Below are 57,671 nucleotides of genomic sequence, written 5' to 3' on the forward strand. Positions count from 1 at the left end.
GTTCGCCGCCCAGATCGTCTTGTGGGTGTAGCCACCCGAACCGGACACGTCGTCGCGCTTCTGGTGCGGCTGGCCCCACCGGACCTTGCGCTTGTTGCGCCGCGACTCGGGGGCGACGTACGCCTCGATGCCGATGATCGGCGTGACACCCGCCTTCTTGGCGGTGTGGAAGAAGTCGTACGCCCCGTGCAGGTTGCCGTGGTCGCTCATCGCGATGTGCGACATGCCCATCTCGTTACAGGCGTCGAACATGTCCTTGAGCCGCGCGGCACCGTCCAGCAGCGAGTACTGGGTGTGGACGTGCAGGTGCGTGAACGGCGGCTTTGACACGGCTTCGGCCTCCAAGAAGAACGGGCGTCGACGGGCTGCCCACAGGCTGCCGACAGTCTGGGGGACAGCGTCGAAGTCTATGCCTGAGCACTGACACTCGCAGGGGTCTCCCCCCGTATCTTCATGGGTGGGTCACGGGCACTCCCGCGCTCCTTCGTCCGTTGCAAGATGGACGGAGACGTCCGTCCCGGCGGATGCCACATTCGTCCCACTCGTCATGCACCACCTGCACCAGGAGGCACCCCGCGATGTCGGACCCGCAGCTCAGCGCCGAGCAACGCGGCGAACAGATCCTCGCCGTCTTCGGCACCGCGTTCGGCGAGCTCCTGGCCGCCGACCCGGCCGCGTTCCGCGTGAAGTTCCGCAAGATGGCGGCGTCGGCCTTCGCCTTCTACCGCGGCACGGCGGGCCTCTTCTACCACGACCTGACCGCCGACATCGGGTTCGGGCCGAAGCGGGGTGGGCCGTACCTGGACGAGCGCACCTCGCGGGTGTGGATCCACGGCGACCTGCACGCGGAGAACTTCGGCACGTACATGGACGCCCAGGGCCGGCTGATCTTCAACGTGAACGACTTCGACGAGGCGTACGTCGGCCCCTTCACCTGGGACCTCAAGCGCCTCGCGGCCTCCGTGGCCCTGATCGGCTACGCGAAGGCGCTGAGCGACGAGCAGATCACGGGTCTCGTACGGACCTACGCGGCGGCCTACCGCGAGCGGATCCACGCCCTGGCGACCGGCGCCAAGAGCGACGAGGTGCCGCCCTTCACGCTGGACACCGCCGAGGGCCCGCTCCTCGACGCGCTGCGTGACGCACGCTCGCTGACCCGTTTCGGGCTGCTGGACTCGATGACCGAGATCCGCGACTTCGAGCGCCGCTTCGCGTCGGGCGGCGGCTCCATCGAGCTGGACGCGGCCACCCGCTACAAGGTCCTCGCGGCCTTCGACGGCTACCTGGAGACGCTGCCGGAGTCGTCCCTGGACCGCCCCGACTCGTACCGGGTCAAGGACGTCGTGGGCCGCCGCGGCATCGGCATCGGCTCGGCAGGGCTGCCTTCGTACAACATCCTTCTGGAGGGCAACAGCGACGCCCTGGAGAACGATGTGGTGATCTACATCAAGCAGGCCCAGACCCCGGCCGTCTCCCGGCACATCACGGACGCCTCGATCCGCGAGTACTTCCAGCACGAGGGCCACCGCACGGTGATCTCCCAGCGCGCCCTCCAGGCGCACGCGGACCCGTGGCTCGGCTGGACCGAGCTGGACGGCGCGGGCCAGCTGGTCGCCGAGGTCTCGCCGTACGCGGTGGACCTGGACTGGGGCGACATCGACGACCCCGAGGAGATCGCGGCGGTCGTCGCCGACCTGGGCCGGGCCACCGCGACCATGCACTCGGCGGCGGACGACGAGAGCGGCCACTCGGAGCTGGTGCCGTTCTCCACCGAGCGCGCCATCGACGCGGCGATCGCGGGCGACGAGGACAGCTTCGGCGACCTGCTCGTGGACTTCGCGCACGCGTACGGCGCACGCGCGCGTGCCGACCACCAGATCTTCGTGGACCTGTTCCGCAACGGCCGGATTCCAGGTCTGTAGCCCAGCCCCCGGTCGGGCCGGCCCGTCGCCGGCTCACTTCACAGGAACCTTTTAGGGACCTCCTACAGGAGTACGTGACACACTTTCCAGCGCTATGGACATAACCGGGATCCAGCTCAGAGCCGTGCGCGCGGCGTTGTTCACGGCACTCGTCGTGACCCTCAGCACCGCGTCGCACGTGCTGCTGTCCGGGGTCCCGCTGCCGCTGGCCACCGTGGCCGCGCTCTGTGGTGCCGTCTTCGTCGTCGCGTACGCGCTGGCGGGCCGTGAGCGCGGCTTCGGGCGGATCGCCGCCCTGCTGATCCCGCTGGAGCTGGCCGCCGACACGCTGTTCACCACGGGCCAGCACGCCTGCTACGGCAGCGCGGGCGGACCCGTCACGGGCCCGCTGCGCTCCATCGGCCTCGACGTCCTGTGCGGCGGCGAGGTCGGCGCGCCGCTGGCCCGGGTGACCGGCGACGGCGACCGTGCCGCCGCCCTGCTCGCGCACGCCGACCCGGCCGCCGCCTGGCTGCTGCTCGGCGCGCACATCGGTGTGGGCCTGTTCGCGGCCGCCTGGCTGCGGCGCGGCGAGCGGGCCCTGGCCCAGCTCCTCGGCGCGGTGGCCGCGGCCACCTTCCGGCCGCTGATGCTCGCGGTCGCCGCGGTGGCCGTACGCCGCACTCCCGTACGCCCCCTGCCGCGACCCACGCTCCGGGTCGCCGTCCTGCGTACGCGGCTCTTCGTGCACTCCCTGGGACGGCGTGGACCGCCCTGCTCGGCCGTTTTCGCCTGAGCAGAGCAGAACAGTCCCCGGCCATCCGCCATCACCACGGAGAACACGATCATGAGCAAGAGGAACAGTCAGGCCGCGAAGTCGGCTGCCCGTGAACGGCTGCGCGTCGAGCGCGAGCGCGAGGCCAGGCGCAACAAGGTCAAGCGGCAGGCCATCGTCGCGGGGTCGATCGTCGCCGTCCTCGCGATAGCCGGCGGCATCGGCTACGCCGTCGTGCAGAACAACGAGCCCTCGAAGTGGGACGAGGCCGCCGACGCGAAGGTCGTCGCCCCCGCCAACACCAGCGGCACGAACGGCACGACCGTCGTGATCGGCGACTCCAAGACCGACAACACGGTCCACCTCTACGAGGACCCGCGCTGCCCGGCCTGCGCCTCCTTCGAGCAGACCGTCGGCGAGACGGTCAACAAGGGCATGGAGGACGGCGACTACAAGCTCTCCTTCACGGTCGGCACCTTCCTCGACAACAGCCTCAGCGGCGAGGGCTCGAAGAACGCGCTCAGTGCGCTCGGCGCCGCGCTGAACGTGAGCGGCGACGCGTTCCTGGAGTACAAGACCGCGCTGTACTCGACGAAGTACCACCCCGAGGAGACGAAGGACGAGTTCGCCAAGGACAGCTACCTGATCGAGGTGGCGAACACGGTGGACGCGCTCAAGAACAACAAGAAGTTCCAGGACGCCGTCGAGAAGGGCACGTACGACGCCTGGGCGATGAAGATGAGCAAGACCTTCGACACCGCCAAGGACGTCGACTCGACCCCGACCATCAAGATCAACGACAAGAAGATCGAGAACCCGAGCAGCGTGGCCGCCTGGGAGACCGCGCTCAAGGACGCGGGCGTCACCAAGTAGCGCTGATCGAGTAACGCACGGCGTAAGGGCGGGCGAACTCTTCCGAGTTCGCCCGCCCTTCGCGTCCTTCCCCTTACCGAACTACTTACTGATCAGTAATCTGATCGGCCGTGACCAGTCGCATCAGATCCCACTCCAGCCCCAACTCCCCCGGCCCGCGCCGCCGTACGGTGGTGAAGGCAGCCGCGGCCACCGCCGTCATCGGCGCCCCGCTCGCCGCCGCGCTGCCCGCCCGCGCCGCCGAGACCCCCGCGTTCCTGCACGGCGTCGCCTCCGGCGACCCGCTGCCGGACGGCATCCTGCTGTGGACCCGGGTGACGCCCACGGCCGAGGCGATGCCCGGCTCCGGACTCGGCCCGGCCATCGAGGTCGGCTGGACCGTGGCCACCGACAAGGCCTTCACCACCGTCGTGGCCAAGGGCTCCACCACCGCGTCCGCCGCCACCGACCACACCGTCAAGGCGGACATCCGCGGCCTGAAGCCCGCCACGGACTACTGGTTCCGCTTCTCCAGCGGCGGCACCGACTCGCCCACCGCCCGCACCCGCACCGCTCCCGCCCACGACGCGGCCGTCGCCTCGATGCGCTTCGGCGTCGTCTCCTGCGCCAACTGGGAGGCCGGCTACTTCTCGGCGTACCGGCATCTGGCCGCGCGCGGCGATCTGGACGCCTGGCTGCATCTGGGCGACTACATCTACGAGTACCCGACCGGCGAGTACGCGGCCCGCGGCACGGTCGTACGCCCGCACGCCCCCGCCCACGAGATCCTCACGCTCGCCGACTACCGCACCCGGCACGGGCGTTACAAGACCGACCCCGACCTCCAGGCGCTCCACCACAAGGCCCCGGTCATCGCGATCTGGGACGACCACGAACTCGCCAACGACGCCTGGTCGGGCGGCGCCGAGAACCACACCGAGGGCGCCGAGGGCACCTGGGCCGCCCGTCAGAAGGCCGCCAAGCAGGCCTACTTCGAGTGGATGCCGGTCCGGCCGGCGATCGAGGGCACCACCTACCGGCGGCTGCGCTTCGGCAGGCTGGCCGACCTCTCGCTCCTGGACCTGCGCTCGTTCCGCTCGCAGCAGGTGTCCGTCGGCAACGGCTCGGTGGACGACCCGAACCGTACGCTCACCGGCCGGGCCCAACTGGACTGGCTGAAGGCGGGCCTGAAGGCCTCGGACACCGCCTGGCGGCTGGTCGGCAACTCCGTCATGATCGCCCCGTTCGCCATCGGCTCGCTCTCCGCCGAACTGCTGAAGCCGCTCGCCGAGTTGCTCGGCCTGCCCAAGGAGGGCCTGGCCCTCAACCCCGACCAGTGGGACGGCTACACCGACGACCGCCGCGAACTGCTCGCCCATCTGCGGGACAACGCGATCCGCAACACCGTCTTCCTCACCGGCGACATCCACATGGCCTGGGCCAACGACGTGCCGTACAACGCCGGTACGTACCCGCTGTCCGCCTCCGCCGCCACCGAGTTCGTCGTCACGTCCGTGACCTCCGACAACCTCGACGACATCATCAAGGTCCCCGAGGGCACGGTCTCGGCCCTCGCCTCGCCCGTGATCCGCGCCGCCAACCGGCACGTCCACTGGGTCGACACCGACCGCCACGGCTACGGCGTCCTGGACCTCACCGCCGACCGCGCGCAGATGGACTACTACGTCGTCTCCGACCGCACGTCCGCGAACGCGACGACGTCCTGGGCCCGTTCGTACCGCACGCGCAGCGGTACGCAGAAGGTGGAACGGGTGTACGCCCCGGTGGGCTGACACCACAGAGGCACTACAGGCTCAGAGGCACTACAGGCTCAGAGGCACTACAGGCTGTCGAGGAAGCCGAGCGCCACCCGCCAGGTGGCCTCGGCGGCCTCCTCGTCGTAGTCCGGCAGGCCGGGGTCCGTGTAGATGTGCCCGGCCCCCGCGTATCTGTAGATCTCCACATCGGCACCCGCCTTGCTCATCTGGAGATACCAGGCGCTCAGCCAGTCGTCCGGCTCGAAGGCATCCGGCTCGGCGACATGCAGCTGGACCGGCAGCCCGTCCACCGAGGCACTCTCCGCGATGTCGGACGTGCCGTGCAGGAGCAGCAGCCCGCGGGCCTTGTCGTCGCCGAGCGCGAGCGTCTGCGCGGTCGCGGCACCGAACGAGAATCCGGCGTACACGAGCCCCCGCTCCGAGTACGGGGCGGCGGCCAGGATCGCGCGTCTGAGCAGCTCGTCCTTGCCGATCTCGTCCTTGAAGGTCATGCCCTCCTCGACGGTCTCGAACGTGCGCCCCTCGAAGAGGTCGGGCGTCCACACCTCGTGTCCCGCCGCGCGCAACCGGTCCGCCGCGTCCCGGACCGCGGGGCGCGGCCCGTAGGACGAATGAAAGAGCATGATGTTCATGGGCCCATGGTGCCAGCCGGGACCGACAACGCCCGTCCGAGGTGTGCACGGCTGTGGGCAGCGCGTATACGACGGGGCCTGGACCACATGTTCATGGCGGCCCCGATCCGGTTACGGTCGGAGGCATGGAGAACGTACTGCGTCCGCTGATCGTCGTCGGCGGCTCGGTCGTACTGACGCTGCTCGTCGGCTGGGCTGTCGACCGGCTGATGCGGCAGGCCGACGAACGGCACCCCGAGACGCCCCTGTGGGGCCTGCTGCGCCGCGGCCGCATCCCCTTCCAGCTCGTACTGTGCGCGGCCGTGCTGAGAGGCTCGTACGAAGAGGCGAAGCTGTTCCCGGCCCACGCGGTCGGGGTCGGCCGGACCCTGTCGCTGGTGCTCATCGGGTCGGCGGCGTGGCTGGTGATCCGGATCGCGGCGGCGATAGTGGAGACGTCGTACACCCGTTACGCCGCCGCCCACCGCGACCCGGCCCGGGTCCGCCGGGTCCGTACGCAGGTGACGCTGATCCAGCGCGTGGTCTCCGCGATCGTCGGTGTGGTCGCGGTCGCCGCGATGCTGCTGACGTTCCCCCCGATGCGGGCGGCCGGCGCCTCACTGCTCGCCTCGGCCGGCATCATCGGCATCGTCGCCGGTGTCGCCGCACAGTCCACGCTCAGCAACATGTTCGCGGGGCTGCAGATCGCCTTCGGCGACATGGTGCGACTCGGTGACGTGGTGGTGGTGAACGGCGAGTGGGGCACGGTCGACGAGATCACCCTCACCTTCCTGACCGTACGCACCTGGGACGAGCGCCGGTTCACCATGCCGGTCTCGTACTTCACGTCCCAGCCGTTCGAGAACTGGTCCCGCGGCGGCGTGCAGATGACCGGCACGGTCTTCTTCCAGCTGGACCACAGCGCGCCCGTGGAGGAGATGCGCGGCAAACTCCGCGACATCCTCCGCGAATGCCCCGCCTGGGACGGCCGCGACTACGGCCTCGCCGTCACCGACTCCACCGCCAGCACCATGGAGGTACGCGCCCTGGTCACCGCGAAGGACGCGGACGACGTCTGGACGGTACGCGTCACGGTCCGCGAACAGATGATCGCCTGGCTGACCACCCACCACCCCTACGCCCTCCCCCGGGTCAACACGGCCGACGCCCTCCTCCCACCGGGCCACCCACGCCCGAACGGCGTCGACGGCGCACCCCCGCGCAACAGCCGGGGCCGCGCGGTGGAACCACCAAGGACGGGGCGGGGGTGAGGGCCGCCCTCTGAGCGGCCTTGGCCGAGTTCGGTGCGGTACCGCGCCCCCGTAAGGGGCGCGGGGCTGTGACATATGCGGCTCCGCCGCGTGGGCGCGACCAGCCCCCACCGGCCCGCAGGTACATCATCACCTCACCGTTCTTCCAGCGGAGCGCTCAGCGCCCCCGCTCCGCCCCGCCGTTCACCTGGACCACCTGAGCCGTGATGTGTCCGGCCGCGGGTGAGGCAAGCCAGTGGAGGGTTTCGGCGACATCGCCGGGCGTGCCCGCGCGGCCCGTCGAGGTTTCGCCGATCAGACGCTCGCGGCGGGCCTCCGCCATGGCCCCGCCGAAGAACTCGGTGTCCTCGACATAGCCGGGCGCCACCAGGTTCACGGTGACGCCGCGCGGCCCCAACTGCCGGGCGAGATCGAAGGCGTACGGATGCAGCGCGGCCTTGGACGCCCCGTACGCCCCACTCCCGGAGCCCCGGTACGCGGCGATGGAGCTGAGGAACAGCACCCGCCCGCCCGGCGACGCGAGCCGCTCCCGCAGGGCCTCGGTGAGCAGCGCGGCCGTCAGCGTGTTGAGCCGGAAGTTGACGGTCCAGTTGTGCGCGACGATGTCGAGCGGGTCGTCGCCGACGGCCTCGGGTTCCAGGTTCCCGGCACCACCCGCACTGTGCACGAGCACGTCCACCGTGCCGAGTTCGGCCGCCACGAACTCCCTTACCGCCCGCACCCCTTCGACCTCGCTGAGATCGGCCGCGTACGTGAGCGCCCCGGGCACCTCCGCCTTCTCCAGCACCTCGGCTCTGCGCCCGAGCAGCAGCACCCGGTCCCCGTCCGCCGCGAACATCCGGGCCGCGGCAAGCCCGATACCCGTACCGCCTCCGCTGATCACCACGTTGCGTGCCATGGGGGAGACCCTACGAAGAGATAACTGCACAATGCAACGAGCTCTTGCGGACGGTCACCTCAGGCCCCGATCACCTCAGGCTACGCACATCCAGATGCCGCAACACCCGGTCCACGATCTCCGGATCGGCCCCGGGCTCACTCCGTGCCGCCAGCACCTCGTGCCGGGCCGCCGACAGCATCTCCCCCTGAATGCGCCGGACCCGTTTGATCCGCCGGACCCGCTGTTCATGAGCCTCGCGTCGCTCGTCCTCCGCCAGTTCGGGGCTGATCCGCAGCCCGATGTCGAGGGCCCGGCGCAGCAACTGCTCCAGGAGCTCGTCCGACAGCTCCTCGACCTCCTCGATCTCCCGGAGCCGCCGTTTCGCCGCCTTGGCCGCCCGCAGGGCCAGCCCCTTCTCGAACTCCTTCTCCCTCCCTGTGTCGGCCCGCACCCCCAGCCTGCGAACGAGCCACGGCAGAGTCAGCCCCTGCACGACGAGCGTCGCCATGATCACCCCGAACGCGATGAAGATGATCTCGTCCCGGTTCGGGAACGCCGAACCGTCGTCCATCTCCAGCGGAATGGCCAGCGCGAGGGCCGCGGAGGCCACCCCGCGCATCCCCGCCCACCACATGACGACGGTCTCCCGCGAACTCATGGGAATGTCCTCGTCGTAGTCCCGCTTCGCGTGCAGCCGCTTGGTGAGCCAGGTGGCGGGCAGCAGCCAGGCCAGCCGTACGAACACGACGACGCCCACGATCGCGGCGGCCCACCCGAGCAGTTCGGTCCACCGCCCGGCCGCCGTACTGATCGCGTTGTGCAGTTCGAGCCCGATGAGCCCGAACGCGACCCCGGTGACCAGTGTGTCGACCACGTCCCAGAAGGTGTGCCCGGCGAGCCGCACCATGACGTCGTCGCCGTCGGTCGCGTACTCCGCCAGGAACAGTGCCGTGGTGAGCACGGCCAGCACCCCGGACCCGTGCAGTTCCTCGGCCAGTACGTACGAGGCGAACGGCACCAGCAGCGTCAGCCCGACCTGCAGCGTCGCGTCCCCGAGGAAGTCCATCAGCCGGTTGGTGGCCCATCCGAGCGCCAGCCCGACGGCGACCGCGACCACGGCGGACAGCACGAGGTCCAGCGCGGCACTCGGCAGCGAGAAGGTGCCGCTGACGGCGGCCGCGATGGCCACGTGGTACAGCACGATGGCCGTCACGTCGTTGAACAGCCCCTCGCCCTCCAGGATCGACACCAGCCGGCGCGGCAGCCCGAGCTGCCCCGCGACGGCGGTCGCCGCGACCGGGTCGGGCGGTGCGACGAGCGCGCCGAGCGCCACGGCGGCGGCGATCGGCAGCCCCGGCACGATCGCGTGGGCGACCACGGCCACCACGACGGTGGTGACGAACACCAGCGCCACGGCGAGCAGGAAGATCGGCCGTTTGTTGGCCGTGAACTGCCGCCAGGAGGTGCGCCGCACGGCGGCGTAGAGCAGTGGCGGCAGCAGCGCGGGCAGAATCAGCTCGGGCGGGATGTCCACGTTCGGTACGAAGTCGAGGACGGCCAGCACGATCCCGAGCAGCGTCATGAGCACCGGGGAAGGGAGCCGCAAGCGGTCCCCGAGCGGGACACTCACCACGGCCCCGAGCAACAGCACGAACAACAGGGCCAGCTGATCCACGGTCAGTGCTCCGAAGGGTCTGGACGATCACACGAGCAGACATCCAGCGTGCCACTGAAGGACGGGCGCGGGTGAACCCCCGCCGGGGCCCGGGCGAACACCCGCCCGGGCGGGCCCGTCTCCGGGCTAGAGAGAGCGCCGCATCGCCCGGTGCGGTATCCCGGCGTCGGGGAACTCAGGCCCGTACGCCACGTATCCCAGCCGCTCGTAGAACCCCAGCGCATGCGTCTGCGCGTGCAGATCGACCACCGCCAGCCCAAGCGCGCGTGCCGCGTCCTCGATCCCCCGGACGAGCGCGATCCCGACGCCGAGCCCCCGTGCGGCCTTCACGACGGCGAGCCGTCCCAGGGCCCCGACGCCGGACTCACCGCCGGTCTTGGCCGCCGCCACCTCGCCGTACAGCAGCCGTCCCGCGCCCAGCGGCAATCCGTCGTCCCGCACGGCGACCACATGCACGGCATCGGCGTCGTACGTGTCGTACTCAAGGTCCGGAGAGACCCCCTGCTCGACCACGAAGACGTCCTTCCGCACCGCGAAACAGGCCTCACGGTCGGCGGGGTCCTCGGCGACCCGCACCACGTAGGACGGCACGTAGGGCGGCGAACTCATGCGTAGCTTTCCTCCCGGACGCGGTCCAGCGCCTGCTGAAGATCCTCGGGATAGCCGCACTCGAACTCGACCCACTGGCCGTCCCCGGGGTGCTCGAAACCGAGCTTCACGGCGTGCAGCCACTGCCGGGTGAGACCGAGCCGCTTACTGAGAGTCGGGTCGGCGCCGTACGTCAGGTCGCCGACGCAGGGGTGCCGGTGGGCCGCCATGTGGACGCGGATCTGATGCGTACGCCCGGTCTCCAGCTTGATGTCGAGCAGCGAGGCCGCGCGGAACGCCTCGATCAGGTCGTAGTGCGTGATCGAGGGCTTGCCCTCGGCCGTGACCGCCCACTTGTAGTCGTGGTTCGGGTGCCGTCCGATGGGTGCGTCGATGGTGCCGCTGGTCGGATCCGGGTGGCCCTGCACGAGCGCGTGGTAGCGCTTGTCGACCGTGCGCTCCTTGAACTGGCGCTTCAGCGACGTGTACGCGTACTCCGACTTGGCCACCACCATCAGGCCCGAGGTGCCCACGTCCAGGCGGTGCACGATGCCCTGGCGCTCGGCGGCGCCGGAGGTCGAGATCCGGTACCCGGCGGCGGCGAGGCCGCCGATGACCGTGGGACCCGACCAGCCGGGACTCGGGTGCGCGGCCACGCCGACGGGCTTAACGATCACGACCACGTCATCGTCGTCGTGCACGATCTCCATGCCCTCGACGGGCTCGGCGACGATCTGCACGGGCGCGGGTGCCTGCGGCATCTCCACTTCCAGCCAGGCACCGCCGTGCACCCGCTCGGACTTCCCGACCACCGAGCCGTCGACCGTGACCTTCCCCGCCGCGGCAAGCTCGGCGGCCTTCGTGCGGGAGAAGCCGAACATGCGTGAAATGGCGGCGTCTACGCGCTCGCCCTCCAGGCCGTCGGGCACGGGCAGGTTGCGGATCTCGGGAACGGTGCTCACCCGTCGAGTATGCCGGACGGCTCCGACAACACCTGACCAGAACCGAACGCCAGTGCCCAAGGACACCCGTGGACCGGCCGGTACGTCAGTCCTTGTGGACGGTCCCGTCCGGGTCCAGGCCGCGGAACGACAGCAGCACGATCAGGATGCCGCCGCAGACGATCGCGGAGTCGGCGAGGTTGAAGACCGCGAAGTGCTTGGGCGCGATGAAGTCGACGACGGCACCCTCGAAGACGCCCGGCGAGCGGAAGATCCGGTCGGTGAGGTTGCCGAGCGCACCGCCGAGGAGCAGGCCGAGCGCGATCGCCCAGGGCACGCTGTAGAGCTTGCGGGCGAGCCGGGCGATCACCACGATCACCGCGGCGGCGATCATCGTGAAGATGATCGTGAAGGCCTCACCGAAGCCGAAGGCCGCGCCCGCGTTGCGGATCGCCTCGAACCTCAGCCAGTCCCCGATGATCTCGATCGGCTCGTGGTGCTCCAGCTTCGCGACCACGATCATCTTGCTGATCAGGTCCAGCGCGTACGCCAGGACGGCCACCGTGAAGAGCACGGCGATCCGGCGCCTGCCCCTGGGCCGCTCGGCCTCGGCCCGCGCCTCGCCGGAACCGGAGTCGGCGCCGGACGGCTCGGCCGGGCTCCGCGTCTCCTCGGCGTCGGACCGGTCGCCCGGCGCCGCGCTCTTGTCGGTCTGCTCCGGCTCGGCTCCCGCCGCGTCCGGGGTATCCGGCGTACCGATGATGCGCTCCGCCTCTGCCACGTGAGTCCCTCAACCTAGGTGCCTGACTGAGGACGAGAGTACGGCACCGCCTCCCGCGCACAGGTGCTCAGGAGGCGCACCGGACCGATCAGTAGCGGCGCTCCTGCTTCTGCTTGCACTCGACGCACAGGGTGGCGCGCGGGAAGGCCTGCATACGGGCCTTCCCGATGGCGTTGCCGCAGTTCTCGCAGAGCCCGTACGTGCCCGTGTCCAGCCGGTCGAGGGCGCGCTCGGTCTGCTCCAGCATCTCCCGGGCGTTGGCCGCGAGCGCCATCTCGTGCTCGCGTGTGATGTTCTTCGTGCCGGTGTCCGCCTGGTCGTCGCCGGCTCCGTCCCCTGAGTCGCGCATCAGTCCCGCCAGGGACTCTTCTGAGTGGGTGATCTCGGCGCGCAGCCGCAGCGCCTCGGAGAGCAGCTCCGCGCGCGCCTCCGTGACCTCGACCGTTGTCCAGGGGGCCTCACCGGGACGTACCGCCAGCTCGCCGGGCTCCGCCGCGGCGATCCGCGCTTTGGGGACCTCGGTGGCCTTCTTCGCCGCCGTGGCCGTGCCAGGAGTCTTCTTCGCAACCACCGTCGTGGCTCCCGTCGTCTTCGCGGCCTCGGCCGCATCCTCGGCCGCGGAAGCGGCCGCCTTCTTGGCCGTACGTGTGCTCTTCCTGGCCGTCCGCTTGGAGACGGCCCTCGCGGGGGCCCGCGTCTCGGCGGCACCCTCCTCACCCACGCCCTGCACGGCGGCGGCCCCGGATTCAGCGCCCTTCCCGGCAGCCTTCCCGCCCCCGCCCCTCATGACCGCACCACCGGCCTTCGCCCCGGCCGCCGTCTCACCCACTGCCTTCTCGTCAACCACTTCACCAGCCACCCCGGCGGCAGCAGCCTTCTGAGCAGCCTTTCCCGCAGAACCGACTTTCGTACCGACTCGCTCGGCAGGGACGCTCGCCGCAGCCGCCTTCTTCCCGGAGACGGTCTTCGCACCGGCCTTCTTCACAGAGCCGCTCGTCCCACTCGCCTTCTTCTCGGCCGCCTTCTTCGTGGAGGCAGCCTTCGTGGAAGCGGCCTCGGCAGAGGCGCTGGCTGTGGCCGCCTTCTTTGTGGAGGCGGCCACCGAAGAGCCACTCACCCTGCCCGCCTTCTTCGTAGGGGCGGATTTCACGTCGGCCTTCTTGGCGGAGGCGCTCGTCGTGCTCGCCTTCTTCGGAGGGACGGAATCAGTGCCGGCCCGCTTCGCGGGGGCGCCCACCGCACCCACCTCCGCCGTGGGGACGGATTTCGTGCCACCCCTCTTCCCAGAGACGCCAGCCGTGCCGCCCCTCTCCGCAGCGGTGACCTTCGCCATCGCGCCTTCCGAAGAGCCCCCCTTCGCCGCCGCCACCTTCACAGGAGGCGCCTTCGCCACGCCCGCCTTCGCCGCCGCCACCTTCACAGGAGGCGCCTTCGCCACGCCCGCCTTCTCCGCAGCGGCCGCCTTCTTACCAGCCCTCTCCGCAGCGGTGGCCTTCGCCATCGCTCCCTCCGAAGAGCCCCCCTTCGCCGCCGCCACCTTCACAGGAGGCGCCTTCGCCACGCCCGCCTTCTCCGCAGCGGCCGCCTTCCTACCGGCCCTCTCCGTAGAGGTCGCCTTCGCAGCGGCCGTCTTCACAGGAGCCGCCTTCGTATCGGCGCTCTTCGTAACAGCCGTTTCCATGGCCGCCCCCTTCGAAGCGTCCTTCTTCGCGACAGCCGCTTCCGTAGTGGCCCTCTTCGGGGCGACCGCCCCCTTCGTGGCCCTCTTCGTAGCGCTCGCCTCCGCACCGGCCTTCTTCGAAACGACAGGCTTCGACGCGGTCGACTTCAGGCCGGCCGCCTTCGACCCGGCCGACTTCGACGCCGCCGCCTTCGACCCCGCCGATCTCGTGCCGACAGTCTTCGTGGCCGCCTTCTTCACACCGGCAGCCGTTTCCACTGCGTCAGCCGCCTTCACAGCGCCAGCCCCCTGCCCGGCGCCAACTCTCTTCACACCGGCAGCCGTCTCCGCTGCACCAGCCCCTTTCACAGCGCCGCCGGTCCCCTCGACGCCCACGTTCTTCTGAGCCCCCGCCGTCTTCGGGGCCCCAGCCTTCTGCCTCGCCGCCTTCCTGCCCCCACCGGCCTCAACGCCAACCCGAGCCCCGGCCCCGGCCCCAGTAGCGCCAGTGGACCCAGCACTCCCCCGGACCGTCTTCACCGCCTTCGCGGCACCCCTCGCAGCCCCCTTGACGGCACCTTTCGCAGCATCCCTCGCCCCTTTCCCCGCCCCACCCGACGTGCGCTTCTTGCCGCTCACATCCTTGGCCGCCGCCCCGGCGCCATCAGCCGCCCCCATGGATCTGCCGGACGCCGACTGCTGTACGGCGGTCTTTTTCGCCACCATGGCCGCGGCCCCTTCACATATTGTGATCTTGCTCGCGAATCGTGCTGGGACGATAAATCGACTTGAGTCCCGCGGCAACGGGGCACGCCGCCCGATTCGCCCGCCCCGCGGCTACCGCGCGGCGAGTCTGCAAGCGTTGTGCCCAGCTCCCCGCCGGGTAATCCGCCGAGCCGGCCGTCCCAGGACGCAGACCCGGCCCCGTCGGCATTCGGGTCAGTCCGCACGCCTGCCCCACCCCGCGCGGGCCCCCGCCCGCGGACCCCGGAAAACCGGTCGGCCGCTGTCGGTCCGGCGCCGTACACTGGGCGGAGCGAGAAGCGTGGATGGGGACGAGTAGCGGCGTACGCAGCCAGGAGCGACCCGGGGACGGTGTGAGCCCGGGGGCCAGCGCGACGTGAAGATCACCCCGGAGCCGCCGGAAGAAAGCCGCAGCCGAGAGGCACGAAAGGCAGCGGTCGGTAGACCCGGCATCGCGACCCCAATGAGGGGGCTCACCGGCGCGTACGAGGCGGCGGAGGGCCAAGGAGGGTGGTACCGCGGGAGCGCGCCGCACACGGCGTACGTGACAGCTACTACGTAGCAGCACAGGCTCTCGTCCCTCCGGACGGAAGGCAGAAAGTCCGCCGGAGGAAGCTCGTTGAACACGCAGCCGAGTACACAGCCGCAGTACCGCCAGGTGCCCGCCCAGGTCGACCTGTCCGCCCTCGAGCACGCCGTGCTTGACTTCTGGCGCGAGCAGAAGATCTTCGCCAAGAGCCTGGAGCAGTCCGAGGGCCGCCCCGAGTGGGTGTTCTACGAGGGCCCGCCCACCGCCAACGGCATGCCCGGCGCCCACCACATCGAGGCCCGCGTCTTCAAGGACGTCTTCCCGCGCTTCCGCACCATGCGCGGCTACCACGTGGCCCGCAAGGCCGGCTGGGACTGCCACGGCCTCCCGGTGGAGCTGGCGGTCGAGAAGGAGCTCGGCTTCACCGGCAAGAAGGACATCGAGGCGTACGGCATCGCCGAGTTCAACGCCAGGTGCCGCGAGTCCGTGACCCGCCACACCGACGCCTTCGAAGAGCTCACGACCCGCATGGGTTACTGGACGGACCTCAAAGACCCCTACCGCACCATGGACCCCGAGTACATCGAGTCCGTGTGGTGGTCGCTCAAGGAGATCTTCAACAAGGGCCTGCTGGTCCAGGACCACCGCGTCGCCCCCTGGTGCCCCCGCTGCGGCACGGGCCTGTCCGACCACGAACTGGCGCAGGGCTACGAGACGGTCGTCGACCCCTCGGTGTACGTCCGTTTCCCGCTCACCTCCGGTCCCCTCGCGGGCGAGGCCGCGCTCCTGGTGTGGACGACGACCCCGTGGACCCTGGTGTCGAACACCGCGGTCGCCGCACACGCCGGAGTCACCTACGTGGTCGCGACGAACGGTGAGGAGAAGCTGGTAGTCGCCGAGCCGCTCGTCGAGAAGGCGCTCGGCGAGGGCTGGGAGACCACCGGCCAGTCCTTCACCGGCGCCGAGATGGAGCGCTGGTCGTATCAACGTCCGTTCGAGCTCGTGAAGTTCCCGGCGGACGTGACCACCCACTACGTGGTGAACGCCGACTACGTGACGACCGAGGACGGTACGGGTCTGGTCCACCAGTCCCCCGCTTTCGGTGAGGACGACCTCAAGGTCTGCCGCGCGTACGGCCTGCCGGTCGTGAACCCCGTCCGCCCCGACGGCACCTTCGAGGAGGACGTCCCGCTCGTAGGCGGTGTCTTCTTCAAGAAGGCCGACGAAAAGCTCACCGAGGACCTCCAGAACCGCGGCCTGCTCTTCAAGCACACCCCGTACGAGCACAGCTACCCGCACTGCTGGCGCTGCCACACCGCGCTCCTCTACTACGCGCAGCCGTCCTGGTACATCCGCACCACGGCCGTCAAGGACCGCCTCCTCCAGGAGAACGAGAAGACCAACTGGTTCCCGGACTCGGTCAAGCGCGGCCGCTACGGCGACTGGCTGAACAACAACATCGACTGGGCGCTCTCCCGCAGCCGCTACTGGGGCACCCCGCTCCCCCTGTGGACCTGCGACGAGGGTCACCTCACCTGCGTCGGCTCGCTCACGGAGCTGTCCGAGCTGACCGGCACCGACCAGTCGGACCTGGACCCGCACCGCCCGTTCATCGACGAGGTCACGTTCGCCTGCCCCCAGGACGGCTGCGGCCGGACGGCCACCCGCGTCCCGGAGGTCATCGACGCCTGGTACGACTCGGGTTCGATGCCGTTCGCGCAGTGGGGCTACCCGTACAAGAACAAGGAGCTCTTCGAGAGCCGCTACCCGGCGCAGTTCATCTCGGAGGCCATCGACCAGACCCGCGGCTGGTTCTACACGATGATGGCGGTCGGCACGCTGGTCTTCGACAAGTCGTCGTACGAGAACGTCGTGTGCCTGGGCCACATCCTCGCCGAGGACGGCCGCAAGATGTCCAAGCACCTGGGCAACATCCTGCAGCCGATCCCGCTGATGGACCAGCACGGGGCGGACGCGGTCCGCTGGTTCATGGCGGCCGGCGGCTCCCCCTGGGCGGCCCGCCGCGTCGGCCACGGCACGATCCAGGAGGTGGTGCGCAAGACCCTCCTCACGTACTGGAACACGGTCGCCTTCCAGGCCCTGTACGCGCGCACGTCCGGCTGGGCGCCCAGCGAGGCCGACCCGGCCCCGGCGGACCGCCCGGTCCTCGACCGCTGGCTCCTCTCCGAACTCCACGCGCTCACCGACCAGGTGACGCAGGCTCTGGAGGCGTACGACACCCAGCGCGCGGGCAAGCTCCTGTCGGCGTTCGTCGACGACCTGTCCAACTGGTACGTACGCCGTTCGCGTCGCCGCTTCTGGCAGGGCGACAAGGCCGCGCTGCGCACGCTCCACGAGGTCGTCGACACCGTCACGCGGCTGATGGCCCCGCTGACCCCGTTCATCACCGAGCGGGTCTGGCAGGACCTGATCACGCCAGTCACTCCGGACGCCCCCGAGTCCGTACACCTGTCGTCCTGGCCGGAGGCGGACCTGTCCGTCATCGACCCGGAGCTGTCGAAGCAGATGGTGCTCGTACGCCGTCTCGTGGAGCTGGGCCGTGCCACGCGCGCGGAGTCGGGTGTGAAGACGCGCCAGCCGCTGTCCCGCGCGCTGGTCGCCGCGACCGGGTTCGAGGCGCTGGACCGCGAGCTGCACGCGCAGATCACGGAGGAGCTGAACGTCTCCTCGCTGGCGTCCCTGAGCGAGGTCGGCGGTTCGCTGGTCGACACCACGGCGAAGGCGAACTTCCGCGCGCTGGGCAAGCGGTTCGGCAAGGGCGTCCAGGCGGTGGCCAAGGCCGTCGCCGAGGCCGACGCGGCCGCGCTGTCCCTGGCCCTGCGCGCGGGCACGGCGTCGGTGGAGGTCGACGGCGAGACCGTCAGCCTTGCTCCGGACGAGGTGATCATCACAGAGACCCCGCGCGAGGGCTGGTCCGTAGCCTCGGACTCCGGTGCGACGGTCGCCCTCGACCTGGAGCTCACGGAGGAGCTGCGCCAGGCGGGCCTCGCCCGTGACGCGATCCGCCTCATCCAGGAGGCCCGCAAGAACAGCGGGCTCGACGTGGCCGACCGGATCGCCCTGCGCTGGACCTCCACGGACCTGAAGGTCACCGCGGCGCTCACCGAGCACTCCGCCCTGATCGCCGACGAGGTCCTCGCCACGGACTTCGGCCAGGGTGCGGCGGACGACGCGTACGGGGATCCGTTCACGGACGAGCCGCTGTCGCTGACGTTCCGCCTCCGCAAGGCGTAGCAGAGGCACGGCGGAGGCGTAGCGGCAACCTCGAAGGCCCGGGCCCACCAAGGATCTTGGTGGGCCCGGGCCTTCGGCGTTGCGTGCCCGCGTACAGGCGTGCGGCGGTACGGCAAAAGGGCGGGGCCCCCGGAGAACCGGGGGCCCCGCCCTGAACGCTGCCGACGCCTAAGGCGTACCGGAGGCCGTCAGTTGTCGTCCTCGTCGATCAGGAAGCCACGCATCGGCGAGGGCGCCTGCTGCATGGGCGACGGGCCCTGCGGCCGCACCGGCGCCATCGGCTGGGTCATGGCCGGCGTCATCTGCTGCTGACCGCCGTAGGACGGGGCGGCGGGAGCCGGTCCGCCCATCTGCTGGCCACCGTAGGACGGCGCACCGGCCCCGGCCGGAGCCATGGACGGCGACGACGACGGCAGCGAGGCGGTCGCCGGCGTACGCGGCGGGGCCAGCGAGTCGTCGGCCTGGGTCTCCAACTGACGCAGCTGCGACTCCAGGTAGGACTTCAGACGCGTGCGGTACTCGCGCTCGAAGCCGCGCAGGTCCTCGACCTTGCGCTCCAGCGTGGCGCGGGCGGACTCCAGGGAGCCCATCGCGACGCGGTGCTTCTCCTGCGCGTCCCGCTCCAGAGCGTCGGCCTTGGCACGGGCGTCGCGCTCCAGACCCTCGGCGCGGCTGCGGGCCTCGCCGACGATCTTGTTGGCCTCGGAACGGGCCTCGGCGATCGCCTGGTCGGCGGTCTGCTGGGCGAGCGAGAGCACACGAGCGGCGCTGTCGCCGCCGGGGCCCTGGCCGGGCTGACCCATCTGCGGTCCGTGACCGCCCATCGGGCCACCCATGGGACCGCCCATCGGGCCGCCCATCTGCTGGGGCATCTGCTGCTGCATCTGCCCTTGCATCTGACCCTGCATCGGGCCGGGCCCCTGGCCCATCTGACCCTGCATCGGGCCGGGCCCCTGGCCCATCTGACCCTGCATCGGGCCACCCTGGCCCTGCTGGCCCTGGGAACTGGGACCCGCGGGCAACTGCGGCGCACCGCTGGGCAGCTGGGGCGGACCGCCCATGGGGCCGCCCATCTGCTGCTGCGGCGGGCCCGATATGCCGGCGGGTACGGGAGCACCGGGACCGCGCATGCCCTGCGGCGGGCCCTGCTGCTGTTGCTGCTGCTGATCCTGCTGTTCGGGCGGCTTGCGCATGCCCTGCTGTTGGTTCTGCGCGGCGGCGCGTGTGGCGGCAGCCAGCTTGGCGCGCAGATCCTCGTTCTCGCGGAGCAGGCGGGTCAGTTCGGCTTCGACCTCATCGAGGAAGGCATCGACCTCGTCCTCGTCATAGCCTTCTCGGAGGCGAACGGTCGTGAACTGCTTGTTCCGCACGTCCTCGGGGGTCAACGGCATCTCTTCACCTCAACGTAGTCGTCGGCATCGTCGGCGTTCGGCAAGACCGTATCGTTCACAGCCGGCTCACAACGGAGATCAGGATGTAGACGATGATCATCAGTACGAAGAAGGACAGGTCGAGCGCCACGCCCCCGAGACGCAGCGGCGGGATGAACCGCCGCAGAAGCTTGAGCGGTGGATCAGTGACAGTGTAGGTGGCCTCAAGAACGACCACCATGGCCTTGCCGGGTTGCCATGAGCGGGCGAACTGGAAGACGTAGTCCATGACCAACCGGAAGATCAGCACGATGAGGAAACACATCAGCGCGACGTAGAGAACCTGCGCAACCACGCTCATGATCCGTGCGTCCCTCTCCCCTGTTTCAGTGTCTTGTCCGGTCCTGCGTCTCAGCTCTGGTTGAAGAACCCGCCCTCTGCGATGCGAGCCTTGTCCTCCGCCGTGACATCGACGTTAGCAGGCGACAACAGGAACACCTTCTGCGTCACCCGCTCGATGCTGCCGTGAAGACCAAACACCAGACCAGCCGCAAAGTCGACAAGTCGCTTGGCGTCTGTGTCATCCATCTCAGTCAGATTCATGATCACCGGGGTGCCCTCACGGAAGTGTTCCCCGATGGTACGGGCCTCGTTGTAGGTCCGGGGGTGCAGAGTGGTGATCCTGTACGGCTCTCGTTCCGACACGACCTTGGGCATGATCACCGGTGCGTTCTTCTCCATGCTTTGACGTTCTTGTGTGATGGATGCCACGGGCGCGATCCGCGCCGGACGTCCTGATTCCGCGGACAGCGAAGCGGAATGCGACACGGGATCGCGCTGCACCGGAGGCTGCACCACTCGTACCGATTCGTCCCTTTGGGACTGATGCGGCTGGTGCGACTGATGCGACGGCTCGTGCCGTCGGCGGTCCCGCTCGGGCTCCGGGTCAAGCTCGGGCTCGAAGTCGTCGTCGGGGTCGAAACCCCTGCCGTCGTACCCATCGTCCTCCACGAGGCCGAGGTAGACCGCCATCTTGCGCATCGCGCCGGCCATTGCTCTGAGTCCTCCGCTCTGTGGTGGATCGGCTGACTAGTTGCCAAGTGCCCGCGATCCACGAGGTCGTACGCCCGCCTATCGGCGGTAATGACCATATTTTCTGCTGTGGTCCGACTTCTTGGCGACGTTACCCGAGCCCGGGGCGGACGCCGAGTACCGCGGTGCCGACGCGTACATGTGTCGCTCCGGCCGCCACGGCCTGTTCGAGGTCCGCACTCATCCCTGCCGAGACCATGTTCGCAGCCGGATGGGCCCGGCGCAGGTCAGTCGACAAATCCATCAGCCGCTCGAACGCCGCCTGTTGGCGCCCCGCGTACGGTCCGGTGAGCGGCGCGACGGTCATCAGTCCGCCGAGCCGCAGTCCCGGTGCCGACGCGACGAGCTCGCCCAACTCCGCGATGCCGTCGGCCCCCACACCGCCCCGCTCGCCCCGCCCGCCCTCGTCCGCGTCGAGGGCGACCTGGATGAGGCAGCTCACCTCACGTTCCACCCGTACCGCCTCCTTGGACAGGGCCGAGACGAGCCGGGCCCGGTCGACGGACTGCACGACATCCGCGTAACCGACCACCGAGCGCACCTTGTTGGTCTGCAGCTGGCCGACGAAATGCCACGAGAGGGGCAGCTCGGAGCAGGCCGCGGCCTTGGGCGCCGCGTCCTGGTCCCGGTTCTCGGCGACATGGCGCACACCGAGTTCCGACAGGATCCACACATCGTCGGCGGGATAGGTCTTGGTGACCACGATCAGGGTCACCTCTTCACGTTTGCGCCCGGCGGCCGTGCACGCCGCCGCGATGCGTTCTTCCACTTGCGCCAGATTTCCGGCGAGTTGAGCCTTACGGTCCGTCATGCCCCATCAGTCCAGCCAGACATAGCCCGCCAGCCGACCCGTGGTGCGGTCGCGGCGGTACGAGAAGTGGTCCTTGGACTCGAGCGTGCACACCGGAGACTGCTCCCGGTCGCGCACCCCGAGCCTTTCCAGCTGCGCGAGCACCCCGGCGGTCACGTCGACCGCCGGCGTGCCCCAACTGGTCTCGGCGTACGCCGCGGGCTCGACGGCCGCGACCTCGGCGCGCATCGTGTCCGGCACTTCGTAGCAGCGGCCGCAGACGGCGGGGCCGGTACGGGCGACGATCCGGGCCGGCTCGGCGCCGAGTCCGACCATGGCCGCGACGGCGGCGGGCACGACCCCGGCGACCATACTGGGCCGTCCCGCGTGGGCGGCGGCCGCGATCCCGGCGACGGGGTCGGCGAGCAGGACCGGCGTGCAGTCCGCGGAGAGCACGGCGAGGGCGAGTCCCCGCCGTGCGGTGACGACCGCGTCGACCTCCGGCACCGGACTATCTCCCCACGGTCCGTCGACCACGGCGACCTCGGCCCCGTGCACCTGGTTCATCCAGACCACGCGCTCCGGCTCCAGGCCCAGGGACCTGGCGGCCAGCTCACGATTCGCGCGTACGGCTTCGGGGTCGTCGCCGACCGCTCCGCCGAGATTGAGCTCCTCGTGCGGAACGGCGCTCACCCCGCCCCACCGGTCGGTGAAGGCGAAGTGCGCGCCGCCCGCTGTGCTCGTTCCGGAGCGCTGTCCTATCACTTGAGGAAGTCCGGCACGTCCAGCTCTTCGGCCGCGCTGTCCGAGTAGGTCCGCGACGGCGGGACCGGCGGGGAGACCGGGGGCAGGTCGTGGCTCACGGGCTCCTGGGCGGGCTCCGGCGACTCCTTCGGCGTGACGCTGCCGAGGGAGCCGAAGGACGGGCGGCTGTCGGAAGAACGTGCCGGCGTGGGCTCCTCGCGCTTGGCGGAGGACGAGCCGAGCACGTTGTCCCGCTTGGACGGCGGCTGACCGCCGTCGAAGCCGGCGGCGATGACGGTGACCCGTACCTCGTCGCCGAGCGCGTCGTCGATGACCGCGCCGAAGATGATGTTGGCCTCGGGGTGTGCGGCCTCGCTCACCAGCTGGGCGGCCTCGTTGATCTCGAACAGGCCGAGGTCGGAGCCGCCGGAGATGGAGAGCAGCACACCGCGAGCACCGTCGATGGAGGCTTCGAGAAGCGGCGAGGAGATCGCCATTTCCGCCGCCGCCACCGCGCGGTCGTCGCCGCGGGCCGAGCCGATGCCCATGAGGGCCGAACCCGCCTCGGACATCACGGACTTGACGTCGGCGAAGTCGAGGTTGATCAGGCCGGGCGTGGTGATGAGATCGGTGATGCCCTGAACACCGGACAGCAGCACCTGGTCCGCGGACTTGAACGCGTCAAGCACGCTGACCTGGCGGTCCGAGATGGACAGCAGCCGGTCGTTCGGGATGACGATGAGGGTGTCGACCTCTTCGCGGAGCTCGGCGATGCCGTCCTCCGCCTGATTGGCGCGGCGCCGGCCCTCGAAGGTGAAGGGGCGGGTGACCACGCCGATGGTGAGGGCGCCCAGCGAGCGGGCGATGTTGGCCACGACGGGCGCGCCGCCGGTGCCTGTGCCACCGCCTTCACCGGCTGTCACGAAGACCATGTCGGCCCCCTTGAGGACCTCCTCGATCTCCTCGCGGTGGTCTTCGGCGGCCTTGCGGCCGACGGCCGGATTGGCTCCGGCGCCGAGTCCGCGGGTGAGTTCCCGGCCGACGTCGAGCTTGACGTCGGCGTCGCTCATCAACAGCGCCTGGGCGTCAGTGTTGATGGCGATGAACTCGACACCCTTGAGACCGACCTCGATCATCCGGTTGATGGCATTGACACCACCGCCGCCGACACCGATGACTTTGATGACTGCGAGGTAGTTCTGCGGTGCTGCCACGTCGAAGGCCTCTCGCCTCGAGTTACGTGTCGCCGCCTCGCTGTCTCGCGATCCGACGACTGATGCCGAATGGGACGGTCCGAACGCCGACCCGAACCCTAACGCTGAAGTTTAGGGTTACCAGTGTGTCTGTTCCTTGGACTCTTCCGAACAGGACACTAAGTCGACAAGTGGCGCACGTTCAACGAACACGCCGAACCTCCCGTTTTTCTTTTCACCCTATGTGATCAGCCGTAGCGCTGCCCAACCAGGGTGCTGGCCTGCGCATATGTGCGTCAACTCCCCGATGACGCAGGGGCGGTGGGAACGCTGACGTCGAAGTGCCGCGCCTCCGGAGCGGCTTTCATGAGAGCGGCCAGCGTCCTGGCCTTGGCGCGGCCCTTCTCGCCGCTCCCCCACGCGACAGTACGGTTCCCGCTCAGCTCCAGCGAGATGGAGTCGTACGAACGGACCTTGACGACCTGGGTGTCGCGCGCGACAACGGCCGGAAGAGAACCCGCGACGCGAACCGCCGCACGCACCAGCCGGCCGGTGCCGAAGCGGCGCAGGCCCAGGGACCCCGAGGACTCGCCCACAGCCAATTCCAGTGCGGGCACCCCCTTCGGGGCCTGCGAAACCGTGGCATATCGCACGCCCCCGGCGTCCACTTCGGTGAACTTTCCACCCTTTTCGACAATGAGGACCGGAGTACGTTCGGTCACTTTCAGCCCGATTTCATGAGGCCAGGAACGGACGACATCAACCGAGTCAATTCGGGGCAATTTCCGGCGCAGTCTTGCCTCAATCACATCGGTGTCGACGGAAATCAACGGCGCTCCGACCGGAACGTCGGCCGCCTCCCGGACCTGCTCGGCCGTCAGAACCCGCGTCCCGGACGCCGAAACGCGCTCCACGCGCAGCCACTGCGAACCGTAGAGCACCCAGCTGCCGCCCGCACCGAGCATGACCACACAGACGAGCAGAATGACGAGCGTACGAGGCGCGGGAAGCCGCTTGAGGGCGGGCAGCCGCTTGAAGCGGGGCGGCCGGGGCGGGCCGGAGTCGGAATCCTGTCGGTCTTGCCGTTCGCCGCGTTCGGCGGCGGTCGGTCCGGCCACGCTCCCCCTGCCTTCTGCCACGCCCTAGCGGCGTGACGCGATCGCCTCGTACACCATCCCGACGAGCAGGTCGTCGGCGTCCCTGCGGCCGAACTCGGAGGCGGCGCGGGACATCTCGAACAGCCGGTGCGGATCGGCCAGCACGGGCAGGACGTTGCTCTGCACCCACTGGGGCGTCAGTTCCGCGTCGTCGATCAGCAGTCCGCCGCCGGCCTTGACCACCGGCTGGGCGTTCAGCCGCTGTTCACCGTTGCCGATGGGCAGCGGGACGTAGACGGCGGGCAGCCCGACGGCGGAGAGTTCGGCGACGGTCATCGCGCCCGCGCGGCAGAGCATCATGTCGGCCGCGGCGTACGCGAGGTCCATCCGGTCCACGTACGGTACCGGGATGTACGGGGGCATCCCCGGCATCTGCTGGACGTACGGCAGTTCGTTCTTCGGGCCGACCGCGTGCAGGATCTGGATGCCGGCCTGCTGGAGGTACGGAGCGGCCTGCTGGATCACCTCGTTGAGGCGGCGGGCGCCCTGCGAGCCGCCCGAGACCAGCAGGGTCGGCAGGGCGGGGTCGAGCCCGAAGGCGGCGCGCGCCTCGGGGCGTACGGCCGCCCGGTCCAGCGTCGAGATGGAGCGGCGCAGCGGGATGCCGATGTAGCGGGCGCCGCGGAGCTTGCTGTCCGGGGTGGAGACGGCGACCTGGGCCGCGTACCGCGAACCGATCTTGTTGGCGAGGCCCGGCCGGGCGTTGGCCTCGTGGATGACGATCGGGACGCCGAGGCGCTTGGCCGCGAGGTACCCGGGCAGGGCCACATAGCCGCCGAAGCCGACGACCGCGTCCGCCTTGGTGCGCTCCAGGATCTGCTCGGCCGCCTTGATGGTGCCGCGCAGCCGTCCGGGGACGGTGATCAGCTCCGGGGTGGGCTTGCGGGGCAGCGGCACGGCGGGAATCAGCGCGAGTTCATAACCCCGCTCGGGTACGAGACGGGTCTCGAGTCCGCGCTCCGTGCCCAGGGCCGTGATTCCCACGGTCGGGTCCTGCCTGCGCAGGGCGTCCGCGAGGGCGAGCGCCGGCTCGATGTGGCCGGCGGTCCCCCCGCCGGCGAGTACGACATGCACCGAAATTCACCGCTCTCCGGACGAACGCGCCGCCGAGGCACGCCGTCTCATCGTGTTCCACTTCCGAGCACCCCGTTGTGACCCGGGGCCTCTCCCCGCAGCCCGCTTTCTGTCAAAGCGGGTCTGCCGCATCGCGAGCGCCGCCCGTGCAGCGGGATCCTCCCGTGCGAAGGCGATCAGCAGACCGATGGCGAACATGGTCGGCAGCAGGGCGGAACCCCCGTAGGAGAACAGCGGGAGCGGGACACCGGCGATCGGCAGCAGGCCGAGCACCGCACCCATGTTGATCACGGCCTGGGCCGTGATCCAGGTGGTCACGCCTCCCGCGGCATACCTCACGAAGGGGTCCTCCGTGCGTCCGGCCACGCGGATACCCGCATAGCCTAGAGCCGCGAAGAGGGCGAGCACCGACAGCGTCCCGGCCAAGCCCAGTTCCTCACCGGTGATGGCGAAGATGAAGTCGGTGTGGGCTTCGGGCAGTTGTCCCCATTTTTCCACACTCGCGCCGAGCCCGGAGCCGAAGAGACCGCCGGAGGCCAGGGCGTAGATGCCGTGCACGGCCTGCCAGCAGCTGTCGCCGGGACCGGGTTCGGTGGCGCCGATGCAGGAGAGCCGTGCCATGCGGTTCGGGCTGGTCTTGATGAGGATCACGCCGATCGTCGCGGCGACGGCGAGCACGCCGGCGAAGAGCCGCGTCGGCGCTCCCGCGAGCCACAGCAGCCCGAACAGGATCGCGGTGAGGATGATCGCCGTGCCCATGTCGCCGCCGAGCATGATCAGCCCGAGCAGCATGAAGGCCACCGGAACGAGCGGCACCAGCATGTGCTTCCACTGGGTCAGCAGCCGCTTGTCCTGTTTGCGGGCGAGCAGATCGGCTCCCCACAGGACGAGCGCGAGCTTGCCGAACTCGCTGGGCTGGAGCTGGAAGGGGCCGGCGACCGAGATCCAGTTCTGGTTGCCGTTCACCGCCACTCCTATCCCCGGCACCTGCACCAGCACCATCAGGAAGACCGAGCCCAGGAGCATCGGATACGCCAGCGCCCGGTGCAGCTTCACCGGCATACGCATGGCGATCAGGAGCAGCACACTCCCGATCACGGCCGCGAGGAACTGCTTGCGGAAGAAGTAGGACCCCGGCAGGGACAGCTGCAGCGCGGTGATCTGCGAGGCCGAGTACACCATCACGAGACCGAGCACGGTGATCAGCAGGCTGCCGCCGAGGATCAGGTAGTACGCCGTCAGCGGCCGGTCCCAGGCGCGGCGGGCGTTGGCGTAGAGGCGGCGTACGGGGTTGTCGCGCGGCGGGCGCGGCGCGGCCGGCCGTCTCGCGGCCCGCTGGACCGGGGGGCGGCCGGTACGGCTACTCGGCATCGGCGGCACCTCCCGCACCCCAGGAGGGCCTCCTGCGGGGCGACGGTGGTCCGCCACCGGCCGTCAGTCGCATGCGAAGCACCGACCACGATGGCGTCACGCGTCCCTCCCAAGGGTCCCGGGCGCCCCCGACCGGCTCAGACCCGCCGTCAGGCGCTGGCGGCGCCGAGTTCGCGGACGGCTTCCGCGAACATGTCACCGCGCTGGTTGTAGTTGACGAACATGTCCATGGAGGCACAGGCCGGAGCCATCAGCACCGTGTCGCCCGGGCGGGCGAGGCGCGCGGCCTCCCGGACCGCCGCGAGCATCGCCCCAGTGTCGGTCCGGTCGAGGTCGACCACGGGTACTTCGGGCGCGTGTCGCGCGAGCGCTTCCCGGATGAGAGCCCGGTCGGCACCGAACAGGACGACCCCGCGCAGTCGGTCCGCCGACTTGGCGACCAGCTCGTCGAAGGTCGCGCCCTTGGCGAGTCCGCCCGCCATCCACACGATCGACTCGTACGCCGCCAAAGAGGCTTCCGCGGCATGGGTGTTGGTGGCCTTGGAGTCGTCGACGTACGCCACCCCGGCCACGTCTGCCACGTACTCGATGCGGTGCGGGTCGGGACGGAAGGCCCGCAGCCCGTCGCGTACGGCCGCGGCGGGCACGCCGAAGGCGCGGGCCAGGGCCGCCGCCGCGAGGGCGTTGGCGATGTTGTGCGGGGCCGGCGGGTCGACATCCGCGGTCTCGGCGAGCTCCTGGGCCTGCTTGTGCCGGTCCTCGACGAAGGCGCGGTCGACCAGGATGCCCTCCACGACGCCGAGTTGGGAGGGGCCGGGTGTACCGAGCGTGAAGCCGACCGCCCGGCAGCCCTCCTCGACGTCCGCCCCGCGCACCAGGTCCTCGGTGGCCTTGTCGGCCGCGTTGTACACGCAGGCGACCCGATTGCCCTCGTAGACACGGCCCTTGTCGGCGGCGTACGCCTCCATGGAGCCGTGCCAGTCGAGGTGGTCGGGGGCCAGGTTCAGGACGGCGGCGGAGTGGGCGCGCACGGACGGGGCCCAGTGGAGCTGGTAGCTGGAGAGCTCGACCGCGAGGACGTCATAGGGCTCTTCGCTCAGCACCACGTCGAGCAGCGAGACCCCGATGTTGCCGACGGCGGCCGTGCGCAGGCCTGCCGCCTCCAGGATCGAGGCGAGCATCCGCACGGTCGTGGTCTTGCCGTTGGTGCCGGTGACTGCGAGCCAGGGCGCGGCATCGGGGCCGCGCAGCCGCCAGGCGAGTTCGACGTCGCCCCAGACCGGGACGCCCGCCTCGGCGGCCGCGGTGAACAGCGGCTTGTCCGGCTTCCAGCCGGGCGTGGTGACGATGAGCTCGGTGCCTTCGGGCAGGGTGGCCCCGTCACCGAGGCGCACGGTGACGCCGAGTGCCGCCAGGTCCGCGGCCTGGGCCCGGGAGCGCTCGTCGTCGCCGTCGTTGACGACCGTGACGACCGCGCCGAGGCCGGCCAGCACCCGGGCCGCCGGGATGCCGGAGACGCCGAGTCCGGCGACGGTGACGTTCTTCCCCTGCCAGTCGGTCACTTCTGGGCTGCCCATCCCGCGTAGAAGAGGCCGAGACCGACGATCACGCACATGCCCTGGATGATCCAGAAGCGGACCACCACAAGGACTTCGGACCAGCCCTTGAGTTCGAAGTGGTGCTGAAGCGGCGCCATCCGGAAGACGCGCCTGCCGGTGAGGCGGAAGGAGCCGACCTGGATGACGACCGACATGGTGATCAGGACGAAGAGACCGCCGAGCAGCGCGACCAGCAGTTCGGTGCGCGAGCAGATGGCGAGACCGGCCAGCGCGCCGCCGAGCGCCAGGGAACCGGTGTCCCCCATGAAGATCTTGGCGGGCGAGGTGTTCCACCACAGGAAGCCGAAGCAGGAGCCCATCAGGGCCGCGGCGACGACGGCGAGGTCCAGCGGATCTCGTACTTCGTAGCAGGCGGCCGGGTTGGTCAGGGTCAGCGCGTTGGCGCAGGACTCCTGGAACTGCCAGACGCCGATGAAGGTGTAGGCGCCGAACACCATCGTCGCGGCGCCGGTGGCCAGGCCGTCCAGACCGTCCGTCAGGTTCACGCCGTTCGACATCGCGAGGATCATGAACAGCGCCCAGACCACGAACAGCACCGGGCCGATGGACCAGCCGAAGTCCTGCACGAAGGAGAGCTTGGTGGAGGCCGGGGTGTTGTTGCGGTTGTCGGCGAACTGCAGTGCGAGGACCGCGAAGGTGATGCCGACGATCAGCTGGCCGGCCATCTTCGCCTTGGCCCGCAGACCGAGCGAACGCCGCTTGACGATCTTGATGTAGTCGTCCAGGAAGCCGACCACGCCCATGCCCGCCATCAGGCCGAGCACCAGCAGACCGGAGAACGTCGGCGGCTTGCCGGTGATCACCTTGCTGAGGAAGTACGCCAGCAGCGTGGCCAGGATGAAGGCGATACCGCCCATGGTCGGCGTACCGCGCTTGGCGTGGTGCTCGCGCGGGCCGTCGTCGCGGATGTACTGGCCGTAGCCCTTGCGTGCCAGCAGCTTGATCAGCAGCGGGGTGCCGATCAGCGTCAGAAAGAGACCAATGACTCCCGCGAACAGGATCTGGTTCATCATCGGGCGGAAACCTCACCCTCGGCACCGCCGTCGAGCAGCGCCTGCGCCACCCGTTCGAGCCCGACCGACCGGGACGCCTTCACGAGCACGACGTCTCCCGGGCGCAACTCGCTGCGCAATAGGTCGACAGCCGCCTGTGCGTCGGACACGTGCACCGACTCCTCACCCCACGAACCCTCGTTATATGCGCCCAGTTGGAGCCAGGACGCTTCCCTGCCCCCGACCGCGACGAGCTTGCTGACGTTGAGCCGGACGGCGAGCCGCCCGACCGCGTCGTGCTCGGCGAGCGCCTCGTCCCCGAGCTCGGCCATCGGACCGAGCACCGCCCATGTACGGCCCCCCTGTGCCTGTGTGGCCTTGCCCATCGCCACGAGCGCGCGCAGGGCGGCTCGCATGGACTCGGGGTTCGCGTTGTAGGCGTCGTTGACGACCGTCACGCCGTCCGGGCGCTCGGTGACCTCCATGCGCCAGCGGGAGAGGGTGCCCGCCTCGGAGAGCGCGGTGGCGATCTCGTCTGCGGACATGCCCAGCTCATGGGCGACGGCGGCCGCGGCGAGCGCGTTCGACACGTGATGCTCACCGTACAGGCGCATGGTCACGTCGCTGTACCCGGAGGGTGTGTGAAGGCTGAACGACGGCTGTCCACTCGCCGTGAGCTGCACGTTCTCAGCCCGTACGTCCGCTTCGCCGGACTCTCCGAAGAGGAGCACGCGGGCCTTCGTACGCGATGCCATGGCCCGTACGAGGGGGTCGTCGGCGTTCAGGATCGCCGCGCCGCCGGCCTCCGCCGACGGCAGGCCCTCCACCAACTCGCCCTTTGCCTGGGCGATTTGCTCGCGGCCGCCGAACTCGCCGATGTGAGCGGTGCCGACGTTGAGGACGACGCCGATCTTCGGGGGCGTCAGATCCGTGAGGTACCGGATGTGTCCGAGGCCGCGGGCGCCCATCTCCAGGACCAGGAACCGGGTTTCCTCGGTGGCGCTGAGGGCCGTGAGCGGCAGCCCGATCTCGTTGTTGAACGAGCCCGGCGTGTAGACCGTCGGCGCCTTGCGCCGCAGCACCTGGGCGATCAGGTCCTTGGTGCTGGTCTTGCCCGCGGAACCGGTGAGGGCCACCAGGGTCGCGCCGAGCCGCTCGACGACATGGCGTGCGAGGGCCCCGAGGGCCGTCTGGACGTCGTCCACGACGATCGCGGGGACTCCGACGGGCCGCGAGGCCAGGACGGCCGTGGCGCCGGCCGCGACGACGGCCGCGGCGAAGTCGTGGCCGTCCACGTGCTCGCCCACGAACGCGACGAAGAGGCTGCCTGGCTCCACCTCACGGGAGTCTCTGACGACCCGTCCGGTGACCTGGACCGACGGATCCGGTATGTCGTGTGTCTGCCCGCCGACGACTGAGGCGATCTCGGCGAGAGAGAGGGCGATCACAAGTTCATCCCTGGGTCTTCTGGATAGCTTCGCGAAGCACCTGGCGGTCGTCGAAGGGACGGACCACTCCGGCGATGTCCTGGCCCTGCTCGTGGCCCTTGCCCGCGACCAGCACGGTGTCGCCCGGCTGTGCGCGGGCGACGGCCGCCTCGATCGCGGCGGCCCGGTCCTCGAAGACCTGGACCTCTCCGCGCTCGTGCGCCGGCACCTCGGCGGCGCCGGCGAGCATCGTGGCGAGGATCGCGAGGGGGTCCTCGCCGCGGGGGTTGTCTGCGGTCAGTACGGCGGTGTCGGCGAGCCGGGCCGCGGCGGCGCCCATCGGCATCCGCTTGGTCTTGTCCCGGTCGCCGCCGCAGCCGAGCACGATGTGGAGCTTGCCCTCGGTGACCTTGCGCAGGGCGCGCAGGACCGATTCGACGGCGTCCGTCTTGTGGGCGTAGTCGACGACCGCGAGGTACGGCTGTCCTGCGTCCACGCGCTCCAGGCGGCCCGGCACGCCCGGTACGGCGGCGATGCCGTCGGCCGCGGTCTGCGGGTCGAGCCCGGCGACGGCGAGGGCGACGATCGCGGCGAGCGTGTTGGCGACGTTGAAGGGGCCCGCGAGCGGCGACTTGGCGGTGATCCGCTCGCCCTTGGGGCCGACCGCGACGAAGACCGAGTCCATCGGACCGACCTGGACGTCCTCGGCGCGCCAGTCGGCGTCCGGGTGTCCTTCGGCGGAAAACGTCACTACGGGGACGGCGGCTTCCTTGGCGAGCCTCCGCCCGTACTCGTCGTCAAAGTTGACTACGGCACGCTTGCTGCGTTTCGGCGTGAACAGCTGCGCCTTGGCCCGGAAGTAGTCCTCCATGTCGGAGTGGAACTCCATGTGTTCCGGGCTGAGGTTGGTGAAGACCGCGATGTCGAAGACGCAGGCGTCGACCCGGCCGAGGACCAGGGCGTGGCTGGAGACCTCCATGGCGACCGCGTCGACGCCCCGCTCGCGCATGACGGCGAAGAGCGCCTGGAGGTCGGTGGCCTCGGGGGTGGTGCGTTCCGACTTGATGCGCTCGTCGCCGATGCGCGTCTCGACGGTACCGATCAGTCCGGTGCTGCGGACCGTCTTGAGGCCGCCCTCGACGAGGTACGCCGTCGTGGTCTTGCCGGAGGTGCCGGTGATGCCGATCTGGAGCAGGTCGGGCCCGGGGTGGTCGTAGATCGCCGCCGCGAGCTGGCCCATGCGGCCGCGCGGGTCGTCGACCACCAGGACCGGCAGGCCCGTCGCGGCGGCGCGCTCGGCGCCGGCCGGGTCGGTCAGCACGGCGACGGCTCCGAGGCCGGCCGCCTGCGTCACGAAGTCGGCGCCGTGCAGCCGGGCTCCGGACAGCGCGGCGTAGAGGTCGCCGGGCCGCACCGCGCGCGAGTCATGGGTGATGCCCGTGACCTCGGCGGCACTGCCGGGCTTTTCGACGCCCAGCTGATCGGCGAGCTCCGCCAGGGGTGTGGCGGAGTTCCGAGCCGGTCGGGGCGGCCCCGGATATGTCACAGGAACGCCCTTCTGGGTGGTTTGGGACTGATCAGCGTCTGACACGGCGGTGAGCGTACCGGGCGCACCCCCGCGGGAGCCAAAGGGGAGCCCGCGCGGAGCACGGCCGGGCGGGCCCGGCGGTGGTCGGCCGGCGGGCGAGGAGCGCGCCGGGCCGTGGTTCCCGGGGTCGGGAGTGATCGTTGTCACGAGCTGGTTCCTGGTCGGTGTTCCGGGTGCTGGCGCTGGGCGGTCCTGTCGGTGCTGATCAGGGCGTGAAGGTAACGGGAAGCCGGGCGGCCGCGGCACCGGTGGGCGGGACCTGAAGGGTTTTCAGGGCGAATTCCAGGACTTCCTTGTAGACGGGGCCGCAGATCTGACCGCCGAAGTAGCTCCCCTTGGTGGCGTTCTGGATCGCGCAGTAGACGGTGACCCGGGGGTTGTCCGCGGGCGCGAATCCGGCGAAGGACGAGGTGTAGCCCTTGTACCGGCCGGTGGCCGGATCCACACGGTTGGCCGTGCCGGTCTTGCCCGCGACGCGGTAGCCGGGGATACGGGCCTTGGTGCCGGTACCCTCCTCGTCGTCCACGACGGACTCCAGCATCTGTGCCAGTGTTTTTGCGGTCTTCTCGCTCACGACCCTTGTCTTCTCGGGCTTGGCGGCCGGTGTGAAGCGTCCGTCGGGCCCCTTCGTGCCGCGGACGAGCGTCGGTTCGACGCGTACGCCGCCGTTGGCGATCGTGGAGTAGACGGAGGCCGCCTGCATCGCGTTGAGCGACATGCCCTGGCCGAAAGGGATCGTGTACTGCTGGGAGGTCGACCACTGGCTGGCGGGCGCGAGGATGCCCTTGGTCTCGCCGGGGAAGCCGAGTCCGGTGTAGCCGCCGAGACCGAACTTGCGCAGATACGAGTACAGGACCTGGTTGGCCTGCGGCTGCGTTTTGCCGAGCTGGCCGGTCGCCAGGATCGTGCCGATGTTGCTGGACTTGGCGAGTACGCCGTTGAGCGTCAGATACCAGGTCGGGTGGTCGATGTCGTCCCGGAAGAGCCGGTCGCCGCGGTGCAGCCGGTTGGGCACGGTCACGTGCGTCGCGGGTGTGGCGGCGCCCTCCTCAAGGACGGCGGCCATCGACATGACCTTGGCGGTGGAGCCGGGCTCGTAGGCGTCCTGGAGCGCCGCGTTGCCCAGGGCGTTCGCGTCGGCCTGGGAAAGGTCGTTCGGGTCGAAGCCGGGCGAGTTGGCCATCGCGAGGATCTCGCCGGTCTTGTTGTCCTGCACTATGACGTACCCGCGGTCCGCCTTCGACTCCTCCACCTGCTCGGTGATGGCGTTCTGCGCGGCCCACTGGATGTCACGGTCGATGGTCAGCTCGACCTCGGAACCGGCCACGGCGGGCTTCTCGGTGGAGCCCGCGGTCGGCACCTGCCGCCCGCCCGACTGGGCGTATCGGATCTCGCCGTCCTTGCCGGACAGCTCCTTGTTCAGCTGCTGTTCGACTCCTCCGCCGCCCTTGCCGTCGGCGTTGACCCAGCCCAGTATCCCGGCGGCCAGGTCGCCGTTCGGATAGACCCGCTTGCTGCTGGGCTCCTGGAAGACGCCCGCCAGGACGTTCACGGCCGTCTTGTCCTTCTGGGCCTTGTCGGCGAGCGTGCTCTTCAGGTCCTTGATCTGCGTCCAGACCTGCGGGGTCTGGCGGCGGGCGAGTACGACGTACTGGGTGCCCTTGGTCCGGAGCCTCTTGGCCAGCGCGTCGGATTCCGTGCCGAGGATCGGTCCGAGCAGCGCGGCGGCCTGTTCGGGCGCGTCGTCGATCTTCGTCGCCTTCCGCGTGAACATCGTGGGGTCGGCGGTGATGTCGTTCGCGTCCACGCTGATCGCCAGCTCGACGCCGTCGCGGTCGGTGATCCCGCCGCGCTCGGCGGCCAGGGTGCGGCTGAGGTACCGGTTCTGCTCGGCCTTGGCGGTGTACTCGCTCGCGTCGACCGCCTGTACCTGGAGGAGCCGCACCACGAAGGCGATCAGCACCAGGGCCAGGGCCAGGCTGACCAGGCGGAGCCGTGGGCGGGGGCTGCCGAGCCGGATGGCGCGCGGGCCCTGCGGGCGGGGCACGACGGGCCGGCGCGCGGGCCTGGCGGCCGGACCGGGGCGCCTTCTGCCACTGGGTCGTACGGGCCGGGCGGGCGCGGGCACTCGGCGGCGCGGGGGTTCCCTGTCGGACACTTCCGTCACCTGCCGGGGCTCGTGGAGGACTGCGGAGACGTGGCGGACCGCGGGGTCGCGGGCAACTGCTGGTTCGCCGGGAGCCGCGGGTTCGTGGCGGACTCCGCGGCCGGGGTCGGCGTGGCGCTCGGCGTCCCGCTGGGCACCGGGCTCTCCGTGGGCGTCGGAGCCGGTGCGGGGGCGAGCACCTCGGGCGGGCGTACCGGGACGGACACCGCCCCCTGGGCGGCGGGGCTCGGGACCCCGCGGACGGTGCCGTCGGGGTTGAGGAAGGCCGGATCGCCGCCGGGCACCATGCCCAGCTCGCGGGCCCGGCGCTGGAGCGCCTCGGGGGCGGAGTAGGCGTCCACGTCCCGCTGGAGCGCCTGCTCCTCGTCGGTGAGGCTCTTCGTGTCGCTCTGGAGGTCGTCGAGCTTGAACGAGCCCTCGCTGAGGGCGGAGTTCAGGACCAGGAGGCCGATCAGGCCGCCGCCGAGCAACAGGACGACCAGGAGCACGAAGGGCGTACGGGCGGCCTGCCCGGGTCCGGTCGGGAAGAGCCGCGCGAGCCGGGCCGCCCTCCCCTTCAGTTCGGGTTTCCTACTCACTCGTCCTCCCGGTGCGTCGGCGTTCGCGACCCGGGCGCGCGGTGAGTTCGGTTCCCCGGCTCATACGTCCTCCCGTCACTCGGCGTCCTCCCGGATGCGCTGCGCCCCGCGCAGCCGTGCCGGTGCGGCCCGCCGGTTCTCCGCGACCTCTTCCTCGGTAGGGAGTTCGGCACCGCGCGTCAGCAGCTTGAGCCGGGGCTGGTAGCGCTCGGGGACCACGGGCAGCCCGGGAGGCGCGGTGTTGGCGGCGCCCGCCGCGAACACCTGCTTGACCAGCCGGTCCTCCAGGGAGTGGTACGACAGCACGGCGATGCGGCCCCCGACCGCGAGGACCTTCACGGCAGCCGGAATCGCGCTCTCCAGGACGGTGAGTTCACCGTTCACCTCGATGCGCAGCGCCTGGAAGGTGCGCTTGGCCGGGTTTCCTCCGGTGCGCTTCGCGGCCTGCGGCAGGGAGTCGCGGATCAGCTCCACGAGCCGCGCGCTGTTGCTGAACGGCTCCTTGGCACGCTCACGCACGACCGCGGACACGATCCGCTTGGCCTGCTTCTCCTCGCCGTACGCCCTGAGGATCCGTACGAGTTCGCCCGGCGGGTAGGTGTTGAGCACCTCGGCCGCGCTGATGCCGGTCGTCTGGTCCATGCGCATGTCGAGCGGGGCGTCCTGGGCGTAGGCGAATCCGCGGTCCGCCTCGTCGAGCTGCATGGAGGAGACGCCGAGGTCGAAGAGGACGCCCTCGACTCGCGGGAGTTCCAGGCGGTCGAGCACGTCGGGGAGCTCGTCGTAGACCGCGTGCACCAGGGTGGCCCGGTCACCGAAGGGGGCGAGCCGCTCCCCGGAGAGGCGCAGTGCCTCCTTGTCGCGGTCCAGGGCGACGAGGCGGGCCTCCGGGAACCGGGTGAGCAGGGCCTCGCTGTGGCCGCCCAGACCGAGCGTGCAGTCGACGACCACGGCTCCCGGCCGCTCCAACGCGGGCGCCAGCATGTCCAGGCACCGCTGGAGCATCACCGGGACATGTCGACTCTGGCTCAAGGGGCCCTCTCAGATCCGGCGCGGCGACCACGCACCGCCGGGTCCCCGCCCGCTCTGTGAAGGGGAAGGCCTGCCGGCGCCGGAAGCGTCAGCCGACCGGGAGCGGGAGGAGGCCGAGCCGTACGTGCGCGCCGCGCACGCGGGGAGATTCCGGCACGTCGCCGGTCCTCCGGGGATAGCTGTCCAGCAGGGAGAGCGTCTCGCCTCCCGCTTCGCGTCACTTTAGTCCACGGTGTCTCGCGGTCAATGAACCGGCCCGCGCGTGGCGGCCCCTCCCGCCAGGAACCGGCAAACCGGAAAGATCCACCCGAACGGGGGAGCTCAATCCACCCTTGTGGGTTACCTCACAACAACACTCATTGATGTTCTTTGTCCCCTCTCACAGCAGGCCCGCACCGACGGTGACCATTACCGTCATAGGTATGACGACTTCTGCATCCGTTCCCGCAGAGCCCGAAGGCGCCATATCCATCGACGGCACGGTCACGGACCGCCTCGTCGAGGCCAACGAGCGGTACGCCGCCGAGTTCGCCGATCCCGGGATGGACGCCCGTCCCGTACTGCACGTCGCGGTCGTCGCCTGCATGGACGCCCGGCTCGACCTGCACGACGCGCTCGGCCTGCAGCTGGGCGACTGCCACACCATCCGCAACGCGGGCGGCGTCGTCACCGACGACGTGATCCGCTCCCTGACCATCAGCCAGCGGGCGCTCGGCACCCGGAGCGTCATACTCATCCACCACACCGGCTGCGGCCTGGAGAACCTCACCGAGGACTTCCGGCACGAGCTGGAGGACGAGGTCGGACAGCGTCCCGCCTGGGCGGTGGAGGCCTTCCGGGACGTGGAACAGGATGTGCGGCAGTCCATGCAGCGGGTGCGCACCTCGCCGTTTCTTCTGCACACTGACGACGTACGTGGTTTTGTGTTCAACGTGAAAACGGGCCTGCTGCGTGAGATCGATCCCACTTAATCACCCACTCAAAAGGCACAAAGCCTGACATAGCGCAGCCAGTTATCCACAGGCGAGTGACACGAACCGGTAACGGCAACAAGAATGCGGGTGTGGCGTCACGCGGAACTTTTCGCGCGTGGTGTCCGTGTTTCGGGGTGGGCCGGTCCGCATCGCAGAGCGTCGGCCCGGAGAAAGAACGGGCCGAGGAGGGCCGGGTGACGACCTATGACGATCGAGCGAGCCTTACAGATCTGACCACCACCGTGGAGAGAATCCGCGGGTCGGTGGAGGAAGTGATCGAAGGCAAGCCAGAGGTCGTACGGCTTTCGCTGACCGTGCTGCTCGCCGAGGGGCATCTTCTGATCGAGGATGTTCCGGGCGTCGGCAAGACCATGCTGGCCAAGGCGCTGGCAAAGTCCATCGACTGTTCGGTACGGCGTATTCAGTTCACTCCCGACCTGCTGCCCTCGGACATCACAGGTGTGTCCATCTGGGATCAGCAGCGCCGGGAATTCGAGTTCAAACCTGGCGCGATCTTCGCGCAGATCGTGATCGGCGACGAGATCAACCGGGCCTCGCCGAAGACCCAGTCCGCGCTCCTGGAGTCGATGGAGGAGCGCCAGGTCACCATCGACGGGCACACCTACGAACTGCCCGGCCCCTTCATGGTGGTGGCCACCCAGAACCCGGTCGAGATGGAGGGAACGTATCCACTGCCCGAGGCGCAGCGGGACCGCTTCATGGCCCGCGTCTCCATCGGCTATCCCAGCGCGGAAGCCGAGCTGCAGATGCTGGACGTCCACGGCGGGGTGAACCCGCTGGACGACCTCCAGCCGGTGGCGCACGCGCACGAGATCGTGAAGCTCATCGACGCGGTCCGCTCGGTGCACGTCGCCGACCCGGTCCGGCGGTACGCGGTGGACCTGGTCTCCGCCACGCGCACCCACCCGGACCTGAGACTCGGCGCCTCACCGCGCGCGACGCTGCATCTGCTGCGCGCGGCGAAGGCGTCCGCCGCGCTCAGCGGCCGGGAGTACGCGCTGCCTGACGACATCCAGGCACTCGCCGTGGCCGTCCTGGCACACCGCCTGCTGCCCACTGCCCAGGCGCAGTTGAACCGCCGTACGGCCGAGCAGGTCGTCCAGGAGATACTTCAGCGCACGCCCGTGCCCGCGGCGCCCCAGGCCCCGAGCGGTCTGGCCATGGGCCGAGGCACTCCCTCGTTCGGTCAGCAGCCGCCCCGGAGGCTGTGATGACCACCGGAGGGATGCCGGCGGCGCAGGCCGAGGAGGACAAGGGCGGGCTGCGCACGGCACTCGCCGGCCTCACCACGCGCGGCCGGTCCTTCCTGGCCGCCGGGGTGGCGGCCGCCGTCTGCGCGTACGTCCTGGGGCAGAGCGATCTGCTCCGGGTCGGGCTGCTGCTGGCCGTGCTGCCGCTGGTCTGCGCGACCGTGCTGTACCGCACGCGCTACCGGGTAGCCGGCAGCCGCCGGCTCTCCCCCGCGCGGGTACCGGCGAGCTCCGAAGCCCGCGTCCATCTGCGGATGGACAACGTCTCACGGCTGCCCACCGGGCTGCTGATGCTCCAGGACCGGGTTCCGTACGTGCTGGGGCCGCGGCCCCGGTTCGTGCTGGACCGGGTCGAGGCGGGCGGCCGGCGCGAGGTGTCGTACCGCGTGCGCTCGGACCTGCGCGGCCGGTATCCCCTGGGGCCCTTGCAGCTTCGGCTCAGCGACCCCTTCGGGATGTGCGAGCTGACCCGCTCCTTCTCGACGTACGACACCCTGACGGTCATCCCGCGCGTGGAGGCGCTGCCGCCGGTGCGGCTGACCGGCGAGGCGAAGGGGTACGGCGACGGGCGGCAGCGCTCGCTGGCGCTGGCCGGCGAGGACGACGTGATCCCGCGCGGATACCGGTACGGCGACGATCTGCGCCGTGTCCACTGGCGCCTGACCGCGCGCTACGGCGAGTTGATGGTGCGCCGCGAGGAACAGCCGCAGCGGTCCCGCTGCACGGTGCTCCTCGACACGCGGGGCATCGCCTTCGAGGGTGCGGGCCCGGACTCGGCCTTCGAGTGGGCGGTGTCGGGTGCGGCGTCCACGCTGGTGCACATGCTCGAACGGGGCTTTTCGGTACGGCTGTTGACAGACACCGGCAATTCGGTGCCCGGGGAGGGCGCCGACGGGTTCGCGGGCGCCAACCAGGAGTCGGCGGACGCGGCGGGACTGATGATGGACACCCTCGCGGTGGTCGACCACTCCGACGGTACGGGCCTGTCGTCGGCGTACGACGTGTTGCGGGGCGGGAACGAAGGGCTGTTGGTGGCCTTCCTCGGCGACCTGGACGAGGAGCAGGCGACGGTGCTCGGCAAGATGCGGCAGCGCAGCGGCGGGGCGGTCGCCTTCCTGCTGGACAGCGAGACGTGGGTGCGCGGAGCCGCCGACGAACAGAGCGAGGAGCGGCTTCGGATGCTGCGCGAGGCGGGCTGGACCGCCCTGGTCGTCCCGGCGGGCGCGAGCCTGGCGGATCTGTGGCGCGAGGCCGACCACCAGCGAAATGGGGTCGCCTCCACGGGGAGTACGGCAGGGGGTGGTGGCTCATGAGCGGGCGCGCGCGACTCGCGCTGTGCGCCGCGGCGGCGACGCTGATGGCAGCCTGTGCGCTGCTGCCGCTGGTCGACCCGGCGAGTTGGATCCTCCAGGCCGCGTTCCTGGTCGCGGTACAGACCGGGGTGGGCGCGGCGACCCGGCGGGTGCCGCTGGCCCGGGCGGTGACGATCGCGGTGCAGGCACTGGTGTCCCTGCTCCTGCTGACGCTGATGTTCGCCCGTGAGCAGGCCGTCGCCGGGCTCCTGCCCGGTCCCGACGTGTTCCGGTACTTCGGGGTGCTGCTGGAGGCGGGCGCGGACGACGTGGGGCGGTACTCGATCCCGGCTCCGCTGTCCGACGGCATCCAGCTGATGCTGGTCGGCGGTGTCCTGGTGATCGGGCTCGCGGTGGACGCCCTCGCGGTGACGTTCCGCAGTGCGGCCCCTGCCGGTCTGCCGCTGCTCGCGCTGTACTCGGTCGCCGCGGGCCTCTCGGACGGCGGGGCGGGATGGCTGTGGTTCCTGCTGGCGGCCGCCGGCTATCTGGTGCTGCTGCTGGCAGAGGGCCGCGAGCGGCTCTCGCAGTGGGGCCGGGTCTTCGGCGGCGGGCCTCGCGCGCCCAGTACGGAGACACCGGGCGGCGCGGTCGCGCCGGTCCGTACGGGGCGGCGCATCGGCGCCGTCGCGCTCGGCGTCGCCCTGGTGGTGCCGCTGGCCCTGCCCGCGCTGGACGGCGGGCTGCTGGACGGCACGGGGACCGGTGTCGGCACGGGCTCCGGAGGCGGCGGCACGATCTCCGCGGTGAACCCGCTGGTCTCGCTCCGCGACAGTCTGAACGTGGACGAGGACCGCGAGGTCATGTCGTACCGCACCAACTCCGAGCAGACGCAGGATCTCTACCTGCGGATCGTCGCGCTCGACGAGTTCGACGGCACGGCGTGGAAGCCGGCCAAGCGCCGCATCGAGGATGTGCCGGGGTCGTTGCCGACTCCGCTGGGCCTCGGTGACGAGGTCGGCCGCACCGAGATCCAGACGAGGATCTCGGCGGCGAACTGGTACGCCCAGGACTGGCTGCCCATGCCCTACCCGGCCACTCAGGTCGACATCGGCGGCAAGTGGCGGTACGAGCCCATGGGGCGCACGCTCGTCGGCGACCACGGCCAGACCACGCGCGGACTGGACTACACGGTCAAGAGCCTCATCGTGCAGCCGACCGCGGAGCAGCTCGCCAACGCTCCGGACGCTCCGGCCCCGCTGCGGCGCGAGTTCACCGAGGTGCCGGATTCGCTGCCGCCGGTGGTGGCCGACACGGCGCGGGAGGTCACGGCGGGCTCGGCCAACAACTACGAGCGTGCGGTGAAGCTCCAGGACTGGTTCGCGCTCGAAGGCGGCTTCACCTACGACACGGAGGTGCAGGTCGGCAGCGGTTCCCAGGCGATAGCGCGCTTCCTGAGGGACAAGGAGGGCTTCTGCGTCCACTTCTCCTTCGCGATGGCGTCGATGGCCCGCACGCTGGGCATACCGGCCCGCGTCGCGGTGGGCTTCACGCCGGGCTCGCCGCAGGCCGACGGCACGAACTCGGTCGGGCTGCGGGACGCGCACGCCTGGCCCGAGCTGTACTTCGAGGGCGTGGGCTGGACCCGCTTCGAGCCGACGCCGAACCGGGGCACGGTTCCGGAGTACACCCGGACGGACACGCCGGGCACCACCGTCCCCAACCCCGACCTCCCCTCGCGAGCGGCGTCCTCGGCGCCCTCCGCCGCGCCTTCGGCCAGCGAGAGCTGCACGGCGGCGGAGAAGAAGCTGGAGCAGCCCTGTGGCAGCGAGTCTCCGCAGGCGGCGGTCGGCGGGAGCGGCGACGGGCCCTTCTCGTTGTGGAACCTGCTGATCATCCCGGCCGGGCTCGCCGTGCTCGCGTTGCCGCTGCTGCCGATGCTGTGGCGGCTTCGGGTACGGTCCGTGCGGCTCGGCACGCACGGACGCACCGAGGAGGACGCCGCGGCTGCCACGCTGGCGGCCTGGCAGGAAGTGACCGATACGGCGTGGGACTTCGGTATCTCGCCGGACGACTCCCAGACGCCCCGTAAGGCGGCGGCCCGGATCGTCCGCATCGGGCACCTCGATCCGACGACCGCGACCTCCGTCCACCGGATCGCGGACGCGGTGGAACAGGTCCTGTACGCGCCGCGTCCCCGGCCGACCGCCGGTCTGGCCCAGGACGTCCGCCGGATGGTCGCGGGCCTCGGCGTCACGGCAAGCCGTGGCACGCGCTTCCGCGCACTGCTCGCACCGCGCTCGGCCGTACGGGTGGTGTGGGCGATGTCCGAGGGCTGGATCTCGCTGAAGGCCCGGGCAGTGGCTCGCTGGACGGCGGTCGTTCGTCGGCCGTCCGGACAGGGCAGCGGCGGCTGAGAACAGTCGTCGCAAGAGGTCCCAAGAGGGGCGCCTGCCCGGACGGGTAGGCGCCCCTTCTGCTTGCGCGGGGCGCGGGCGGCCCTGCGGGCGGGGCGGCGCGGGAGACGGTGACCGGCGAACTGCGCGGACGAGGCGCTGGGCTGTGAGGCGTGAGAGGGCGCCCGGCACGGGCAGGCGCCCGACGCTCTCAGGCGGGCCTCAGACGGCCTCAGACGGGCAAGGGACGGCGAGCGAACAGCTACCGACCAACCGCCGCCACCAGGGCACGCCGAAGGGGCGGCCACCCCAAGGTGGTCACCCCTTACCTGCGTCTGTCAGCCGGTGCCCGGAGGGCTACTGGCCACCCTGATCGTCACGGCGCCGCTGCCAGCGCTGTTCGATGCGGTCCATCATGGAGCGCCGCTGCCTGCCCTGACGGCGCGCGGGCGGAGTTCCGGCGCCCGGCGTACCCGCGGCGGGCTGCTCGCCCGGCTTGGGAGCCTTGCGCCAACCGGTGACGGCGAGCACCGCACAGCCCAGCATGACGAGAAAACCCACCACACTGACCCAGATCTGCTGCGCGACCATTCCGGCCATGAGGAGCGCGATACCTACAAGAAAGCCCGCGACCGCTTGGTAGACCCGTCGCCGGGTGTACGTACGCAGCCCGCTTCCCTCAAGCGCTGTCGCGAACTTGGGATCTTCGGCGTACAGCGCTCGCTCCATCTGCTCGAGCATTCGCTGCTCGTGCTCCGAGAGCGGCACGGCGTCCTCCTCATCGTGCAGTCGCCGGGGCGACCGGGGGTCCCCTTCAGGATAGGCAGGGAATCGCCCCCGTGAAACCCGCCCCTCTGCGCCAATTCGCCAACCGGAACCCGCCATGGCGCTCCGGCTCACTGAAGCGTAGATTCCCCAGCGACCGGCCCGTCATGCCGGACGGTCTCCCTCGATCATACGGCTCCGAGCGCCCGATCGGGGGGCCTGTGGCGTACTCCATCTGCTGTCGCGCCCCTGATCAGCGGTGCGTCACGGGAGGCGGGTCAGCCCTCGGCGGACTCCCGCGTCTCACCGAGCACATGGAGCTGCGTCGCCACAGCGTGGAAGGCGGCGAGTTCAGCGGCCGCGGCCTCCAGTTTCAGCAGGGCGTCCAGGGCCCCCGGCTCGGTGTCCACGAGGACGCCGGGGACCAGGTCCGCGAAGATCCGTACGCCGTGCACCGCACTGACTCGCAGGCCCGCGCCCTCGACCAGACCGGTGAGCTGTTCGGTCGTGAAGCGCCGGGGTACAGGATCACCCTCGCCCCAGCGGCCGTCCGGGTCACCGAGCGCCTGACGGGCCTCCGTGAAGTGCCCGGCGAGAGCGCGCGCGAGCACCGCGCCGCCCAGGCCGGCGGCGAGCAGACTGAGCACGCCCTCGGGGCGCAGCGCCCCGACCGCGTTGCGGATGCCCTCGGCCGGGTCGTCCACGTACTCCAGCACGCCGTGGCAGAGCACCGCGTCGTAGCCGCCGCGCTCGACGACGTCGAAGAGGCCGTGCGCGTCGCCCTGGACGCCCTGGACACGGTCGGCGACGCCGGCCTCGGCGGCCCGGCGCTCCAGCGCGAACAGCGCGTTCGGGCTGGGGTCCACGACGGTGACGCGGTGGCCGAGGCGGGCGACGGGCACCGCGAAGTTGCCGCTGCCGCCCCCCGTGTCGAGCACGTCGAGCGACTCCCGGCCGGTGGCCTTGACCCGGCGGTCGAGGGCGTCCTTCAGGACGTCCCAGACCACTGCGGTACGGAGAGATGCGCGGGGTCGAGAGGGGTCGGAGCGCAGCGACGCCGGCTGAGGGCGGTGGTGGGAGACGGGCGGGCGCATCGGGTCCGACACGGCAGTTGACTCCTCGGCGCGGCACCGCCTCGTGTACGGCGGAGCGATGGGGACACCTCCCCCGCCCTGTCCGGAGGGGAGATTGCAGGCGTCACCAACCCTATTGCCTCCCGCCCGGTCCCCGGCTCCCCCGTCTCACGCGACGGACCTCCGGTCTCCGACAGGCCCCATGACCGGCCCCGGTCCGCCGGGAGTGCCGGGAGTACGGAGGGCTTGCGCGGCCCGGGCCACCCCGGCGAACGGCCGGTCACCCCGCGTCCGGCACGTCTGGCGCGTCCCGCGCGTCCGGGCTACCCGGGCCGCCCGGTGCCTCCGGGGTTCCCTGGTCGCCCTCCTGCCGCGGCTGGGGCAGGACGGGCTGCAGGACCAGCATGCGCTCGACGAGGCGGAGGAACATCGCCACGTCGCGCAGCAGGTCGTCGGCGTCGCGGTTGCTGGCCGCGCCCTGTATGCCCGCCTCCGCGCGTGCCCGGCGGCGGGCCCCGGAGGCGAACAGCACGCTCCACTCGGCGAGTTCGGGCGCTATCTCGGGGAGCACTTCCCAAGCGCTCCGGATCTTCGCGCGGCGCCTCGCGGAGGTCTCCGGGCGGCCCCGGGCGGCGAGCACGGCGGCGGCGGTGCGCAGGGCGGCGAGGTGGGCCGTCGCGTACCGCTCGTTCGGCGTTTCCAGCAGGGCCGCCTCGTCGAGTCCGGCGCGGGCCTGGGTGAGCAGGTCGAGGGCGGCGGGCGGGGCCGTGGCCCGGCGGAGCACGGGGTGCACGTCGCTCGCCGGACCGGTCAGTGAGGGGGCAGGGCCGGAGACGCGGCGCCGACGGGCGGCGGCTGCGGAAGAGGTGGCCATGACGAACCTCCTGTCGTCTGTGTGACGGCACGTCCCGATACGGGGCGCCGTATGTGCCCATCGTGAGGTATGCCACTGACAATCCGTTCTGACCTGGGCTTTTGCTTCGATCGAAAGTTCGGGCTAGTTTTTGCACTGACCAGTCAGTTCAAAAGGGTGGCGGGTTCAAGGACTCGGAGGGTGGGGGAAGTTGTGGACGGTTCGCACGCACTCGGCGTCACGGCCGAGGACTTCGGGCTCAGGGGCCCTCGCGGCTGGGCGTTCCGCGGAGTCGGTGCCGACGCGGCTCCCGGCTCGCTGATCGCGATCGAGGGGCCCTCGGGATCGGGCCGTACGTGTCTGCTGCTCGCGCTCACCGGGCGGATGAAGCCCACCGAGGGGCACGCGAGGGTCGGACAGTTCGAGTTGCCCAAGCAGATGGCGGCCGTCCGCAGGTTCAGCGCGCTCGCCCATGTGCCCGGCGTCACCGACCTGGAGCCGTCCCTGTCCGTCGCCGAGCACCTGCGGGAACGGGCGCTGCTGCAACGGAGGTTCGGCGGTTCCGTACGCGGGCTGCTGCGGCCGCGTGCCATGGGAGGGCTCCCCGCCCGATCGGAACCGGGAGCCCGTGGCAGGGCGACGGAGGCACGGCTGCGGATCGATGCAGCGCTGGCCGTCGCCGGGCTCGACCGGGAGGCGCTGCCCAAGGGCTCCCGGACCGCCGTACGCGACCTGGAACGGCTTGAGGCACTGCGCCTCTCCATCGCCCTCGCGCTGATCGGCCGCCCGCGACTGCTCGGCGTCGACGACACCGACCTGAAGCTCTCGGAAGCCGAACGGGCCGAGATGTGGACCCTGTTGCGCTCGATCGCCGAGGCCGGGACCACGGTCCTGGCGGTCTGCGGCGAAGCGCCCGAGGGCGCGGTCGCGGTGTCCACCAAACCCGCCCCCGAGTCCACCGGCCCCTCCCCGGAGACCGACGCGGCCGACACGGTCGACACCGCCGACGAAGCCGACAAGACAGACAAGGAGGCGGCCGATGCGCTCGCCGAAGCTGGCCGCGCTTGAGCTCAGGCGCTTCGGCAGGGGGAGGCTCCCGCGCGCGGCGCTGGTCTCGCTCCTGCTGCTGCCCCTGCTGTACGGCGCCCTCTACCTGTGGTCGTTCTGGGACCCGTACAGCCGTCTCGACCGCCTCCCCGTGGCTCTTGTGAACGAGGACAGGGGGGCGACGGCGGCCGACGAGAAGATCGTGATGGGCGACGAGATCACCAAGGGCCTGCGCGAGAGCAGGACCTTCGAGTGGCACGAGGTGAGCGCCGCCGAGGCCCGCGAAGGCGTCGAGGACGGCACGTACTACCTGTCCCTGACCATGCCGTCCGACTTCAGTAGGAGGATCGCGTCCAGCTCGGGCGACTCCCCGGAGACGGGCGCCCTCCAGGTGCGTACGAACGACGCGAACAACTACATCGTCGGGCAGATCTCCCGGACGGTCTTCGGCGAGGTGCGTACGGCCGCGTCGACGAAGGCCTCGCGGTCGTTCCTCGACAGGATCTTCATCTCGTTCTCCGATCTCCACGGGGAGACCGAGAAGGCCGCCGAGGGGGCCGACAAGCTCAAGGGCGGTATCGGGAAGGCGAAGAAGGGCTCCAAGGACCTCGCCGACGGGCTGAAGGACGCCGAGAAGGGCAGCGGCAAGCTCTCCTCGGGCCTGACCAGGCTCGACAAGGGCGCGGGTGACCTGGAGGACGGCTCGCGGCAGGTCTCGGAGGGCACGCAGGCACTCGCGGACAAGGTCAACGGCGTCGCGGACAAGGTGGGGCCCTTCCTGAAGGGCAACGAGAAGGAGATCGGCGACACGGCGCAGCTCGTCGCGGACTCCGCCTCGGCCGTCCGCCGCAACCTCGACACGCTGGTGAAGACGGCACCGACCGCCGCCAAGGGAGCCCACACGGCCTCCGACACGCTGAACGGCGTCTACAAGGCGCGCTGCGCGACCGGGGCCGAGGCAGGGGCAGGGGCCGGAACCGTGGTGCCACTGCCGGACGCCGCCTGCCCGGAGCTCAGGAAGGCCAAGGAGGCGGCCGCTGACGTGGCGAAGGTCGCCGACGACGTCAAGGCCCTGGTGAGCGGCCAGGACGGCGATCTGGACGCCCTGGACAGGCACCTGGCCACGCTGCAGAAGCAGGCCCAGGCGCTGGCCGACCGCTCGCCCCGTCTCTCCGAGGACCTCACCACCGCCGTCTCCAAGATCAACGAGCTCAACAAGGGCGCGGGAAAGGTAGCCAAGGGGGCGAAGACCCTGCACACGGGGCTCGGCACGGCCAAGACCGGCGCGGCCGACCTCGACACCGGTGTCGGCGACCTCAGGACGGGCGCGACCGACCTCCAGGGAGGCATGTACAAGCTCGTCGACGGCTCCGGGAAGCTCGCCGGCGGACTGCACGACGGCGCCGAGCAGATACCCGACTACGGCAAGAAGGACCGCGACCGGCGCACCGAGGTCATGGCCGATCCGGTCCAACTGGCCTCGAAGGACCTGCACAAGGCGCCCAACTACGGCACCGGTTTCGCCCCGTACTTCATTCCGCTCTCCCTGTGGGTGGGCGCGATGGTGGCGTACATGCTGATCCAGCCGCTCAACCGGCGCGCGCTCGCGGCGGGCGCCGCCGCCTGGCGCATCGCGCTGGCGGGCTGGCTGCCGGTGGTCGCGCTGGGGATGCTCCAGACGGTCGCGCTGATGTCCGTACTCCACTGGGGGATCGGCCTCCAGATGGCGCGGGCGGCCGGGACGGTGGGCTTCCTGTTCCTGGTGACGGCGTGCTTCGCGGCGATCGTGCAGTGGCTGAACGCACGCTTCGGAGCGGCCGGCCGGATCCTCGTCCTGGCCTTCCTGATGCTCCAGCTGACGTCGGCGGGCGGTACGTACCCCGTGCAGACCAGTCCGGGGTTCTTCAACGCGATCCACCCCTTCATGCCGATGAGTTACGTCGTCGACGCCCTCAGGAGGCTCATCACGGGCGGCGGCCTGGGCCCGGTCTGGCAGGCGTGCGCCGTCCTCGCGGCCTTCACGGCGGGCGCCCTCGCACTCACGGCCCTGTCCGCGCGGCGCAAGCAGGTATGGACCCTCGACCGACTGCACCCGGAGCTGAGCCTGTGACAATCAGGGCCATGGAAAGCAGCAGGACGGTGGAAAGCGGCGGCGGCCGGAGACAGGCGACCAGGCAGAAGCTCTACGAGGCGGCGGTGACCCTCATCGCCGAGCAGGGCTTCTCGGCCACCACGGTGGACGAGATCGCCGAGCGTGCCGGAGTGGCGAAAGGCACGGTCTACTACAACTTCGCGAGCAAATCCGTCCTCTTCGAAGAGCTGCTCCGGCACGGTGTGGGACTCCTCACCGCCTCCCTCCGGGAGGCGGCCGAGAAGACCGCCCTGGACGGCGGCAGCAAGGTCGACGCGCTCGACGCGATGATCCGGGCGGGGCTCGTCTTCATCGACCGCTATCCGGCCTTCACACAGCTCTACGTGGCGGAGCTCTGGCGCACCAACCGGGCCTGGCAGTCCACCCTGATGGTGGTCCGGCAGGAGGCCGTCGCGGTCGTCGAGGGCGTGCTGCGCGACGCGATCGCAGGCGGCGAGCTGAGCGAGGAGATCGACATCCCGCTGACGGCGGCGGCGCTGGTCGGCATGGTGCTGGTCGCGGCCCTGGACTGGCAGGCCTTCCAGCCGGAGCGCTCCCTGGACGACGTCCACGCGGCGCTGTCGAGGCTGCTCCAGGGACGGGTCAGCGGCGGACAGCCGCGACACAAGTGAGCGCCGGTCCGAGGTGGCCGCGTCCCCCGCGGGCCACGCCGGACCGGCGCCCCTTTTGTGCTCCCCCCGTATTTCCCCCGTGCTCCCCCGTTGGTTCCCCCCGTTTTCGGTCTCCCCCGGGTCCCCCGTGCCTCGCTCCCGCCGAGTGTTCGGCGGAAGGAGCGGTTAAGGGCGCTGCACCGTTCCGCCGCCCCGTGTCGGCGGTACCGGAGCCGCGCCCCTTTCCGTGCCTCCACTCTGTCGTTCGCGCAGGTCGGCACCCATCCGCGCTTCTACTCAACTCACTCACTAGGTACGGATACTCAGCACTGCGCACTCAAGCCCAGGACGCACCGTTGCCGACTGGTTACTATCGCGTCCGTGTCCGTACTCCCCCTGGTGTTCACCAGCGGCTGGGCCAGCGGCGTCAACGCCTACGCGGTGGTGCTGCTCCTCGGCATCTTCGGCGCGACCGGTCTCACCGACGAGGTGCCCGAGTCGCTGCAGCGCCCTGAGATCCTCGTCACAGCGGGCGTCCTGTTCGTCTGCGAGGCCGTCGCCGACAAGATCCCGTACGTGGACTCGGTGTGGGACTCGGTGCACACCGTGATCCGGCCGGCGTCCGGGGCCGTCGTCGGGGCGCTGCTCGCCGGGCAGAGCGGTTCGCTGCCCGATCTGGCGGCGGGCGCGATCGGCGGCTCGACGGCACTGGCCAGCCACGCGGTAAAGGCCGGGACGCGGATGGCGGTCAACAGCTCGCCGGAGCCGTTCAGCAATTTCGTGCTCAGCACCGCCGAGGATCTCGGGGTCGCCGGGGTCATCACCTTTGCCATGTTCCATCCGCAGGCCGCCGCGATCATCGCGGGCGCCCTGCTGCTCGCCGGGCTGCTGATGCTCTTCTTCCTGATCTCGCGGATCAGACGCTTCCGGCGCCGCAGGGCCCAACGCCGGGAGGAGAGACGGCTCGCGGGGCGGGCGAGCCGGTGGCCCGGCTGACCTCGGCCGACTGATTGTCAGTGGCGGCCGATAAAGTCGTCGGCATGGCAGGGATTGCGGTGATCGGCGCCGGGATGGGCGCGATGGCGGCCGCCGCCCGGCTGGCCGTCGCGGGCCACCGGGTGGTGGTGTACGAGCGCGCGGCGACGTACGGCGGAGCGGTGGGCCGCTTCGAGCGCGACGGCTTCGCGTTCGACACCGGGCCGGGACTGCTCCAACTGCCCGCGGTCTACCGCGACCTGTTCGTCAAGACGGGCAAGGAGCCCCTGGAGGCGTGCGTCGACCTGGTCCAGGTCGACCCGGCGGCGCGGCACGTCTTCGCCGACGGGACGGAGGTCTCGCTGCCCAACGCCTCGCGTGCGGGGGTCGTCTCGGCCCTGGACGAGGCGCTCGGGGCGGGCACGGGCGAGCTCTGGGGCGACTTCCTGGTCCGGGCGCGGGAGGCCTGGGACCGGACCCGCCGGCCACTCCTGGAGGAGCCGCTGTGGCCCAACTGGCAGGTGCTGGCCGAGCGCGAGCCCTACCCCGCGCTGAGCCGGCGCCGGTTGCTGCGGACGCGTACGGCGCGGACGCTCGCCGAGGTGGGCGCCTGGGAGCTGGGCGACCCACGGCTCGCCGCCCTCCTGGAGAGCTACGCGCTCGCGTACGGCCTCGACCCGCGCGTCGCTCCGGCGAGCGCGGCCGTCCTGCCGTACATGGAGCACGCGTTCGGCGCGTGGTATGTGCGGGGCGGGATGCGGGAGTTGGCGCGGGCCGTGTACGAGCGGTGTGTGGCCCGCAGGGTCGAGTTCCGCTTCGGGGCGGGCGTCGAGCGGATCGTCGAGAAGGACGGCCGGGCGGCGGGCCTGGAGCTGGCGGACGGGACAGTCGCGGACGCGGACTTCGTCGTCGCGGGGGTCGCGCCCACGGTGGTGGACCGCCTGAGTTCCGGTACCGCGGGACCCGGCGACGGCGAGCCCGCTCCGCAGCGGGGGCTGTCGAGCCTGCTGACGGTGCAGCTGGCTCTGCGCGGTGGACGGCCGGAGGGCGCGGCGCACCGGACGGTGGTGCACGCGGCAGACCGTGACGAGGAGCTGGACCGCCTGTTCGGCGACAGCTTCGCCATGGCGAGGCGGCCCACGGTCACGGTGACCCGGGTCGACGACTCCGCATCCGTCCCGGCCGGCGAGCATGAGGCGGTCACGCTGACAGCGACGGTGCCCGCATACCGCGACGCCCCGGACCGGACCTCGCGCGAGCTCTTCGCCGAACAGGCCGAGCACCTGATCGCCCACGCCGAACGGGCCGTACCGGACCTCCGCGACCGCCTCCTCTGGCACGAGGTCCGCACCCCGTGGGACATCGCGGAGGCGACCGGTGCGGACGGCGGCGCGGTCCCGGCACCCGCCCTGGCGGGCGCCCACGGACACCTGCTGCACCCGTCCAACAGCACCCGCATACCGGGCCTGTTCACGGTCGGCGGCTGGGCGCACCCCGGCGGCGGACTGCCGCACGCGGGCATGTCCGGTGCACTGGTCGCCGGACTGATCGTGGAGGGGCCGGACTTCCGGGGCTCACAGTGAAGCCCCGGCGGGCTCAGTAGCGGTACTGCTGCTCGTCGTACCCGCCGCCGTGCTGCCCGTTGCCATTGCCGTTGCCGTCGTACGGATACGGCTGCTCCGGCGGGAGTTCACCGCCGTACGGGTCCTCGGTGGTGCGCTGCTGCGGCACCCAGACGCCGCCCGCCGGGGTCTCGCCGCCGTAGGTGCCGGTACCGGTGGCGTACGGGTCCTGGGTGTAGCCCTGCTGCGGGTACTGCTGCTGTGAGGCGTCGTAGGACGGCTGGCCGTACGAAGCGGCGTCGTAACTCTGCGTGCCGATGTACGGGTCGGAGTAGGCGGCGTACTGCTGCTGCCCGTTGTCATAGCCGTACTGCTGCTGGTCGTAGCCGGTGTAGCCGTCGTACGCGAAGTTCTGCCCGGGGTTCTGGCCGAGCGGGTCCTGGGCCTGGGCGGCGGCCGCGTAGGCCGGGTCGGTGGCCGCGGCGTAGGCGGCGTCGTCGTACACGCCGTACTGGCCGGTGTCGTCCGGCAGCGGCTGCGGCTGGAAGACGCTGGTGGACTCGGCGGCGCTCTCGGGCCGGTGTCCGAAGACCGAGTCGTCGCGCCCGTAGGCGTCGTCCTGGCCGAAGTCCGGGCGGGGGTACGTTCCGCTGTCCGCCGCCTGCAGGTCGGAGACCTCCAGCGACGGGTCCTGGTACTCCGGTTCACCGCGGCGGCGCTTGCTGGCGCCCGGACGTCCGGTGACGGCCCAGCCGGACGCGAAGCCACTGCGGAACGACAGCGTGACGTACGTCTGGCCGACGGCGAAGGCGGCCGCGCCCAGACCGATGACCACGACGGAGGGAATCAGCACCCCGAGAACCACCCCGAGGAAGCCCGCGAAGGCCAGCAGCCGCCAGCGCAACCGCGCCTTGTACTGCAGCAGCACCTCGCCGAGCAGCCACAGCGCGACGATGCCGAACGCGATGTAGAGGACCGTCCAGCCCATGTACGCCCCTCTCCCAGGTGGCCGCTACGCAGTGTGTCGTACGACGAGGCGACCGGTCTAGGCCTGCTGTGCGTGATGCAGTCCCAGATTCTCGTAGATTTCCAGCGTCGCGGTGGAGTTGTTCAACGTGATGAAGTGCAGCCCGGGGACTCCCTCGGCCAGCAGCCTCGCACAGAACTCCGTAGCGAACTCGATGCCAATGGAGCGTACAGCCGCCGGATCGTCTTTGGCTGTGAGGATCCGCTCCTTCAGGGCGTCGGGGAACGCGGCGTTGCTGAGCTTCGGGAGCCGCTCCAGCATCTTCACGCTGGTCACCGGCATGACCTCGGGGATGACCGGGGTCGCGCAGCCGGCCGCGACGACCCGGTCACGTAGCCGCAGGTAGGACTCCGGGTGGAAGAACATCTGCGTGATCGCGTAGTCGGCGCCGACGCGGCACTTGTCGACGAAGTGCGCCACGTCCCGGTCCCAGTCGGCCGAGCGCGGATGCATCTCGGGGAAGGCCGCGACACCCACACAGAAGTCGCCGGACTCCTTGATGAGCTGGACGAGTTCGGCCGCGTAGGTCAGGCCCCGGGGGTGCGGGATCCAGTCGCCCATGGGGTCGCCGGGCGGGTCGCCGCGCACCGCGAGCATGTTGCGGATCCCGGCGTCGGCGTACTGGCCGATGATGTTGCGCAGTTCCGCGATGGAGTGGTTGACCGCGGTGAGGTGGGCGACCGGGGTGAGCGTCGTGTCGGCGACGATCTGCTGGGTCTCCTTCACCGTGCCGGCGCGCGTGGAGCCGCCCGCGCCGTACGTCACCGACACGAAGTCGGGAGCGACGGCCTCGACCCGGCGGAGCGCGTTCCACAGGTTCCGCTCGCCTTTCGGGGTCTTCGGCGCCGAGAACTCGAACGAGTACGTCGCCTTGCCGGTCGCGAGCATGTCACGCACGGTGCGTGCGCGGTCAGTCCTGGTGGAAGCAGATCCGAGGGCCATACCCGCAGGTTAGCCAGGGTGCGACGGTCACCCAACCGGATGCGGAGAATTGGCCCGATTTGTCTACGTGCTGTCCATCCTTCGGACAACCGCCGTGCGCGGCGGAGTCACGCGGCCCGCAGCCGCTTCGCGAACTCCGCCGCCGCGGCACCGGGGTCGTCGGCCTCGGTGATCGCCCGTACGACGACCACCCGGCGGGCGCCCGCTTCGAGCACCTCGTCGAGGTTGCCGAGGTCGATGCCGCCGATGGCGAACCAGGGGCGGTCGGTGCCGAGCGCCGCCGCGTAGCGCACCAGGTCGAGGCCCGGTGCGTGGCGCCCGGGCTTGGTGGGGGTCGGCCAGCAGGGGCCGGTGCAGAAGTAGTCCACGCCCTCCTGGACCGCGGCGGCCGCGACCTCCGGCTCGGCATGCGTGGAGCGGCCGATCAGGATCTCGTCGCCGAGGATCGCGCGGGCGGCCGGAACGGGCAGGTCGCCCTGGCCCAGGTGCAGCACCTCGGCGCCGATCGGGTGCGTGGTGCGGGACGCGTGGGCCACGTCCGCCCGGTCGTTCACGGCGAGCAGCTTGCCGTACATGTGGCACTTGTCGGCGAACAGCTCCAGGTACCCGAGCTCCTCGTCCGCCTCCATGCCCTTGTCCCGCAGCTGCACGATGTCCACGCCGTTCTCCAGGACCTCGTCCAGGAAGTCGGCGAGGTCACCCTGGCGCTTGCGGGCGTCCGTGCAGAGGTAGACCCGGGCGTCGGCGAGCTGCGCGCGTGCGGTGGATTCGGGCATGCGTGGGTTCCCCGTGTCGTGTCGGTGGCGTACGGGCCGTGAACGGCGCGGCCCGTACGCCGGTCGGCGTGATCAGCTCAGACGGCGAGCGCCTGGGCGCGGCGCTTCACCTCCGTGCCGCGATTCTCGCTGAGAGCCTGCGCGGGGGTGCCGGGCAGGCTCGGGTCGGGGGTGAAGAGCCACTCGAGCATCTCTTCGTCACTGAAGCCGTCGTCCCGCAGGAGCGTCAAAGTGCCGGTCAGGCCCTTGACGACCTTCTGCTCGGCCCCGTCGATGAAGGCGGCGGGGACGTGCAGCGCGCGGTTCTCACCACGGCGTACGGCGATCAGCTGGCCTTCCTTGACCAGTTGCCGGACGCGCGTCACCTCGACGCCGAACTGTTCGGCGATGTCGGGGAGGGTGAGCCAGGCGGGGACGAGAGCATCGATCTTTGCGTCAATCTCGGTCACGAGCACAAGCCTGCCACGACCCTGGCCTGGGACGCACTCTTCTGCCCGCGGGCAGAAGCCTTCGGGACACCCCCGGATCGCCTTCGGCACGGGCGCCCGACCGCCCGGGGAGTCAGATCGTGGTCGTCTTCAGGGGTCGCGACGGGTCCGAGAGCAGCGCGGGGTCCATTCGGGTGCCCGCCTCGATCAGCCGCCGTCCCTGTGCCAGGTCCCGCGGCCGGCCCACCGCCAGGACCGCGACCAGGCGGTCCTCGCGGAGCCAGCACACCGACCAGGACGGGCCGGTCGGGTCGCCGCGCCAGACGGCGGTGTCGGCGGACGCGTGGTGGCCCGCGTACTGGACGAAGCGGCCGAACTGCTCGGACCAGAAGTACGGCACGGGGTCGTACGCGGCGGCCGTCTCGCCGACGATGTTCGCGGCGACCGTGCGAGGGCCCTGGAGTGCGTTGTCCCAGTGGTGGACCAGCAGGCGCTCGCCGTACCGGCCCGACGGGAAGGAGGCGCAGTCGCCGACCGCGTACACGTCCGGCACTGAGGTGCGCAGATGGTCGTCCGCGACGACCTCGCGATGGGCGCCGAGCTCGATCCCGGAACCGGCCAGCCAGGCCGTGGCGGGCCGCGCCCCGATGCCGACGACGACCGCACCCGCGGGTACCCGCGAACCGTCGTCCAGAACCACGGCGCCGGGCTCGACGCGCTCCACGCGCGCGTGGGTGCGCAACAACGCCCCGCTGTCCGCGTACCAGGCCGCCATGGGGGCGGCCACCTCGGCGGGCAGGGCGCCCACCAGCGGCCGGTCGGCGGCCTCGACGACGGTCACCGCACAGCCCGCCTCGCGCGCCGCCGTGGCGAACTCGGCGCCGATCCAGCCCGCGCCCACCACCACGATGTCGTGCTGCCGGGCGAGTACGGGCCGCAGTCGCTCGGCGTCGTCCAGCGTGCGCAGCAGATGGACTCCGGGGACGCCCTCGGCGCCCGGCAGATGGATCGGTTCCGCGCCGGTGGCGACGACCAGGACGTCGTACGGGACGGGCCCGGCGGCCGTGTCGAGCTCGTGCCGGCGAGGGCGCAGGCCGGTCACTTCGAGGCCCAGGCGAAGCTCGACGCCCAGCGCCTCGAAGTCGACGTCGAAGGCGGAGCCCTCCGCCTTGCCGAGGAGTACGGCCTTGGACAGCGGCGGCCGGTCGTAGGGCTGGTGGGGCTCCGCGCCGATCAGCGTCACGGTGCCGGTGAAGCCCCGTTCCCGCAGGGCCACCGCGGTCTGCACCCCGGCCATGCCCGCGCCGACGATCACGACGTTCCGTCCCGTCGTCGGGCTCCGTCCCTGCGTCTGCTCGCTCACACGATCACCATAGACACTGACGGATTGTCAGTCAGGGGGCACGATCAGTGACCTGTTCCACAGCGGCTTCCCCGGCGCCGGCGGGTTCAGTTCCCGGTGACCTCTTCGACCACACTTGTCCCGCTGCCCGGCTGCGACTCCCACTCCCAGGTCTCCTCCAGGCGCACCCGCCCGTCGGCCAGCTCGACGACCCGGGACTCGCAGTGCCCCGAGGAGGTGGTGCCGTCCCGCTTGAGCTGTACGTACCGGAAGTCGAGGCGGTCGCCCGCGCGGGTGCCCACGAGATGGCCGCGTACGACGTCGCCGCCCGCGTACTCGGCCCAGATCTCGCCGTCCTTCTCGTGGTACGCGAACCGGGTGCGCGTGCCCACCTGACCTGGGGCTTGGTCGGCGACGGGAGCGAGGAAGAGACCGTCGAGCGAGCGGGCCATGCCGTGAGGCTCCCTTACTGAGGCGTGCGACGAAGGGCTAGGGTGGCCAACGTAGAGCACTCGCGGGAGCCCGGACGAACCGGGCTGAGAGGGAGGCTGGGACGGCCTCCGACCGTACGAACCTGATCCGGGTCATGCCGGCGAAGGGAGGGGCTGGACGCCCATGTCGCGTACAACATCGGCCACATCCGCATCAGCCGCATCCGCATCAGCTGCATCCGCGTCCGTCACATCCGACGTACTGGTCGTCGGGGGCGGCATCATCGGCCTGGTCACGGCCTGGCGGGCGGCGCAGCGCGGCTTCACGACCGCGCTCATGGATCCCGAACCGGGCGGCGGCGCCGCGCAGGTGGCGGCCGGGATGCTGGCCGCCGTCACCGAGCTGCACTACGGCGAGCAGACCCTGCTCGGCCTCAACCTGGCCTCCGCCCGCCGCTATCCGGACTTCGCCGAGGAGCTGACCGAGGCGACCGGCCAGGACCTCGGCTACCGCCGGTGCGGCACGCTCGCCGTCGCGCTCGACGCCGACGACCGGGCCCATCTGCGCGAACTGCACGTCCTGCAGAGTCAGTCGGGCCTGGACTCCGAGTGGCTGAGCGGCCGCGAGTGCCGGCGCCTGGAGCCGATGCTCGCGCCGGGTGTGCGCGGCGGCCTGCGGGTCGACGGCGACCACCAGGTCGATCCGCGGCGGCTGGCCGGGGCCCTGGTCACGGCCTGCGAGCGGGCCGGAGTGGTCTTCCACCGGACGTGGGCCGAGCGGCTGACCGTCGTACGGGACCGGGCCGCCGGAGTCCGTACCGCCGACGGGACCGAACTGTCGGCCGGCCAGGTCGTCCTCGCCGCGGGCAGCCTCAGCGGGCGCCTCGCCGGGGTCCCCGACCACGTGCTGCCGCCGGTGCGTCCCGTGAAGGGCCAGGTGCTGCGGCTGACCGTGCCGAAACGGTACGCGCCCTTCCTGAGCCGGACCGTGCGCGCCGTCGTCCGGGGCAGCCAGGTCTACCTCGTGCCGCGCGAGAGCGGCGAGCTGGTGGTCGGCGCGACCAGCGAGGAGCTGGGCTGGGACACGACGGTGACCGCGGGCGGCGTGTACGAGCTGCTGCGGGACGCCCACGAGCTCGTACCCGGCATCACCGAGCTGCCGCTCACCGAGACGCGGGCCGGGCTGCGGCCGGCCTCCCCCGACAACGCGCCACTGCTCGGCCCGACCGAACTCCCCGGGCTCCTCCTGGCCACCGGCCACTACCGCAACGGCGTGCTGCTCACGCCGATCACCGGCGACGCCCTGGCGCACGCCCTGACCACCGGTGAACTCCCGGACG

The 57,671-nt window shown here is 70.8% G+C and carries 49 protein-coding genes and 1 riboswitch (1 of these 50 running past the window's edge); of the genes, 16 read left to right on the top strand and 33 right to left on the bottom strand.

The genetic code is table 11. The features are described from left to right. Positions 1-330: PHP domain-containing protein (locus AB0I18_RS29620; RefSeq protein ID WP_363108671.1), on the bottom strand; the 330-nt coding region annotated here is incomplete at its 3' end. A gap of 248 nt (positions 331-578) precedes the next feature. Between AB0I18_RS29620 and AB0I18_RS29625 the strand changes: the two genes are divergently transcribed. From AB0I18_RS29625 to AB0I18_RS29640, 4 genes are all read left to right on the top strand, one after another. Next, positions 579-1,922, top strand: coding sequence for a DUF2252 domain-containing protein (locus tag AB0I18_RS29625; protein ID WP_363108672.1), 1,344 nt, complete (start codon positions 579-581; stop codon positions 1,920-1,922). A 94-nt stretch (positions 1,923-2,016) separates the two neighbouring features. Next, a complete protein-coding gene (locus AB0I18_RS29630; RefSeq protein WP_363108673.1) occupies positions 2,017-2,697 on the top strand; it encodes a hypothetical protein in 681 nt (226 codons plus the stop codon). A gap of 51 nt (positions 2,698-2,748) precedes the next feature. Next, positions 2,749-3,549, top strand: coding sequence for a DsbA family protein (locus AB0I18_RS29635; protein WP_363108674.1), 801 nt, complete (start codon positions 2,749-2,751; stop codon positions 3,547-3,549). Positions 3,550-3,659: 110 nt separating this feature from the next. Next, positions 3,660-5,321 carry an alkaline phosphatase D family protein gene (locus AB0I18_RS29640; protein WP_363108675.1) on the top strand — a complete coding sequence of 554 codons (1,662 nt, stop codon included), beginning with the start codon at positions 3,660-3,662 and terminating at the stop codon, positions 5,319-5,321. Positions 5,322-5,368: 47 nt separating this feature from the next. Here the strand turns inward: AB0I18_RS29640 and AB0I18_RS29645 are convergent, their stop codons facing one another. Then, positions 5,369-5,938 (bottom strand): dienelactone hydrolase family protein, encoded by a 570-nt coding sequence (locus AB0I18_RS29645; RefSeq protein ID WP_363108676.1) that lies wholly within the window; start codon positions 5,936-5,938, stop codon positions 5,369-5,371. Between the two features lie 125 nt (positions 5,939-6,063). On the opposite strand from AB0I18_RS29645, the gene AB0I18_RS29650 reads away from it, so the two are divergent. Next, entirely contained in the window at positions 6,064-7,188 is a 1,125-nt protein-coding gene (locus AB0I18_RS29650; protein WP_363108677.1) for a mechanosensitive ion channel domain-containing protein, read from the top strand. A gap of 157 nt (positions 7,189-7,345) precedes the next feature. Here the strand turns inward: AB0I18_RS29650 and AB0I18_RS29655 are convergent, their stop codons facing one another. The 6 genes from AB0I18_RS29655 to AB0I18_RS29680 form a co-directional block, all read right to left on the bottom strand. Further along, positions 7,346-8,086, bottom strand: coding sequence for an SDR family oxidoreductase (locus tag AB0I18_RS29655; RefSeq protein WP_363108678.1), 741 nt, complete (start codon positions 8,084-8,086; stop codon positions 7,346-7,348). Between the two features lie 70 nt (positions 8,087-8,156). Further along, entirely contained in the window at positions 8,157-9,743 is a 1,587-nt protein-coding gene (locus tag AB0I18_RS29660) for a Na+/H+ antiporter (protein WP_363108679.1), read from the bottom strand. Between the two features lie 126 nt (positions 9,744-9,869). Beyond that, positions 9,870-10,352: a GNAT family N-acetyltransferase gene (locus AB0I18_RS29665; RefSeq protein ID WP_363108680.1), complete on the bottom strand. Its 483-nt coding sequence runs from the start codon at positions 10,350-10,352 to the stop codon at positions 9,870-9,872. After that, complete coding sequence (locus tag AB0I18_RS29670; protein ID WP_363108681.1) at positions 10,349-11,293, bottom strand: RluA family pseudouridine synthase; 945 nt, start codon at positions 11,291-11,293, stop codon at positions 10,349-10,351. The genes AB0I18_RS29665 and AB0I18_RS29670 overlap by 4 nt, the downstream gene beginning before the upstream one ends. Before the next feature lie 85 nt (positions 11,294-11,378). Then, positions 11,379-12,053, bottom strand: a complete 675-nt coding sequence (gene lspA, locus AB0I18_RS29675; protein WP_363108682.1) for a signal peptidase II — start codon at positions 12,051-12,053, stop codon at positions 11,379-11,381. 88 nt (positions 12,054-12,141) lie between these two features. Continuing rightward, the gene (locus AB0I18_RS29680; protein ID WP_363108683.1) at positions 12,142-14,439 is read right to left on the bottom strand and encodes a TraR/DksA C4-type zinc finger protein; all 2,298 of its coding nucleotides are present in this window, start codon (positions 14,437-14,439) and stop codon (positions 12,142-12,144) included. Between the two features lie 637 nt (positions 14,440-15,076). On the opposite strand from AB0I18_RS29680, the gene ileS reads away from it, so the two are divergent. Continuing rightward, a complete protein-coding gene (ileS, locus tag AB0I18_RS29685) occupies positions 15,077-18,241 on the top strand; it encodes an isoleucine--tRNA ligase (RefSeq protein ID WP_363108684.1) in 3,165 nt (1,054 codons plus the stop codon). A gap of 188 nt (positions 18,242-18,429) precedes the next feature. Here the strand turns inward: ileS and AB0I18_RS29690 are convergent, their stop codons facing one another. From AB0I18_RS29690 to rsmH, 16 genes are all read right to left on the bottom strand, one after another. Beyond that, positions 18,430-19,632: a DivIVA domain-containing protein gene (locus AB0I18_RS29690; RefSeq protein ID WP_363108685.1), complete on the bottom strand. Its 1,203-nt coding sequence runs from the start codon at positions 19,630-19,632 to the stop codon at positions 18,430-18,432. 55 nt (positions 19,633-19,687) lie between these two features. After that, positions 19,688-19,972, bottom strand: coding sequence for a YggT family protein (locus AB0I18_RS29695; protein ID WP_055612103.1), 285 nt, complete (start codon positions 19,970-19,972; stop codon positions 19,688-19,690). Positions 19,973-20,022: 50 nt separating this feature from the next. Beyond that, the gene (gene sepF, locus AB0I18_RS29700) at positions 20,023-20,664 is read right to left on the bottom strand and encodes a cell division protein SepF (protein ID WP_363108686.1); all 642 of its coding nucleotides are present in this window, start codon (positions 20,662-20,664) and stop codon (positions 20,023-20,025) included. Between the two features lie 130 nt (positions 20,665-20,794). Continuing rightward, complete coding sequence (locus tag AB0I18_RS29705; RefSeq protein ID WP_363108687.1) at positions 20,795-21,514, bottom strand: YggS family pyridoxal phosphate-dependent enzyme; 720 nt, start codon at positions 21,512-21,514, stop codon at positions 20,795-20,797. Between the two features lie 6 nt (positions 21,515-21,520). After that, entirely contained in the window at positions 21,521-22,258 is a 738-nt protein-coding gene (pgeF, locus tag AB0I18_RS29710) for a peptidoglycan editing factor PgeF (RefSeq protein ID WP_363108688.1), read from the bottom strand. Continuing rightward, entirely contained in the window at positions 22,255-23,451 is a 1,197-nt protein-coding gene (gene ftsZ, locus AB0I18_RS29715; protein WP_363108689.1) for a cell division protein FtsZ, read from the bottom strand. Before ftsZ ends, pgeF begins: the two co-directional genes overlap by 4 nt. A gap of 275 nt (positions 23,452-23,726) precedes the next feature. Then, complete coding sequence (locus tag AB0I18_RS29720) at positions 23,727-24,548, bottom strand: FtsQ-type POTRA domain-containing protein (protein WP_363108690.1); 822 nt, start codon at positions 24,546-24,548, stop codon at positions 23,727-23,729. 24 nt (positions 24,549-24,572) lie between these two features. Further along, complete coding sequence (murG, locus tag AB0I18_RS29725) at positions 24,573-25,661, bottom strand: undecaprenyldiphospho-muramoylpentapeptide beta-N-acetylglucosaminyltransferase (RefSeq protein WP_363108691.1); 1,089 nt, start codon at positions 25,659-25,661, stop codon at positions 24,573-24,575. 6 nt (positions 25,662-25,667) lie between these two features. Beyond that, the gene (ftsW, locus tag AB0I18_RS29730) at positions 25,668-27,032 is read right to left on the bottom strand and encodes a putative lipid II flippase FtsW (RefSeq protein ID WP_363108692.1); all 1,365 of its coding nucleotides are present in this window, start codon (positions 27,030-27,032) and stop codon (positions 25,668-25,670) included. Positions 27,033-27,181: 149 nt separating this feature from the next. After that, positions 27,182-28,609: a UDP-N-acetylmuramoyl-L-alanine--D-glutamate ligase gene (gene murD, locus AB0I18_RS29735; RefSeq protein WP_363108693.1), complete on the bottom strand. Its 1,428-nt coding sequence runs from the start codon at positions 28,607-28,609 to the stop codon at positions 27,182-27,184. Continuing rightward, positions 28,591-29,664: a phospho-N-acetylmuramoyl-pentapeptide-transferase gene (gene mraY, locus AB0I18_RS29740; RefSeq protein ID WP_363108694.1), complete on the bottom strand. Its 1,074-nt coding sequence runs from the start codon at positions 29,662-29,664 to the stop codon at positions 28,591-28,593. The genes murD and mraY overlap by 19 nt, the downstream gene beginning before the upstream one ends. Beyond that, positions 29,661-31,091: a UDP-N-acetylmuramoyl-tripeptide--D-alanyl-D-alanine ligase gene (gene murF / locus AB0I18_RS29745; protein WP_363108695.1), complete on the bottom strand. Its 1,431-nt coding sequence runs from the start codon at positions 31,089-31,091 to the stop codon at positions 29,661-29,663. Before murF ends, mraY begins: the two co-directional genes overlap by 4 nt. A 4-nt stretch (positions 31,092-31,095) precedes the next feature. After that, on the bottom strand, positions 31,096-32,616 hold the full coding sequence (locus AB0I18_RS29750; protein ID WP_363108729.1) for a UDP-N-acetylmuramoyl-L-alanyl-D-glutamate--2,6-diaminopimelate ligase: 1,521 nt from the start codon (positions 32,614-32,616) through the stop codon (positions 31,096-31,098). A 247-nt stretch (positions 32,617-32,863) separates the two neighbouring features. Next, entirely contained in the window at positions 32,864-34,816 is a 1,953-nt protein-coding gene (locus AB0I18_RS29755; RefSeq protein WP_363108696.1) for a penicillin-binding protein 2, read from the bottom strand. Between the two features lie 5 nt (positions 34,817-34,821). Then, positions 34,822-35,403 (bottom strand): hypothetical protein, encoded by a 582-nt coding sequence (locus AB0I18_RS29760; protein ID WP_363108697.1) that lies wholly within the window; start codon positions 35,401-35,403, stop codon positions 34,822-34,824. Positions 35,404-35,478: 75 nt separating this feature from the next. Continuing rightward, positions 35,479-36,435, bottom strand: a complete 957-nt coding sequence (rsmH, locus tag AB0I18_RS29765; RefSeq protein ID WP_363108698.1) for a 16S rRNA (cytosine(1402)-N(4))-methyltransferase RsmH — start codon at positions 36,433-36,435, stop codon at positions 35,479-35,481. Positions 36,436-36,797: 362 nt separating this feature from the next. Between rsmH and AB0I18_RS29770 the strand changes: the two genes are divergently transcribed. From AB0I18_RS29770 to AB0I18_RS29785, 4 genes are all read left to right on the top strand, one after another. Next, positions 36,798-37,406 carry a carbonic anhydrase gene (locus tag AB0I18_RS29770; protein WP_363108699.1) on the top strand — a complete coding sequence of 203 codons (609 nt, stop codon included), beginning with the start codon at positions 36,798-36,800 and terminating at the stop codon, positions 37,404-37,406. Positions 37,407-37,603: 197 nt separating this feature from the next. After that, positions 37,604-38,641 (top strand): MoxR family ATPase, encoded by a 1,038-nt coding sequence (locus tag AB0I18_RS29775; RefSeq protein WP_363108700.1) that lies wholly within the window; start codon positions 37,604-37,606, stop codon positions 38,639-38,641. After that, a complete protein-coding gene (locus tag AB0I18_RS29780) occupies positions 38,641-39,993 on the top strand; it encodes a DUF58 domain-containing protein (RefSeq protein ID WP_363108701.1) in 1,353 nt (450 codons plus the stop codon). Before AB0I18_RS29775 ends, AB0I18_RS29780 begins: the two co-directional genes overlap by 1 nt. Next, the gene (locus AB0I18_RS29785; protein WP_363108702.1) at positions 39,990-42,389 is read left to right on the top strand and encodes a DUF3488 and transglutaminase-like domain-containing protein; all 2,400 of its coding nucleotides are present in this window, start codon (positions 39,990-39,992) and stop codon (positions 42,387-42,389) included. The genes AB0I18_RS29780 and AB0I18_RS29785 overlap by 4 nt, the downstream gene beginning before the upstream one ends. Positions 42,390-42,725: 336 nt before the next feature. Here the strand turns inward: AB0I18_RS29785 and AB0I18_RS29790 are convergent, their stop codons facing one another. The 3 genes from AB0I18_RS29790 to AB0I18_RS29800 all read right to left on the bottom strand — a co-directional run bounded on the left by AB0I18_RS29790 (position 42,726) and on the right by AB0I18_RS29800 (position 45,080). Beyond that, a complete protein-coding gene (locus AB0I18_RS29790) occupies positions 42,726-43,136 on the bottom strand; it encodes a DUF3040 domain-containing protein (RefSeq protein WP_363108704.1) in 411 nt (136 codons plus the stop codon). A 275-nt stretch (positions 43,137-43,411) separates the two neighbouring features. After that, positions 43,412-44,239, bottom strand: a complete 828-nt coding sequence (locus tag AB0I18_RS29795) for a methyltransferase (RefSeq protein WP_363108706.1) — start codon at positions 44,237-44,239, stop codon at positions 43,412-43,414. A gap of 247 nt (positions 44,240-44,486) precedes the next feature. Further along, on the bottom strand, positions 44,487-45,080 hold the full coding sequence (locus AB0I18_RS29800; RefSeq protein WP_363108708.1) for an SAV_6107 family HEPN domain-containing protein: 594 nt from the start codon (positions 45,078-45,080) through the stop codon (positions 44,487-44,489). Between the two features lie 192 nt (positions 45,081-45,272). Between AB0I18_RS29800 and AB0I18_RS29805 the strand changes: the two genes are divergently transcribed. From AB0I18_RS29805 to AB0I18_RS29825, 5 genes are all read left to right on the top strand, one after another. Further along, positions 45,273-46,127 (top strand): ATP-binding cassette domain-containing protein, encoded by an 855-nt coding sequence (locus tag AB0I18_RS29805; RefSeq protein WP_363108730.1) that lies wholly within the window; start codon positions 45,273-45,275, stop codon positions 46,125-46,127. After that, entirely contained in the window at positions 46,099-48,216 is a 2,118-nt protein-coding gene (locus AB0I18_RS29810; protein WP_363108709.1) for a YhgE/Pip domain-containing protein, read from the top strand. The genes AB0I18_RS29805 and AB0I18_RS29810 overlap by 29 nt, the downstream gene beginning before the upstream one ends. Before the next feature lie 11 nt (positions 48,217-48,227). After that, positions 48,228-48,869, top strand: a complete 642-nt coding sequence (locus AB0I18_RS29815; protein ID WP_363108710.1) for a TetR/AcrR family transcriptional regulator — start codon at positions 48,228-48,230, stop codon at positions 48,867-48,869. Positions 48,870-49,229: 360 nt separating this feature from the next. Continuing rightward, positions 49,230-49,844 (top strand): DUF4126 domain-containing protein, encoded by a 615-nt coding sequence (locus tag AB0I18_RS29820; protein ID WP_363108711.1) that lies wholly within the window; start codon positions 49,230-49,232, stop codon positions 49,842-49,844. A 44-nt stretch (positions 49,845-49,888) separates the two neighbouring features. After that, positions 49,889-51,406, top strand: coding sequence for an NAD(P)/FAD-dependent oxidoreductase (locus AB0I18_RS29825; RefSeq protein ID WP_363108712.1), 1,518 nt, complete (start codon positions 49,889-49,891; stop codon positions 51,404-51,406). A gap of 13 nt (positions 51,407-51,419) precedes the next feature. Here the strand turns inward: AB0I18_RS29825 and AB0I18_RS29830 are convergent, their stop codons facing one another. The 6 genes from AB0I18_RS29830 to AB0I18_RS29855 form a co-directional block, all read right to left on the bottom strand. After that, complete coding sequence (locus AB0I18_RS29830) at positions 51,420-52,373, bottom strand: hypothetical protein (protein ID WP_363108713.1); 954 nt, start codon at positions 52,371-52,373, stop codon at positions 51,420-51,422. Between the two features lie 57 nt (positions 52,374-52,430). Next, complete coding sequence (metF, locus tag AB0I18_RS29835; RefSeq protein ID WP_363108714.1) at positions 52,431-53,354, bottom strand: methylenetetrahydrofolate reductase [NAD(P)H]; 924 nt, start codon at positions 53,352-53,354, stop codon at positions 52,431-52,433. Positions 53,355-53,461: 107 nt separating this feature from the next. Continuing rightward, the gene (thiE, locus tag AB0I18_RS29840; protein ID WP_363108715.1) at positions 53,462-54,130 is read right to left on the bottom strand and encodes a thiamine phosphate synthase; all 669 of its coding nucleotides are present in this window, start codon (positions 54,128-54,130) and stop codon (positions 53,462-53,464) included. A gap of 77 nt (positions 54,131-54,207) precedes the next feature. Next, positions 54,208-54,579 carry an Rv2175c family DNA-binding protein gene (locus AB0I18_RS29845; RefSeq protein ID WP_363108716.1) on the bottom strand — a complete coding sequence of 124 codons (372 nt, stop codon included), beginning with the start codon at positions 54,577-54,579 and terminating at the stop codon, positions 54,208-54,210. 112 nt (positions 54,580-54,691) lie between these two features. Then, positions 54,692-55,921, bottom strand: coding sequence for an FAD-dependent oxidoreductase (locus tag AB0I18_RS29850; RefSeq protein ID WP_363108717.1), 1,230 nt, complete (start codon positions 55,919-55,921; stop codon positions 54,692-54,694). Between the two features lie 86 nt (positions 55,922-56,007). Beyond that, on the bottom strand, positions 56,008-56,352 hold the full coding sequence (locus tag AB0I18_RS29855; RefSeq protein ID WP_363108718.1) for a hypothetical protein: 345 nt from the start codon (positions 56,350-56,352) through the stop codon (positions 56,008-56,010). Between the two features lie 52 nt (positions 56,353-56,404). Further along, positions 56,405-56,518, top strand: a riboswitch (TPP riboswitch). On the opposite strand from AB0I18_RS29855, the gene thiO reads away from it, so the two are divergent. Continuing rightward, positions 56,516-57,671 carry the 5' portion of a glycine oxidase ThiO gene (thiO, locus tag AB0I18_RS29860; protein WP_363108719.1) on the top strand. It continues 62 nt past the right edge of the window, so the window shows 1,156 of its 1,218 coding nt (coding positions 1-1,156); its start codon is at positions 56,516-56,518; the stop codon falls past the right edge of the window. It overlaps the preceding riboswitch by 3 nt.

The sequence above is a fragment of the Streptomyces sp. NPDC050704 genome (genome assembly GCF_040654355.1).
In the GTDB taxonomy this organism is placed as follows: Bacteria; Actinomycetota; Actinomycetes; order Streptomycetales; family Streptomycetaceae; genus Streptomyces.

Coding starts and splice junctions, on each gene's coding strand:
- AB0I18_RS29625 (WP_363108672.1), top strand. CDS start 579: ATGTCGGACCCGCAGCTCAGCGCCGAGCAACGCGGCGAACAGATCCTC.
- AB0I18_RS29630 (WP_363108673.1), top strand. CDS start 2,017: ATGGACATAACCGGGATCCAGCTCAGAGCCGTGCGCGCGGCGTTGTTC.
- AB0I18_RS29635 (WP_363108674.1), top strand. CDS start 2,749: ATGAGCAAGAGGAACAGTCAGGCCGCGAAGTCGGCTGCCCGTGAACGG.
- AB0I18_RS29645 (WP_363108676.1), bottom strand. CDS start 5,938: ATGAACATCATGCTCTTTCATTCGTCCTACGGGCCGCGCCCCGCGGTC.
- AB0I18_RS29650 (WP_363108677.1), top strand. CDS start 6,064: ATGGAGAACGTACTGCGTCCGCTGATCGTCGTCGGCGGCTCGGTCGTA.
- AB0I18_RS29655 (WP_363108678.1), bottom strand. CDS start 8,086: ATGGCACGCAACGTGGTGATCAGCGGAGGCGGTACGGGTATCGGGCTT.
- AB0I18_RS29665 (WP_363108680.1), bottom strand. CDS start 10,352: ATGAGTTCGCCGCCCTACGTGCCGTCCTACGTGGTGCGGGTCGCCGAG.
- AB0I18_RS29680 (WP_363108683.1), bottom strand. CDS start 14,439: ATGGTGGCGAAAAAGACCGCCGTACAGCAGTCGGCGTCCGGCAGATCC.
- AB0I18_RS29690 (WP_363108685.1), bottom strand. CDS start 19,632: ATGCCGTTGACCCCCGAGGACGTGCGGAACAAGCAGTTCACGACCGTT.
- AB0I18_RS29695 (WP_055612103.1), bottom strand. CDS start 19,972: ATGAGCGTGGTTGCGCAGGTTCTCTACGTCGCGCTGATGTGTTTCCTC.
- sepF (WP_363108686.1), bottom strand. CDS start 20,664: ATGGCCGGCGCGATGCGCAAGATGGCGGTCTACCTCGGCCTCGTGGAG.
- AB0I18_RS29705 (WP_363108687.1), bottom strand. CDS start 21,514: ATGACGGACCGTAAGGCTCAACTCGCCGGAAATCTGGCGCAAGTGGAA.
- ftsW (WP_363108692.1), bottom strand. CDS start 27,032: ATGCCGAGTAGCCGTACCGGCCGCCCCCCGGTCCAGCGGGCCGCGAGA.
- murD (WP_363108693.1), bottom strand. CDS start 28,609: ATGGGCAGCCCAGAAGTGACCGACTGGCAGGGGAAGAACGTCACCGTC.
- mraY (WP_363108694.1), bottom strand. CDS start 29,664: ATGATGAACCAGATCCTGTTCGCGGGAGTCATTGGTCTCTTTCTGACG.
- AB0I18_RS29770 (WP_363108699.1), top strand. CDS start 36,798: ATGTTCTTTGTCCCCTCTCACAGCAGGCCCGCACCGACGGTGACCATT.
- AB0I18_RS29780 (WP_363108701.1), top strand. CDS start 38,641: ATGACCACCGGAGGGATGCCGGCGGCGCAGGCCGAGGAGGACAAGGGC.
- AB0I18_RS29785 (WP_363108702.1), top strand. CDS start 39,990: ATGAGCGGGCGCGCGCGACTCGCGCTGTGCGCCGCGGCGGCGACGCTG.
- AB0I18_RS29800 (WP_363108708.1), bottom strand. CDS start 45,080: ATGGCCACCTCTTCCGCAGCCGCCGCCCGTCGGCGCCGCGTCTCCGGC.
- AB0I18_RS29810 (WP_363108709.1), top strand. CDS start 46,099: ATGCGCTCGCCGAAGCTGGCCGCGCTTGAGCTCAGGCGCTTCGGCAGG.
- AB0I18_RS29815 (WP_363108710.1), top strand. CDS start 48,228: ATGGAAAGCAGCAGGACGGTGGAAAGCGGCGGCGGCCGGAGACAGGCG.
- AB0I18_RS29825 (WP_363108712.1), top strand. CDS start 49,889: ATGGCAGGGATTGCGGTGATCGGCGCCGGGATGGGCGCGATGGCGGCC.
- AB0I18_RS29830 (WP_363108713.1), bottom strand. CDS start 52,373: ATGGGCTGGACGGTCCTCTACATCGCGTTCGGCATCGTCGCGCTGTGG.
- metF (WP_363108714.1), bottom strand. CDS start 53,354: ATGGCCCTCGGATCTGCTTCCACCAGGACTGACCGCGCACGCACCGTG.
- thiE (WP_363108715.1), bottom strand. CDS start 54,130: ATGCCCGAATCCACCGCACGCGCGCAGCTCGCCGACGCCCGGGTCTAC.
- AB0I18_RS29855 (WP_363108718.1), bottom strand. CDS start 56,352: ATGGCCCGCTCGCTCGACGGTCTCTTCCTCGCTCCCGTCGCCGACCAA.